This window comes from Novosphingobium pokkalii (genome assembly GCF_014652855.1).
Lineage (GTDB): Bacteria > Pseudomonadota > Alphaproteobacteria > Sphingomonadales > Sphingomonadaceae > Novosphingobium > Novosphingobium pokkalii.
Window position 1 is genome coordinate 116743 of sequence record NZ_BMZP01000004.1, and the last position, 56459, is coordinate 173201.

Here is a 56459-nt window from a genome sequence, read left to right on the forward strand (position 1 = left end):
CGATGCATGCCCACCAGGTGAAATGGGACCACGAGGGGTTCGACCTGCAACTGTGGGGCGGCTTCCTGGGCAAGGTGATCTCGCCCAAAGGCGCGCCGGTCACGCTGGTGGAGGCCGGATACCTGTTCCTGACCGAGCGCGACCGCCCCGATACGCCGACGCGCGACCGCTCGCTCAACACCAGTAGCCTGCGCATTGCCGCAGACCCTGCCCCGGCGCACCTCGATTACGAACTGGAAGGCAATTACCAGTGGGGCGAGGAAGCGGTGACGACCGCCAGCAATGCCCCGCGCGCGCCGGTAAGCGCGGCCAACCTCCACGCGCGACTGGGTTATACTTTTGCCGACAAGGCCAAAACCCACCTGAGCGTGGAACTCGATTATGCCACCGGCGACAGCCCCGGCGGCACGATCACCCGCTACGATCCGCTCTATGCCACACGACGCAACGATTTTGCGCCGGCCGGGCTCTACAACGTGCCCTATCGCGCCAATATCGTCGCGCCGGGGCTGCGGCTGGAAGGGGCGCCGGGCAAGCGGTTCGACTATCTGCTGACCTGGCATCCGATGTGGCTGGCCAATGCCTATGACGCTTTCGGCAGTTCGGGCGTGCGCGACAGCGCGGGGCGCAGCGGGACGTTTGCCGGGCACCAGTTCGACACGCGCCTGCGCTATTGGGCGGTGCCCAAGCGGCTGCGCCTGGAATTCGACGGGGTCTATCTGGCCAAAGGTGGCTTCATGCAGACCGCGCCCAATGCGCAGCCGGGGCAATCCACCACCTATGGTTCGTTCAACGTCACTGCATTCTATTGAACGCGATCAGTGCTTGCCGCTGTTGCGGGCAATGAACGCGGCGGTCGCATCGTGGAAGCCCTTCAGCGAGGCTTCGTTGGCATAGACCATGTGGCCCGAGGGATAATAGGCATAGCTGATGTTGCCCTGGAGCGAGGCGGCCATCGGCAAGTGGCGCATTTCGAACAGGCCCTCGAAATAGGGCGTGGCGAGATCGTAATAGCCGCCGGCGAGCAGCACCTTGAGCTGCGGGTTCTGCTTCATCGCGTTGGCAAGGTCGGGCATCACGTTGAGCGGGCCGCTTTCCGAACGGCTGCCATCAGGCAGGCGATGCGTCATGTCCCACTCCTGGTTGCCGGCAAAGGGCTTGTACGTCGCCTGCGTGGCATAGTGCAGGCTGTCGCGCGCATAGGCGTTGAACGCGGAGATATAGGCCGAGCTGATCGCCGCGCTCTGCGGGTCATAGCCGGCTTCCTTGGCCGTGGGATCGAGCGTGGGACCGGAAAAGCGCGTGTCGAGGCGGCCGGTGGTGAGCCCCTGCTCTTCCTGCAAGTGCTGCATCACCTGCCCCACGTTGAGCCGCAGGTTGGAGCGCAGCCAGTATTCGGCGGGAATGCCGGTATAGCTGGCCAGGCGCTTGGCCATGTCCTGCCGCTGCGCATCGGGCAGCGTGGTGCCCTGCATCAGCGCCATGGCATAGTCGGTGGTGGCAAAGTGCTCCACTTCGCGCAGGAACGGCTCCAGCTCGGCCGGGCGCGTACCGGGCAGGCGATTATGATACCACGCCGTGGCCGCCACCGTCGGCAGGCTGACGACATAGGCATTGTCCACGCCGGGGTTGTTCTGCGGGCCATCGGCAGAGAGATCAAAATTGAGGATCGCCGAAAGCAGCACGACGCCGTTGAAATCGACCGAATCGTCCGATTGCAGCGCATTGACCAGGGCCGAGGCGCGCGGGGTGCCATAGCTTTCACCCAGCAGGAACTTGGGCGAATTCCAGCGGCCATGTTCCGACAGGAACGCCTTGATGAATTCGCGGAAGGCGTGAACGTCCTGGTCCACGCCCCAGAACGCCTTTTCCTTGTCCTTGCCGGCAATGCGCGACCAGCCCGCGCCCGGCGCATCGATGAACACCAGATCCGATGCATCGAGCAGGCTATAGGCGTTGTCCACCAGGTTGTAGGGCGCGGGCGGGGTATGGCTGTCATTTGCCGTGATCACCCGGCGCGGGCCGAAGGCACCCATGTGCAGCCAGACCGTGGCCGAACCGGGGCCGCCGTTGAACAGGAAGGTGATCGGCCGGTCCGCCGAAGGCGCGCCCTTCTTGAAATAGGCGGTGTAGAACATCGAGGCTTCGGCCGGGGCGTCCTTGGCCTCGTCCTTGCCTTTGCCGGCCGCAGCCGTTTCGCGCCAGTCGGTATCGTCCCAATCGGCCTGGTGCACTACCACGGTACCGGCTTCGGCGGTATAGTCGATCTTCTGGCCGCCCACCGTCACCGTGCCGCCGGACAGCACCTTGCGCGGCTTGAAGAAGCGCGTGGTGGTGGCGCTGTCGGGATCGGGAATGCCATCGGGATCGTCGGTCTTGGCCGATTCCGCCTTGGTATCGGCATCCGCCGGTTTGGCCAGAGCCAAGGCGGGTTGCAGGGCGAGCAGGGACACGGCAGCGGCAAGCGACAGAGTGCGGCGCAAGGGACAATTCCTTTTCAGGCGAAACCAGTTGGCGGGCGCATCGAACGCGCGCGCGGTCATCCCTGTCAAGCAAGGGTTCCCGGTGGTTCGACGAACGGCACACGCGCGCCGACCAACGTAATACTATCACCTTGCCCTAGCGCTGGGGCGCTCAGCCCTTGCCGATCTGCGCATTGGTGAGATTGGCGGTAAAGGCAGGCGAAATGCGCCGCTCCATCGCGCGGCAGGCATCGGCATGGGCAATCAACGCCTTGCTCGCCCGCTCCAGCACGCGCGGTTGCAGCGGCTCGGCGCCGGACAGCAGCGCGGCCATGCCCAGTTCGCTTTCCCCGATGGCCTGGCCAGCCGCTTTGATACCCCCCAGCAGATCAACCGCCCGCGCAAACAGCGCGCGTTGGGCAAGCGGGTCCATGGGCTTCTGGGCGTTGGGCTGGCTCATGCCCCGCGTTGTGCGCGATGCCGCGCGCGGGGGGAAGTGGGGGTGTGCGGTTGTGCCCGGAAATGTGGCGCTATGCTTCAGACAGGAGACGAGGACAGATTTGCTGGTCTTCATTCCGTTCGGGCCGAGCCTGTCGCAGCCGGGCGCAGCGCCAGCGCCCTTCGACAAGCTCAGGGCGAACGGAGGAAGACATGGATTCCACTCAAACCCGTTCGGGCTGAGTTTGTCGAAGCCCCGCGCAGTCAGGCGGTGCGCAAGCGCCCTTCGACAGGCTCAGGGCGAACGGAGTTGGGTGGAGAATTCATAACCAAGAGCCGTTCGGGCTGAGCTTGTCGAAGCCCTCTGGCAGCGCAGAGCAAGGCTCCGCACCACCCCCAACCCCCTCCTTGCGAAGAGGAGGGGGCTTTTCGGGGCAGCTCAGGCCGCTTCGGCTTTCTTGTCGGCGTGTTCCAGGTTGAGCATTTCGGCCAGGAGGAACGCCAGTTCGATCGACTGCGCGGCGTTGAGGCGCGGGTCGCAGTGGGTGTGGTAGCGGTCGGCCAGGCCCTCCTGAGTGATCGCCACGGCGCCGCCGGTGCATTCGGTCACGTCGCGGCCGGTCATCTCGATGTGGATGCCGCCGGCGTGGGTGCCTTCGGCGCGGTGGACGGCAAAGAAGCCCTTCACTTCGCCCAGGATGCGGTCGAACGGGCGGGTCTTGTAGCCGTTGTCCGCCTTGATCACGTTGCCGTGCATCGGGTCGCAGCTCCACACCACCGGATGGCCTTCGCGCTTCACCGCGCGCACCAGCGCGGGCAGGCCGGCTTCCACCTTGTCATGGCCATAGCGGCTGATCAGGGTGATGCGCCCGGCTTCGCGCGCGGGGTTGAGCGTGTCGAGCATGCGCAGCAGCGCGTCGGGCGTGAGGCTGGGGCCGCACTTCATGCCGATCGGATTGCCCACGCCGCGCAGGAATTCGACATGCGCCGACCCTTCGAAGCGGGTGCGATCGCCGATCCACAGCATATGGGCGCTGGTGTCATACCAGTCGCCGGTCAGCGAATCCTGGCGCGTCATCGCCTCTTCATAAGGCAGCAGCAGGGCTTCGTGGCTGGTGTAGAAGTTCGTGCCCTGCAACTGCGGCACGTTCGACGGGTTGACCCCGCAGGCTTCCATGAAGTCCAGCGCTTCGCCGATCTTGTCGGCCATTTCGCCAAACTTGGTGGCCCAGGGGCTCTTGGCGATATGGTCGAGCGTCCAGCCATGGACCTGGCGCAAGTTGGCATAGCCGCCGCCAGCAAAGGCGCGCAGCAGGTTGAGCGTCGCGGCCGCCTGGCTATAGGCGCGCAGCATCCGGTCGGGATCGGGAATGCGCTGCTCGGGCGTGAACTCGATGCCGTTGATGTTGTCACCGAGATAGCTGGGCAGCTCGACATCGCCCTGGCGCTCCACCGGCGAAGAGCGCGGCTTGGCGAACTGGCCGGCCATGCGACCCACCTTCACCACCGGCTGCTTGCTGGCGAACGTGAGCACCACCGCCATCTGCAACAACACGCGGAAGGTGTCGCGGATGTTGTTGGGATGGAATTCGGCAAAGCTTTCGGCGCAGTCCCCGCCCTGGAGCAGAAAACCCTTGCCCGCCGCCACCTGGGCCAGATCGGCCTTGAGCGCGCGTGCTTCGCCGGCAAAGACCAGCGGCGGAAAGCTGCCAAGGGTGTCTTCCACCGCGTTCAGCTTGCCCGCGTCGGGATAGACCGGCAGATGCCGCGCCTCGTGATCCCGCCAGCTCTTTGCATTCCAGTTCTGTGCCACTGTCCTCTTTCCTTTCAAGACGCGCGGACATAGGCGCAGCCGCGCCGGATTGCAAAGGAAGCCTTTCGCATAGTGTGATCGACATTTTGTTGCGCGAAGAGGTTTAGCTTTAGCGCGGGCGTAAGGCGCTTCCCCCCTCCGTCAGCCCTGCGGGCTGCCACCTCCCCCCGCTGTCGCGGAGGGAGGATCTGGTGACTACTGCTTGGACTGCGGCACCACTTCGACGCGCCAGGAGCGGTCGTGGACCAGATAGCGGGCGGCCAGGGCCTGCATCGCGTCGGGCGTGGTCTTGCTGTAATCGACCAGGATCGAGCGGATATCGTCGAACTTGCCCGGCTCCTGCGCGCCGCCACCCAGCAGCGACATGTAGAAGCTGTTGCCGGTACTGGCGCGGGTGATGAGCTGCTTGAGCGGTTCGGTCACGCGCTCGATCTCGTCCTGCGAGGGCGGGTTGGCCACCAGATCGGCCGCGATCTTGTCTGCCGCGACGAAGAAGGCAGGCAGGTCTTGCGGGCGCAGTTGCACCGTGGCGCCCAGATAGCCGCCCGCGGGCAAGTCCATCGGCCAGACCGATTCCACTTGCGGCGCATAGGAGGCGCCGATCTTTTCGCGCATTTCATCGAACAGGCGATTGTTGACGATCTGCGCGAGGATTTCGAGCTGGCGCGATTCGTGAACCCCGGTGCGGCCACCGCCGGTGGGCCAGGCGACCATGGCCGCCGCCGTGTTGGGATCGCCGGTATGGGTGAGCACGACGGGCGTTTCGTTGTGCGCGGGGAAATGCGGATCGAGCGGCGGCGGCGTCGCGGCGGTGCGCGGCGGCAGTGCGCCGAACGTGGTGTTGAGCGCATCGAGCGCCTGTTCGCGCGTGAAATCGCCGAACATGTCCACTTCGATCGGGCCTTGCGCCAGCAGCGGCTCCCACACCCGGCGGAAATCAGCGGGGTTGACGGTATCGAGCGTGGCCGGATCGGGCGCCTTGTAGCGCGGATCGCGATCCTTGAGCAGCCAGCCCATGTCCCGCTGCAACACCGCCTGGGGCGAGGAACCGCTGGCGGCATATTGCAGCTTGGCCGCCGCCACCGCGCGCAGCACGGGATTGGCATCCCAGCGCGGCTGCGCCAGCTTGGCCGCGAACAGGTAGAGCTGGTCTTTGAGGTCGGACGGGCGCGTATCGGCGGTGAATTCGAACGCGGTATCGTCCAGCTTGAAATTGAGGTTGAACTTGCGGCCCGTGGCCAGCTCGTCCATCTGGTTGCGATCGACCTTGCCAAAGCCGGTTTCCATCAGCGCCATGTCGCCCAGCGGGCCATAGACCGCATCCTTGGGCGCGATCGCCGCCAGGCCGCCGCCAAAGCGGATGCGGATGATGATCCGCCCCGGCTCGGCATCGTTGGCCCAGAGCAGCGCCTTGACGCCGTTGGACAGGGTCAGCCGCTCGATCCCCAGCACCCCGGTCTGCTGCGCCTGGGCGACGGTGCCAGGCGTACCGATCGCCGGCAACTGCGCGAAGGTCAGCTTGTCGGTGGGCAGGCGGACATTGCCGGTGACCACCGGCTTGGCGACGAGCGCGGCGCGCACGTCGGCATCGCTGGCCCCGGTGTTGCGCGGCGTGGTCAGCATGCCGCGCACCGCCGTGCCCTTGAACAGCGCGCGGGTGTGCGCCAGCACCGCCTGCGGCGTGAACAGCGGCAGCGATTTCTTGAAGATCGCATAGACCGTGTCGGGGTTGGCGACGGTCTCGCGAATGTCCACCGCCTGGGTGATGTCGTCCGCCAGGTCGGACATGGCCTGGGTCCGCTGGGTTTCCACCGGCACCTTGTAAGACAGGTCGAACTCGGCCACTTCGCGGTCGATGTCCGCCTGCGACGGGGGCGAGGCCAAGGCATCAGCGATCACCGCGCGCACGTCGGCCACAGCGGCTTTCCAGTCATCGCCCAGCGGGGTGATCGAAACCAGCGTGGTATCGGCCGAGCGCGCATAGTTCTGCTGATCGACCGAGGCGGACAGGAAGCTGCCCCCGGCCCGCGCGCGCACCGCCAGGCGGCGGTTGATCAGCGCCATGGCCAGGCGATCGATCATCAGGCCCTGGTTATAGGCAATCGTGTCGGCGTGGGGCTTCCACGGACGCACCACCGCATAGTTGAATTGCATCGGCACGCTGGGTTCGACCAAGACCTTGGCGCCATCCACCGGATTGGCGGGATCCCCGCCCTTGGGCGCGACCGGCTTGCCGAAGCTGACCGGGGCGGGCTTGGGCCCCTTGGCCGTCCAGGTGCCGAACCATTTCTTCACCTGGCCCAGCAGAACCTGCGGATCGGCATCGCCGGACACCACGATGATCGTGTTGTCGGGCCGATACCACTTGTCGTGGAAGGCCTTGATGCTCTCGGGCGTGGCGGCCTCCAGCGTCTCGACCTTGCCGATCGGGGAGCGGGTGGCTGCCGGCTGGCCGGCAAAAAACAGTTCGCGCGTGGCATCCATCACACGGGTCTGCGGGCCGGAGCGTTCGCGCATTTCCGCCAGCACGATCGGCACTTCGGTCTTCACCCCCTGCGGCGTGAAGATCGGCTCGGCGATCATGCCCGACAGCAGCTTGAACGTTTCGTCCAGCTTGGCCGGGGTGATGCCCGGCAGGTCGAGCTTGTAGACGGTTTGCGTGCCGCTGGTTTCGGCATTGGTATCGCTGCCGAAGGTGGCGCCCAGGCGCTGCCAGGTGGGGATCGCTTCGCCCGACTTGAGATACTTGGAATCGCGGAAGGTGAGGTGTTCGATCAGGTGGGCATAGCCCTGCTGCGCATCGGTTTCATAGAACGATCCGGCATCGACCAGCACGCGCACCGAAACCTGATCGGGCGGCACGCCATTGTGGCGCACTGCATAGCGCAGCCCGTTGGGCAGACGGCCGAAGATCCATTCCTTGTCCTGCGGTACGTCGCTGCCGACATAGAGCCAGTTCTGCGCCGTGTTGTCCACGGCCGTGGCCAGCGGTTTGGCCTGGACCAGAACGCCGGCTGGTGCCGCCGTGGCGAGCAGGGCAAGAACGAGGAAAGCGAAGCGCCGAGAGCGCCGGGTGTTCGATCGCATGCCCCATCTATAGGGAGGGGGTTTGTGAAGGGCCAGTGAATAGACTGGCCCTTCATCGTGATCCGATCTTTGTTTTACGCCGTTACGGCTTGGGCGTGGTGGCTGGGGCAGGAGCCGTCGCCGGAGCCGGCGCCTGAGCCGGGTTGGGGCCAGCCGCATCACCACCGGCAGCCCCCTGCGCAGCGGCAGCGGCGGCGCGCATCTTTTCCACTTCGGCGGCGGTCTTGTAGTCCACCAGTTCGACCTGGAAGACCAGGTCCGCATTGGCGGGAATGGTCTCTCCCGCGCCCTGCGCGCCATAGCCGAGCGTGGCGGGCACGCAGAAACGCCAGGTGCTGCCCTTGGCCATCAGTTGCAGACCTTCGGAAAAGCCGGGGATCACGCCTTCCACCGGAAAGGCGGCGGCGCTGTTCTGGTCGAACACGCGGCCGTCTGCGGCCAGATAGCCGATGTAGTTGACCAGCACATAATCGCCCTTGGCCGGATGGGCGGGATCGGCCGAAGGCTTGAGCGTCAGCGTGCCGAGGCCCGAAGCGGTCTTGGCGCTGCACTGGCGCTGGCCGGCGGGCACCACCGGCATCAGCGGCACCGGCAGGATCGCGGTGGACAGCGCGGCAGCGGCAGCCGGGCGGGCGACCGGCTTGGCAACGGGCTTGGCGGGCGCTGCCAGGGCCGGGACAGCCAGCAGGACGGACGAAACGAGCGTGGCGAGGCGCGCGTGGCGCGAAAGGGCAGTGATCATGGCGCGGTTCATAGCAGGCAGGCAGGCCCGTTCCAGCGAAATAGCGCGCGTTTGGCGGGCTGATGGCCGTTCACGCCCCTTGACCCCTGCCCCCCCAGTCCTAAATGCAGCAATCATGTTCATCGAAACCGAAACCACGCCGAATCCGGCCACGCTCAAGTTCCTGCCCGGCGAGCAGGTGATGAGCAGCGGCACGCGCTCGTTCACCTCGCCCGAGGAAGCGGAGGCTTCGCCCCTGGCGCAGGCGCTGTTTTCGCTGGGCGACGTGACCGAAGTGCTGTTCGGCCAGGCGTTCGTTTCGGTGACGATTGCACCGGGTGCGCAATGGGCCGATGCCAAGCCACAGGTGCTGGCCATCCTGCTGGACCATTTCGTGTCGCAGGCGCCGCTGTTTGCCGGTGGCAGTGCCGCGGGTATCGAAGTGCCCGGCGAGGATGAGGACCTGGGCGATGATCCGGCCGATGCCGATATCGTCGAACAGATCAAGGACTTGATCGAGACCCGCGTGCGCCCGGCCGTCGCCAACGATGGCGGCGACATCATCTACAAGGGTTTCCGCGAAGGCGTGGTCTATCTCAAGATGCAGGGTGCCTGCTCGGGCTGCCCTTCGTCCACCGCCACGCTCAAGCACGGCATCGAAAGCCTGCTCAAGCATTATGTGCCGGAAGTGACCGAAGTGCGCGCAGCCTGAGCGGACGGAACGGACAAGCGCCTTGGCCGACGCTGCCCCTCATGACCGCCGCCGCCTGGTGATCGACAGTGCCACCGAAAGTTGTTCGGTGGCCCTTTTCGAAGACGGCGCGCTGATTGCCGGCGAATGCCTGATGCTGGGCCGGGGCCACGCCGAAAAGCTGGTGCCGATGATTGCCGCCCTGCCCGATCGCGGGCGCGCTGCCACGATCCTGGTCAACAGCGGCCCGGGCAGTTTCACCGGCATCCGCGTTGGCCTGGCCGCCGCGCGGGCGCTTGCCCTGGCCTGGAATGCCACGGTGCGCAGTTACCACAGCCCCGACCTGATCGCGGCCATGGCCCGCGCGCAGCATGGCGGCCCCGTCGCGGTGGACGTGGTGATGACCGGTGGCCATGGCGAATGGTTCGTCCGGCCGTTCGACGCTGACGGCCTGGCGCTGGCGCCGCTGGCCTCGCTCTCGCCCGATGCTGCCCTGGCCCGCTTGTCTGCGCCACTTGTCGCCGGCAGCCAGGCCGCCGCCTGCGCCGATGCGCGCCCCGGCGTGACGGCCATGCCGCTGTGGCCCGATGCACGCCAGGCCGGCCTGCTGCCCGCAACGGCGCTGGGCGATGGCGCGGCCCCCGCCTATGGCCGCGCCCCCGACGCCCGGCTTCCCGGCGGTGTGCTGCCTGCCTGATGGTGCCCGTCGACGATCTCGATCGCATCATGGCCGTGATGATCACGGCCTTCCCTCCCGATTATGGCGAGGCGTGGAACCGCCGCCAGGTGGGCGATGCCTTGCTGATCGGGCGCACCCGCTATGGCCTGATCGGCGCGGACGGCGGCGAACATCCCGAAGATGCCGAGACGACCGCGGGCTTTTTCTTGTCGCGCAGTATATTCGATGAAGAAGAACTGCTGCTGTTTGCTGTTGCACCGCAATACCGCCGCCGGGGCCTGGGCGATTCGCTGCTGACCCGATTCATCGCGCAGGCCCGCGCCGCCGGCATGGCGCGGCTGTTTTTGGAAATGCGCGAAGGCAACCCGGCCGGGAACCTCTATTCCAAGCATGGGTTCCAACCCATTGGTATCAGGCCCGGTTACTATCGCAGCACGAGCGGCGAAAGGATTGCCGCAATCAGCCAGGAACTTCGCCTGTGATTTGAAATTTCGAGAAATCAGCTATTTGTGAAATTTCGGTCATTTTATCGAATACCGCAACATCCGCCAGTTGTTTCTTGAATACAAAAGCGTATAGACGGGGCGACGCGACCGACATTCTCGGTTGCCATCCAAAACGTGTCGCACAGCAACATAGAACGAAAGCCGGATCGCAATGACTGATATCGAAAACGATATGCGTGAAACCCTTATCACGCTGACTTCCGACATCGTGGCAGCCCATGTGAGCAACAACAGCGTCTCGGTGGGTGATCTTCCGGTCCTCATTTCCAACGTCTATTCGGCGCTTGCCGGGCTCAAGCCGTCGGAACCGGTGGCTGAACCCGCGCCCGAACCGGCCGTGTCGATCCGTGCTTCGGTCAAGAACGATCACATCGTCTGCCTGGAAGACGGCAAGAAGCTCAAGATGCTCAAGCGCCATCTTGCCACGCGCTACAACATGACCCCGGAACAGTATCGCGCCCGCTGGAACCTGCCGGCCGACTATCCGATGGTTGCCCCGGCCTATGCCGAAAAGCGCCGCGAACTGGCCAAGAAGATCGGCCTGGGTCGCAAGCCCGCCGCTGCCCCGGCCCCCGCCAAGCGCGGCCGTGGCAAGGCTGCCGCTTCGGCCTGATCGGAGTTCGGGCCGCCTGGCCCTACTCTGGCATCAAGGCCCGGCGGGTTGCAGCGCGATGCGTTGCCTGCCCGCCGGGCCTTTGCATGCCTGCCGTAGACTGCCGGGCAAGAGGCGCGGTCATCCACAGCCGCTTGCAGTGCTCCATCGCACCCGGCCGCTTGGCCGGTTAACAAGCGCCGCCAATTCGCCTATATGGGCTCCCGAGCTTTCCAGAATGACGAGACCAGCGTGCACCGTGTGATCGACCTTGAAGCCCTTTGCGCCGAACGCGGCCTGCGCATCACCGACCAGCGCCGCGTGATCGCGCAAGTGCTGTCGGAAAGCACCGACCACCCGGACGTGGAAAAGCTGCACGAACGCGCCGCCGCGCGCGACCCGCGCATCTCGATCGCCACGGTCTATCGCACCGTGCGCCTGTTCGAAGAGGCCGGGATTCTCGACCGCCACGATTTCGGCGACGGCCGCGCCCGCTATGAAGCCACGCCGGAAGCGCACCACGATCACCTGATCGACGTGGAAACCGGCAAGGTCATCGAATTCGTCGATCCCGAGCTGGAGCAGTTGCAGCGCCAGATCGCGGAAAAGCTGGGTTATCGCCTGGTCGACCACCGCATGGAACTTTACGGCGTCAAGCTCGGCCGCGAAAGCTGATCGCCACCATGCCCCGCCAGCGCAGCGTCGGCCCGGAACGGGACGCCCCCATCAGCCTGCTGGGCAAGTGCCGCGTGTTCTGGCGGGCCATCGGCATTCTCCTGGCCCTGCTGGTCTGTGTGCCGCTGCACTATGTGTGGCGCACGGTGCACTATGGCTCGCCGCTGCCGCGCATTTTCCTCTATCTCACCGCCCGGCTCTGTGGCGCGCGGGTGCGCGTGCATGGCACGCCCCTGCGCCGTGACGTGTTCTACATCAGCAACCACTTGTCGTGGGTGGATATCCTGGCACTCGCCGGGGCCAGCGGCACTGCGTTCGTATCCAAGGCGGAAATCGGCGAGGCCCCCGTGGTCGGCTGGCTGGCGCGGCTCAACCGTACGGTCTTCGTCAGCCGCGAAGACCGCCTGGGCGTGGCCGAGCAGATCAACCGCCTGCGCGAAACCCTGGCCGACAACTGGGCCATCACGATATTTCCCGAAGGCACCACCACCGACGGCCAGTCGCTGCTGCCGTTCAAGACCTCGATGCTGCGCGTGCTCGAACCGCCGCCGCCGGGCGTGCTGGTGCAGCCGGTGGCGCTCGATTACGGCGCCGTGGCCGAATGGATCGGCTGGATCGGTACCGAGGGCGGCATTGCCAATGCCATGCGCATTCTGGCACGGCGCGGTTCGTTCCGGCTCGACATCCACTTCCTCGATCCATTCGATCCGCGCGACTACCCCGGCCGCAAGGCGATCGCGGCCGAAGCCCGCAACCGCATCGTGCCGGCCATCGAACGCAACCTGGGCAAGCCGCTGCGCCCGTTCCACCTCGATGTGCCGCAAGTGGGCTATAGCCGCGAAAAGCACGACCGCGCGGCCTGATTGGCTCGGGCAAGCTCAGGGCAGCCGGGAACAGCCAGAACCTGAAAATCCGTTCGGGCTGAGCTTGTCGAAGCCCCGGGAACCTCGCGCAAGGGCGGTTCCAATTGCCGCCCGATTGCCTTATGGGGCGCGGCTTATGCCCGCAGAGAATCCCCCCCGGACGTTTCACGTCAAGAGCTTCGGCTGCCAGATGAACGTCTATGACGGCGAGCGCATGGCCGAACTGCTCACCGCCCAAGGCATGACCGCCACGGCCGAGCGCGATGGCGCCGATCTGGTCGTGCTCAACACCTGCCATATCCGCGAAAAGGCGACGGAAAAGGTCTATTCCGATATTGGCCGCCTGCGCCGTGACGATGGCAGCGTGCCGCTGATCGCGGTGGCCGGCTGCGTGGCCCAGGCCGAAGGCGAGGAAATCATGGCGCGCGCGCCTTCGGTGAAAGTGGTGGTCGGGCCGCAGGCCTATCACCGCCTCCCCGAAATGGTCGCCGATGCCGCCGCCGGCAAGCGCGGCACCGAAACCGTCATGCCGGCCGAGGCGAAGTTCGCCGCCCTGCCCAAGCGCCGCCGCTCCGGCCCGAGCGCGTTCCTCACTGTGCAGGAAGGCTGCGACAAGTTCTGCACCTATTGCGTGGTGCCCTATACGCGCGGCGCGGAAATCTCACGCCCGTTCAGCGATCTGGTCGAGGAAGCCAAGCTGCTGGTGGCCGGAGGCGCGCGCGAGATCACCCTGCTGGGCCAGAACGTGAATGCCTGGAGCGGGCAGGACGACAAGGGCCGCGCCATCGGCCTGGATGGCCTGATCCGCACGCTGGCGGCCGAGCCGGACCTGGCGCGCATCCGCTATACCACCAGCCACCCCAACGACATGAGCGAGGGCCTGATCGCCGCCCATGGCGAGATCGCCAAGCTCATGCCGTTCCTGCACTTGCCGGTGCAGGCGGGCAACGACCGCGTGCTCAAGGCAATGAACCGCAGCCACACGGTGGAAAGCTATCTCAAGATCATCGACCGCGTGCGCGCCGCGCGGCCCGATATCGCGCTGTCGGGCGATTTCATCGTCGGCTTCCCCGGCGAGACCGAGGCCGAATTCCAGGACACGCTCGATCTGGTGGGCCAGGTGCGCCATGCCCAGGCGTTCAGCTTCAAGTATTCCCCTCGCCCCGGCACGCCGGCCGCAACGATGCCCGGCCAGATTGCGCCCGAGGTGATGGACGAGCGGCTCAAGCGCCTTCAGGAAGCGCTGGTGCGCGATGCCACGGCGTTCAACCGGGCCAGCGTGGGGCAGCGTTGCGACGTGCTGGTCGAGCGGCGCGGACGCCATCCGGGGCAATGGCTGGGCAAATCGCCGTGGCTGCAATCGGTGCATTTCACCGGCGATGTCGCCATCGGCGATCTGGTGCAGGTGGACCTGGTCGAAGCCGGTCCCAATTCGCTGGCCGGGCGCCTGGTCGACTGATCGCCGCAGACCGGAAACCGACATGAAAAGGCCCCCGACGCAGGCTGCGCCGGGGGCTTTTTCATCGTGCGCTCAGCAGGGCTGCCGCTCAACGATAGTGGTGGTGGCGATAGGCGTGGCGGATCTTGTGGTGCAGTTCACGGCGATCGTGGCGCAGATCACGCTTGTCGTGGCGCAGCTCGTGGCGGGCAATGTGCGCGGCGCGTTCGTTGCCACGGGCACGGGCGACTTCCAGAGCGCGGCGATCGTGGCGCACTTCGGCGCGATCCTGGCGCACATCGTGCCGGGCGGCAGCGACGGCGGGGGTGTTGACCGGCTGGGCATTGGCCATGGCCGGGGCCAGAACCGGGGCGAGGATGGCGGCGGCAACAGCGGCGAGGACGAACTTGCGCATGGGGGTAACTCCTTGTTCCGGCCGGCCCTGGCGAAGTGCCTTGGGGTGTCTGTCGGCCATGAACCGGTTATGGTCCGACGCGGCTGAACGCGCGCCGAAGCGCTGCGCAAGAAACCGCTCAGGTTTGTCGTGGCGCGGCAGCAAAGTGTCGCATCCCTGTTACCTTGTTCGCGCATTTTGCCGCCAGGGTGCTTGCACACGGGCAATCACACCTTACACTTGTATGAAGTGGTTCGATGAAAGGAGCGCGAAAACCCCATCCCATGGCTCGCAAATTCCCCCGCGCCCACGAAGAGGCGCATCGCGACATGACCTTCGACCGCCCCGGCCACCGTGCCGGAATATCCGGCGAGAGCGGGGTCAGAACCGGGGCCAGGCCCGACCATGGCAGCCGCGCGCGCGTGGAAGTGGAATTCGAAGAGCAGACCATGCTGGGCGCGCTGTTCGGGCAATTCGACACCAACCTGGTGCAGATCGAGAATCGCCTGGGCGTCTTTATCTCGGCACGCGGCAACAAGGTGCTGATCGAAGGCCCCGAAGACGCCGTGGCCCGCGCGCGGGACGTGCTCAAAGGCCTCTACCAGCGGCTGAACACCGGGCACGAGATCGACAGCGGCGCCCTCGAATCGCTGATCGCGATGAGCGCCGAACCGACGCTGGAAGGCATCATCACCGGCACGCCGGGCAATGCCCCGCCGATCATGATCCGCACCCGGCGCAAGACGATCGTGCCGCGTTCGGCCACGCAGATCGCCTATATGCAGGCGCTGGTGAAGAACGACGTGATCTTTGCCCTTGGCCCGGCCGGCACGGGCAAGACCTACCTCGCCGTGGCGCAGGCCGTGGCGCAGTTGATGACCGGCTCGGTGCAGCGCCTGATCCTGTCGCGCCCGGCGGTGGAAGCGGGCGAGCGCCTGGGCTTCCTGCCCGGCGACATGAAGGAAAAGGTCGATCCCTATCTGCGCCCGCTCTATGATGCGCTCTATGATTGCATGCCGCCCGAGCAAGTGGAGCGGCGCATCGCCAGCGGCGAAATCGAGATCGCGCCGATCGCCTTCATGCGCGGCCGCACTCTGGCTGACGCTTTCGTCATCCTCGACGAGGCGCAGAATACCACGCCGGCGCAGATGAAGATGTTCCTTACCCGCTTTGGCCAGAACAGCCGCATGGTGGTGTGCGGCGATCCCAAGCAGGTGGACCTTCCCGGTGGCGTAGCGGCGAGCGGCCTGGCCGATGCGGTCGGCCGGCTGGAGGGCGTGGACGGCATCGGCGTCGTCCACTTCAGCCGCGCCGACGTGGTGCGCCATCCGATCGTCGGCCGGATTGTCGAGGCTTATGAAGGGAATGAGGCTTAGCGCCAGGCTTCGCACCACCCCCAACCCCCTCCTCTGAAGAGGAGGGGGCTTTATGGCTCAACTCCCCCTCCTCTTCAGAGGAGGGGGTCGGGGGGTGGTGAAGGCCCCAACCCAATCTTGCATTTTTTGCACATGACAGGCTGGCGCGTGGTTCCCGGCCATGCCAAAGCGAATCGCGTCCCCCAATTGCACAGGCCCCCCGCATGACCGCGCCGATTCTGGAAATCGACATCGATCCCATCTGGGGAACTGCCACCGATTGGGAGGCATTGGCCAACCGCGCTGCGGAGGCGACCGCTCAGGTCGCGCCCGAGCTGGCCCATCCCAATCTGCTGGTCAGCCTGGTGCTGGCCGATGACGAGGAAGTCCACGCGCTCAACAAGCAGTGGCGGGCCAAGGACAAGCCCACCAACGTGCTGTCTTTCCCGATGCTGGCGCGCGAGGACGTGCTGCGTGCCGGCGGCGACGAAGGCGCGCCGGGCATGCTGGGCGACCTGATCCTGGCGCAGGGCGTGTGCAGCCGGGAAGCGACGGACAAAGGCATCTCGGTGGAACACCACGCCACCCATCTCGTCGTGCACGGCCTGCTGCATCTGGCAGGCTATGATCACGAGGAAGGCGAGGCGCAGGCCGAGGAAATGGAAGACCTGGAGCGGAAGGCGCTTGCCTTGCTGGGCCTGGCCGACCCATATGCGTGAATTGCAAGTTCAATAGACACAGGAGCAAGGTCAGTGCCCGAGGGCAATGGGTCCGGCGGCGACAGTCGCTCGGGCGAAGGCGACAGTAACGGCGCGCTTTGGCGCGTGATAAAGGCCTTTTTCAAGGGGCCTGACCATGACCAGTCGCTGCGGGCGCAGATCGAGGAAGCGATCGAGGAGCACGAGCACGAACCCGGCCACATCGAGGGCGCCGATGGCGACCTGGTGCCGGTGGAACGCCAGATGCTCAAGAACCTGCTCCATTTCAGCGAGCGCGATGCCGACGACGTCGCCATCCCGCGCGGCGAAATCATCGCGATTCCCGCCTCGTCCAGCTTTGCCGAAGTGGTTGCCGCCTTTGCCGAGCATGGCCACAGCCGCCTGCCGGTCTATGGCGAATCGCTCGATGAAGTGATCGGCATGATGCACATCAAGGACGTGTTCCCGTTCCTGGCGGACATGGCACTGAACGGTGGATCGCCGCCGCCGGACTGGACCACGCTGCTGCGCCAGCCGCTGTTCGTGCCCCAGGCGCGCGGCGCGATCGACGTGCTGGCCGACATGCGCGGCAGCCGCACCCACCTGGCCGTGGTGATCGACGAATATTCCGGCACCGACGGGATCATCACGTTCGAGGATCTGGTCGAGGAAATCGTCGGCGACGTGGAAGACGAGCACGACGATGCGCCCGAAGTGCTGCTCAACCAGCTCGATCCCGATACCTGGGATGCCGATGCCCGTGCCGAACTGGAAGACGTGGCCCGGGTGATCGATCCCCGCCTGGCCGACGTGGAGGAAGATGTCGATACGCTGGGCGGCCTGGCCGTGGTATTGGCCGGCGAAGTGCCACCGGTCGGCCGCGTGCTGGAACACGAATCCGGCTGGCGGCTGGAAGTGACCGGGGGCGACGAGCGCCGCCTCACCCGCCTGCGCCTGCATGCTCCCTCCACTGCCCTTGCCGAAGAAGAAGACGCCTGATGATCCGCCGCCTGCCGCCCCTGCGTTCGCTCGAAGCCTTCATCCGCGTGGTGCGCGCAGGTTCGGCCAAGACGGCGGCGGCCGAACTGGCGCTCAGCCCTTCGGCTCTGTCGCGGCGGCTGGCGGCACTGGAGGAATTCGTCGGCAAGCCGCTGTTCGAGCGCAAGCACCAGGCGTTGAAGCTGACCGAGGATGGCCAGACGCTCTATGAAGCGGTCGCCCCGCTGATCGACGAGATGGCCGACCGCATCGACCGCATGATCGATACCGGCAAGGTCATGCGCCTGCGCCTGGGCGTGCTGCCGCTGTTCGGCAGCCAGCGCCTGTTCCCGCGCCTGGGCGAACTGCGCAAGCTGCATCCACAACTGCATATCGACATCGACAGCTCGACCGCCGCCGAAACCAAGCTGGGCGATACCATCGATGCCGCGATCATCCTGTCCGAAGGGCCGGACGCGGCGCTGCATTCGGTGCGGCTGGATCACAACCGCGTCTATGCCATCGCCAGCAAGGAACTGGCCGCCGAACTGGGCAACCGGCCCGACATGGCGAAACTGGCCAAGCAGACGTTCCTGGTCCACAACGACCTGCCCGCCAGCTTCGAGGCATGGAAGCGCACGCTGCACCTCGAAGCGCTGGAGCCGGCGGCGATCGACCATTTCGATTCCGGCCAGCTCATCCTGGAAGCGGCCGCGCAGGGCCTGGGCATCGCCATCATGCACGATGACCATTTCAGCCGCAGCCACGATCCGCGCCTCGCCCGCGTCTATGACATCGAGGTGGACAGTCCCTATTCCTATTGGTTCGTGTGCCGCCCCCGCGCGCTGCAATCGCGCCCGGTGCGGCTGTTTCACGACTGGATGCTGAAAGCCGGGCTATAGTTCGCACAGGTCGAGCGGGGCCCCGGGTCAAGCCAGGGGCGACGAGGAAAGTGTTTTATTTTACAACTTTAACGTCACCACGGACTTGATCCGGAGTCCATCGCCAGCCTATCGCCCTACCCCGCGAGCATCGTGCCGGTCTCGATGAATCGCTGATGCCACGACAGCGCCTCGGTCAGCAGCGAGGGCGAGTGCTTGCCATAGGACGAGTGCAGCGCGCGCGCATAGTAATCGGCCAGTTGATCGCGGTAGAGCGGGTGGACGCAATGGGCGATGACCTGCTCGGCGCGCTGCTTGGGCGCCAGCCCGCGCAGGTCGGCCAGGCCCTGGTCGGTGACGATCACCTGCACGTCCTGGTCGATATGGTCGACATGGCTAACCTGCGGCACGATCGTGGAAATCGCCCCGCCCTTGGCCACCGATGGCGCCATGAAGATCGAGATATAGGCGTTGCGGGCAAAGTCGCCCGAGCCGCCGATGCCGTTCTGTATGCGCGAGCCCATCAGGTGGGTGGAATTGACGTTGCCATAGATATCGGCCTCGATCATGCCGTTCATCGCCAGGCAGCCGAGGCGCCGCACCAGTTCGGGATGGTTGGAAATTTCCTGCGGGCGCAGCACGATACGCTGACGATAGCGGTGCATTTCAGCGTTGAGCGCCTCGGCCGCTTCGGGGCTGAGCGAAAAGGCCGTGGCCGAGGCCATTGCCAGCTTGCCCGAGGCCAGCAGGTCCAGCATCCCATCCTGAAGCACTTCGGTATAGGCCGTCATCGGATCGAACGGACTGTCCATCAGGCCGGTCAGCACGGCATTGGCGATATTGCCGACGCCCGACTGGATCGGCAGCAGCGAGGCCGGCAGGCGGCCCTGCCGCACCTCGTTCTGGAAGAAATCGAGCAGGTGCCCGGCAATCGCGCGCGCTGCGTCATCGGGCGCCTTGAACGGGGCGTTGCGATCGGGGGTATTGGTGGCGACAACCGCCACGACCTTGGCCGGATCGACGCGGAAGGTAGGCTGGCCGATGCGATCGTTGGGATGGATCAGCGGGATCGGCTGGCGGTGCGGCGGCAGGGCCGTGCCGTAATAGATGTCATGCATCCCGTGCAGCGCTTCGTGCTGCCAGGAATTGACTTCCAGGATGATTTTGTCGGCGCGGTCCAGCCAGGTCTTGTTGTTGCCCACGGAGGAAGACGGCACCACGCTGCCATCGGGCAGGATCGCCGAGACTTCCACCAGCGCCACGTCGAGCGGGCCGAGGAAGCCCTGCCACGCCACGGGTGCCACCTGGCTCAGGTGCATGTCGAAATACTGCACGGTGCCGGCGTTGATCTGTTCGCGCACCAGCGGATCGGAATTGTAGGGCAGGCGGAAATCGATGCCCTTGGCCCGCGCCAGCGCGCCATCCAGTTCCGGCCCGGTGGAAGCGCCGGTCCACACCTTGATCGTATAGGGATTGCCCGCCGCATGGGCCGCTTCCATCCGCCGCGCCAGCGCCTGGGGCACGGCCTTGGGATAGCCAGCGCCGGTAAAGCCGCTCATGCCCACGACGGCGCCGGGGCCGATCAGGCCGGCCGCATCGTCCGCGCTCATCAGCCTGGCGCGGTAATCGGGGTGGGCAATGCGGGCGGTAGACACCGTTGGGGACGAAACGGGGGCGTTCATGGGGGGCTCCTCTCAGGTTCGCTGCTACCCCGCCCCTAGGCCCATGTTCCTTGTCCCACAGCAAAAAAGGCGGGGACCAGCCCCGCCTTTCCCTGATTTGATACAGGTCTTGTCTCGAATCCGAGACGCTGCCCCGCTCAGGCCGCCTGGACGGTCGCCTTGCGGATCACGCCGGGGTTTGCCGGCGGTTCGCCCTTGGGCAGCGCGTCGATGTGTTCCATCCCGCTCTCCACTTCGCCCCACACGGTGTACTGGCGATCGAGGAAGCGCGCATCATCGAAGCAGATGAAGAACTGGCTGTTGGCCGAGTGCGGATAGCTGGTGCGGGCCATCGAGCACACGCCGCGCACGTGCGGCTGGTCGTTGAATTCGGCCTTGAGGTCGGGCTTGCTGGAGCCGCCCATGCCGGTGCCCTGGGGGCAGCCGCCCTGCGCCATGAAACCGGGGATCACGCGGTGGAACTTCACCCCGTCATAGAACCCTTCCGAGGCCAGTTCCTTGATGCGTTCCACGTGGCCGGGGGCCAGATCGGGACGCAGCTTGATCACCACATCGCCCGAATCCAGCGACAGGACCAGTTTTTCTTCAGACATCGACCACTCTTCCTTGGCAAAGAATGTGGCCGATATAGGCAATCTGCACGCAAAGTCACGCTGCACTGCACCATTGCATTTGCCGGATGATCGCCTATCCCCGCCGATGATGGATGAAGCCGCGCACCGGGACGACGAACCGCAGATCGACACCGATACCGTGATGGTGGCGGCGCCCGATCCTGTGCGCAATTCGCAGGAACTGGACGAGGAAGACAACACCCTGCGCCCCTCTTTCCTGCGCAAGGTGACCGAAGCGCTCGACGCCGAGGACCAGGAAACCGTCTACAACCTGGTCGAGCCGCTGCACCCGGCCGACATCGCCGACCTGATCGAGCTGATCGGCCACGAATATCGCGCGCCGCTGGCCCGCGCGATTACCGACCTGCTCGGGTCCGACGTGCTGGCCGAGCTGAACGACTGGGTGCGCGACGACCTGGTCGACGAGCTTGAGCCCGACGAAGTCGCCGACCTTGCCGAGCAGATGGAGACGGACGACGCCGTCGCCCTGATCGAGGATCTCGACGAGGAAGATCAGGCCGCCGTTCTGGCGGAAATGGAACCGGAGGACCGCGCCGCGATCGAAAGCGCGCTGTCTTACCCGGAAGAATCCGCCGGTCGCCTGATGAGCCGCGACGTGATCGCGGTGCCCGAACATCTCACCGTGGGCGCGCTGATCGACTATCTGCGCAGCGACGACGAACTCGCCACCGAGTTCTGGGAAGTCTTCGTGGTGGATGTGAAGCACCGCCCGGTCGGCACCTGCCAGCTCTCGTGGATCCTGCGCACCCCGCGCGAAGTGGCCCTGGCCGACGTGATGAAGCGCGACCAGACGCTGATTCCCGTGACCATGGACCAGGAGGAAGTGGCACTCCGCTTTCAGAAATACGCGCTGATCTCGGCCGCCGTGGTGGATGGCAGCGGCCGCCTGGTCGGCCAGATCACGGTGGACGACGTGGTCCACATCATCCAGGAAGAAGCCAGCGAAGACATCCTGCGCCTGTCGGGCGCGGGCGATGGCGACATCAACGAACCGATCGCGCTGACCGTGCGCACGCGCCTGTCGTGGCTGGTGGTGAACCTGGGCACGGCGATCATCGCCGCGTCGGTGGTCGGGCTGTTCCAGGGCGCCATCGCCCGCTTTGCCCTGCTCGCCGTGCTGATGCCGATCGTTTCGGGCATGGGCGGCAATGCCGGCACGCAGACCCTGGCGGTCGTCGTCCGCGCCATCGCCACCAACCAGCTCACCAGTTCCAACACCGTGCGCATGATCCTGCGCGAACTGCGCATCGCGCTGGCCAACGGCCTGTCGCTGGGCGTGCTGATCGGGGTGGGCACCACGCTGATCTTCGGCAACCCACACCTGGGCGCGGTGATCGCCGCGGCCATGGTGATCAACAACCTGGTCGCGGGCCTTGCCGGAATCCTGGTGCCGGTCACGCTCGATCGCCTGCGCGTGGATCCGGCTGTCTCTTCGGCCGTATTCGTGACGATGGCCACCGATGTCATGGGCTTCTTCTCGTTCCTGGGGCTGGCCGTGATCACCGGTCTTGCTGCCTGAAACCGATCGGAAGACACCTGCAATGCCCCTGCACATGACCAAGGTGGCCTATGGCGCGCAGTCGCTGGCCGAAATCCACGAATGGTTCGAAAGCGGCCATCGCTCGCCCCGGCTGAACCCGGAAGGCGTCGCCCGCCTGACCACGCGCAACTGCCCGCGCCGCCATGCCGAGATGATCGGCGGCTCGCTCTACTGGATCCTCAAGCACCAGCTCGTGGCGCGCAGCGAAATCCTCGGCTTCGAGGAAACCGAAGGCGGGCGCACCAATATCCTGGTCTCCACGCGCCTGATCGACGTGGTGCCCAAGCCGCGCCGCGCGCATCAGGGCTGGCGCTATCTCGAACCAGCCGATGCCCCGGCCGACCTAGGCGATGGTGAGGCGGGCGATGTGCTGCCGGCCGAGATTGCCGGGGAATTGGCGAAGCTGGGGCTGGTTTGAAGGGGTTGGGTTCGGGGTTTGTGTCAGGCTTCCCACCACCCCCCGCCCCCCTCCTCTGAAGAGGAGGGGGAGTTAAAGCACTGACAAAAAAGCCCCCTCCTCTTCAGAGGAGGGGGGCGGGGGGTGGTGCCAAGCCTGACGCAACCTGACGCGACCTATCCCCGCGCCACCATCCACCATTCCAGCAGGTGCCGCGCCACGGCGGTATGCGTGGGCGCACCGAACGGGGCGTCGGGGCGGCCTTCCAGTGCGGCGGCCACTTCCGCGCGGGTGAACCAGCGGGCGTCTTCCAGTTCGTTGTGGTCGATGGCGATGATCGGCTCGTCGGTCAGTGCGTGGCAGGCAATCATCAGCGACGAGGGATAGGGCCAGGGCTGGCTGGCGACATAACGCACGCTGTGCACGCGGACGCCGGCTTCCTCCAGCACTTCGCGCGCCACGGCTTCCTCCACCGTCTCGCCCGGCTCCACGAAGCCGGCCAAGGCGGAATAGCGCCCCGCCGGAAAGCGCGGCTGGCGGCCCAGCAAGAGGCGGCCTTCATGCTCCACCAGCATGATCGTGACCGGATCGACGCGAGGGAAGTGCTCCGCGCCGCAAGCCGGATTGGTGCAGGAACGCTGCCACCCGCCCTTGGCGCCGCGCGTGGCATGGCCGCAGCGGGCGCAGAAGCGGTGGCGCGCATGCCAGTCGACCAGGCTGCGCGCCCCGCCATAGATCGCCAGGTCTTGCGCCGGCATGGCATCGAGCAGCGCGCGCAGGTTTGGCGCGGCGGGCGCCGTGCTGCCGCCCAGCGCCGGGTCCACGGCGGCAAAGCAGCCCTGCCCATCGGCATCCAGGCCAAGGAACACCAGCTCCGCCCCTTCCCCCGCCGTGGCCAGGGGCGCCCAGGTCAGTCCGCCGTCTGCGCCAAATTCAGGGGCCAGGCCGTCGAGCACCAGCAGCCGCGCGCCCGGCGCGGCCTGCACCGCAGCCAGCCGCGCCGGATCGCTGCGCACGGCATCGGCCCGGTCCAGTGGATTGCCGGCATAGGCAATGGACGGCAGGGCGCGGGCCAGAGTGGCGGAATCGGTCATGCGGCAACCTTGTGCTGGGCCAGGATGCGCGCGCGCACATCGCTGCGCACGGCCTGGGGAAATGCTTCGCTGAACGGATAGGTCGTGCTCGGCATGAACTGGGCATAGAACCCCGCACGCACGCCGCCGACCTTGCTGATGAAGCCGATCGTGCCCGCCGCGCCCGACCAGCCATACGTGCCGGCCGCATCGCCCAGCCCCACGCGCCCACCCGCGCCAAAGCCATGGCCGGCGATCCAGGTGCCGGCGGTGCTGGCGTCGGGCGGCAGCAGATTGCTGGTGCCCATGTCCACCGCGCGCTGGCTCATCACCCGCTTGCCGGCAAAGACCCCGCCGTTCAGCAGCATGGCCAGGAACCGGTCATAATCGCGCGGCGAGGAGATCAGCCCTGCCCCGCCAAACGGAAAGGCCGGACGATCGAGGAAGATCGAATTGGCGGCCACGTCGATCGGCAGCAGGCGGCCATCTGCGACGACATAATTGGTGGTGAAGCGCGGCACGTCGGCACGGGCAAGCTGGAACGAGGTGCTGTCCATGCCCAGCGGATCGAAGAAACGCGCCTTGAGGAACGCCGCGAATTCCTGGCCCGATGCCAATTCGATCACCCGCCCCATCAGATCGAGCCCGACCGAATAGGACCAGCGCGTGCCCGGCTGATAGACCAGCGGCAACTGCGCCAAATTGTCGGCAAAGGCGGCCAGGCTGGGCGCGGTATGGGTTTCGCCAAAGCCGGGCACCGGCACGCGGCTGGTTTCGAACGGCATGATCCCGGCCTTGGCATAGGCATCGCGGATCGGCCCGGTCTGGACGATGGTATAGCCAAGGCCGGCAGTGTGGGTGAGCAGGTTGCGCACCGTGATCGGGGCCGTGGCGGGCACCACCTTGTCCACCGGACCGGCCGGATCGGCCAGCACGGTCATGTGCGCAAAGCCGGGCAGGAAATCGGCAATCGGCTGGTCCAGCTTGAGCTTGCCCTCGTCGATCAGCATCATCGCCGCCATGCCGGTGATCGGCTTGGTCATCGAATAGAGGCGGAACAGGCTGTTTTCATCGACAGCGCGCGAATCGCCGCGCGTGCCCACGCCGCGCGCCACCACTTCGGGTGCCTGCGTGCCCCATCCCAGCGTGGCCACGGCGCCAACCAGCTTGCCGCTGCCCACGTAATCATCGAGGAGCGCCGACAGCGCCGGCAGGCGCGGATCGACGGGGGCCGCATGAGCCCAGCGCCGCAACAGCAGGCCACCCCCCAAAAGCCCGGCGCCGCCGAGCAAAGAGCGGCGGCTGAGCGCCGGTGTCGGCGCAAACGTCATGCCTTCGTGCATTGCCGAACCTTTCCTTCAGATATCCTGCGTGCCGGCCAGTGCAAGCCGCGCCGCCTTGGCGAAAACCGTTGGCAACCCTGCGTTTTCCACATCATCACGGGGCCACCAGTGGGCGCCCGCAATCTTAGCGGCAGAAAGCGCTTCGCCCACCATCAATTGCAGTTCGAGATCGAAATGGGTGAAACCGTGGCGCACCACCCCGGCCGATCGCCAGGTGCCCGCCAGCGGCGCCTGGCCATCGCCATCGCCGCGCGCGCTCCAGCCATCGTCGGGCAAGGCCCGCATGCCGCCCAGCATGCCCTTGCCCGGCCGCGTCACCATCAGAACTTCGGCGGTTCCGCCCGGCCCGATCCGCTCAATCCAGAAGGCACGGCCCTGGCGGGTCGGCTTTGCCTTCTTGGCGGCTTTCACCGGCAGCCCCTCGGCCCGCCCTTCGGCGGCGGCGCGGCAGTCCTGGCGCAACGGGCACAGCAGGCAGCGCGGCGTCTTGACCGTGCAGATCGTGGCGCCCAGGTCCATCATCGCCTGCGCGAAATCGCCGGCGCGGCGCTGTGGCGTGATCGTGGCCGTGGCGGCGCGGATCGCCGGCCTTGCAGCGGGCAGCGGCGTATCGATGGCAAAGAGCCGCGCCACCACGCGCTCCACATTGGCATCGACGACCACGGCATGGCGATCGAACGCGATCGCCGCCACTGCCGCCGCGGTATAGGCGCCAAGGCCGGGCAGCGCGCGCAGGCCCTCCTCGGTATCGGGAAAAGCCCCGAGCGCCGCCACCGCGCGGGCGCAGGCCAGCAAGTTGCGGGCGCGGGCGTAATAGCCCAGCCCCGCCCACGCGGCCATGACCACGGCATCGTCGGCCGCCGCCAGATCGTGCACGGTGGGCCAGGTTCGGGTGAACTTGTCGAAATACGGGCCGACGGCGGCCACCGTGGTCTGTTGCAGCATCACTTCGGACAGCCACACGCGGTAGGGATCGGGCGCGGGCGTGCCCGGCGGGCTGCGCCAGGGCAGCAAGCGCGCATTGCGATCATACCACGCCAGCAACCGGTCTGCCGTGCCAGCCCCGCTTTTATCAGCCCCGTTTTCGTCGGCCCCGCTTTCATCATGGCAGGCGGGGAAATCGTCAGGATGGCTACTGGCTTGCATGGCGCCGCTATGGCATGGCAGGCCCCACGATGGAAAGCGATCAGGCCAAACCCCGTTCTGCCCGAAAGGGTGCTGCCAAGGCGGCGGCCCCAGCCCGGCCAGTCGAGCGCAAGCGCGGCGGCGAAGCGCGCCAGATCGCCGATCTGATGCCGGCGATCGGCCGCACCGCGTTCCGCCGCTTCGGCTTTGTGCAAAGCTCGGTCGTCACGCGCTGGCCCGAAATCGTCGGCACGGCCCATGCCCGCCACTGCATGCCCGAATCGATCCGCTTCGCGCCGGGTGAAAAGGGCGACGGCATCCTGCAACTGGTGGTCACCCCGGCCCATGCCCCGCTGATCCAGCACGTCGTGCCCGAGATCATCGAGCGGGTGAACCGCTTCTTCGGCTATCGCGCCGTGGCCAAGGTCAAGCTGCGTCAAGGCGTGGTTCAGGCACCGCGCCCGACAGGTCCGGCACCGCTGGCGCCGCCCGCTTTGAAGCCGGTGCCGATGGACCTAGGCGACAGCCTGCGCGCCATCGGCGATCCGGAACTGCGCGCAGTGCTCGAATCGCTGGCGCGCTCGCTGGGCGAAGCCAGCGCCAAGAAAGACACGGACAACAGGGACATTCGCAAGTGACCATGAAGCTTCGTTCCGCTGCCAAGACCATCGCCCTCTCGCTCACCGCCGCGCTTGGCCTGCTGGCCGCGCATCCGGCGCTGGCCGCCCCGCCGAAAAAGGCAGCCCCCGCCGCCCCGGCCGGGCGCAACTGGAACCAGACGGTGGTGCGCACGGCGCGCGACAGCTTCGTGCTGGGCAATCCCAACGCGCCGATCAAGCTGGTGGAATACATCAGCTACACCTGCCCGCACTGCGCCCATTTCACGCAGGAGGCCGATGGCCAGCTTCGCCTGGGCTTCATCGCGCCGGGCAAGGGCTCGATCGAAGTGCGCAATTTCGTGCGCGATCCGATCGATCTGACTGTGGCGCTGCTGACCCACTGCGTTTCGCCGGCGCAGTTCTGGCAGACCCACCTGATGTTCCTGACCCGCCAGGAAGACTGGATCGGCCTGGAAATGACCGCCAGCCAGGCCCAGCGCCAGCGCTGGAGCACCGGCCCGCTCGCGAGCCGCACCCGCGCCATCGCCAGCGATTTCAAGTTCTATGACATGATGGCCTCGCGCGGGGTCAGCCGCATTGCTGCCGATCGCTGCCTGGCTGACGAGGCGCTGGCCAATCGCCTGGCCGCCGGCACCAAGGAAGCGGCCGACAAGGACTATGTCGAAGGCACTCCGGCGTTCCTGATCAACGGCCTGCCGCTGGCCGGCACGGCAAGCTGGGCCGCGCTCAAGCCGCAGCTTGAAGCGCGGATGAACTGACCGGACCGCTTCCCCCTCCCCATTTGCCCCATCGAACGGGAACCCACGCGATGAAATTTGCCACTGCCCGCCTTGCCCTGCTCGCCCTGCCGCTCACCCTTGGCCTTGCCGCCTGCGGCAAGAAGGACGATGCTGGCGGCCCCGCCGCGCAATCGGCGCAAGCCCTGCCCACCGTGGCCGCACCCGCCGGCAAGGCCTGGAGCGACGTGGTCAGCAAGACCACCGAGGGCGGCTATGTGATGGGCAACCCCGACGCGCCGATCAAGCTGATCGAGTTCGGCTCGCTCACTTGCCCGCACTGCGCCGAATTCGAGGAAAAGGGCTTCCCCAAGCTGCGTGATACGTATGTCAACAGCGGCCGGGTCAGCCTGGAATTCCGCAACTTCGTGCGCGATCCGTTCGACACGACGATGGCCATGCTGACGCATTGCGGCACGCCCGACAGCTTCTTTGCGCTGACCCAGCAGGTCTATGCCAACCAGAAGGACCTCTTCCCCAAGCTTCAGGCGGCGGGCCAGCAAATCCAGGCGATGAACCTGCCGCCGGCCAAGATGTTCGGCGTGATGGCCGACAAGGGCGGCCTGATCGATTTCTTCGGCGCGCGCGGCATCGCCCGTGACCAGGCGATGGCGTGCCTGGCCGATACCAAGACCGCCGAAGCGCTGGCCAGCGACACCCAGACCGCCGGCGACAAGTACAACATCACCGGCACGCCCACGTTCATCGTCAACGGCAAGAACGTGGACGTGGCCACCTGGGAACAGCTCGAACCCATCCTGCAACGCGCCGGCGCGCGCTGATCCCCGATTCCGGGGGGCCGGTTCGATGCATTTCCAGCGCCTGAAACTTTCGGGTTTCAAAAGCTTCGTCGAACCGGCCGAACTGCGCATCGAACCGGGGCTGACCGGCGTGGTCGGCCCCAACGGCTGCGGCAAGTCGAACCTGCTCGAAGCGCTGCGCTGGGTCATGGGCGAAGCCTCGGCCAAGGCCATGCGCGGCGCCGGGATGGACGACGTGATCTTTGCCGGCAGCGCCAGCCGCCCGGCCCGCGCCTTTGCCGAAGTGGCCCTGACCGCGCAGACCGACCCGGACGATGCGTGGGGCGGTGAATTGGAAGTGGTGCGGCGGATCGAACGCGGTGCGGGCTCGGCCTATCGCGTCAACGGGCGGGACGTGCGCGCCAAGGATGTCGGGCTGATCTTTGCCGATGCCGCCACCGGCGCGCACAGCCCGGCGCTGGTCAGCCAGGGGCGCATCGCCGCGGTCATCGCCGCCAGGCCTGCCGAACGCCGCATGATGCTGGAAGAGGCGGCGGGCATCGCCGGCCTCCATGTGCGCCGCCGCGACGCCGAACAGAAACTGCGCGCCACCGAGGCCAACCTCGCCCGGCTGGAAGACCTGATGGCCGGCATGGACGGCCAGATCGCCAACCTGCGCCGCCAGGCCCGCTCGGCCGAACGCTATCGCACGGTATCCGACAAGATTCGCGTGGCCGAAGCCCGGCTGGTCTTTGCCCGCTGGCGCGATGCCGCTGCCGCCGCCCAGGCCGCGCGGGACGAGGCGGCGCGCGCCGAAGCCCTGGTGGCGGGTGCCCAGGCCGCCACCGTCACCGCGCAAGGCGCGCAGCACAGCGCCGCCGCCGCCCTCGCCCAGGCGCGCGAAGACCTGTTCGACCGGCGGCAGGATGCCGCCGCCCACGGCCAGCGCATGGCGGCGCTCTCTGCCCAGTTGGAAGCCGCCGAACAGCGCCTGACCGACATCGACCGGCAATTGCGCGCCATCGCCGAAGACCGCGCCCAGGCCGACCAGTTGACCGCGCAGGCCGCGCAGGAACTGGCCCGGCTGGAGAGCGACCTCGCCACCGCGCAAGCCGCGCTGGAGGCCGACGACGCGCGCCGCCCGCTGCTTGCCGCCGCGCTGGACGAAGCCGAGCGCGCCGCCCGCGCCGCCGAACTGGCCCAGGCCCAGGCCCAGGCCGAGCAGGCCGGCGTGGAAGCCGAATGGCGCGTGGCGCAGGCCGCGCTCGCGGCGGCGCAAGGCGCGCTGGCCCGGCTCGACAGCGAGCACCAGCGCCTGGGCAAAGAGCAGGCCGCACTCGCCGCGCAGCCCGATCCGGCGCTGGCCCTGGCCGAAGCGGAAGCGCGCCGCGCGCAGGCCGCCGCCACGCTTGCCGCCCAGCGCGCCCGGCGCGAGGAACTGACCACGAGCCGCGAGCGCCTGACCCAGGAGCGCGACAACGCCGCCAATGCGCTGGCCACCGCGCGGGCCGAGCTGGCGGGCGTGGCGCGCGAGGCCGAAGCGCTGGCGCGCGACAAGGCGGCGCGGGCCAAGGCCGCCGCTGCCAAGGGGCGCGGACCGGCGGCGCTCTCCGGCTGCCGCATCGCGCCGGGCTGGGAGCGCGCTCTGGCCGCCGTGCTGGGCCGCGATGCCATGGCCCCGCTCGGCGCTGCGCCGGCTGTGGGCGAAGGCCGGTTCTGGACCGGCGCGGAGGCCCCCGCCGCCCTGGCCGACGCGCTGCTGCACCAGGTGCCCACCTGCCCGCCCGAACTCGCCGCGCGGCTGGCCCTGGTGCGCGCGGTGGAACGCGACGAAGGCCAGCCGCTCGCGCCCGGCGAATGGCTCGTCACCCGCGCCGGACACTTGCGCCGCTGGGATGGCTTCGTCGCGCGCGGCGAAGGCGCTGCCGAAGCGGCCGCGCTGGAAGCCGACAACCGCCTCTCCGATCTGGAAAGCCGCCTGCCCACACTCGAAGCCACGGTCCAGGCCGCAGAGGCGGCGCACCTGGCCGCGCGGGATGGCCTGGCCCAGGTCCAGGCGGAATGGAGCGGGGTGGAACGCGCCATTGGCCAGGCGGCCGAGGCCGAGCGCAGCGCCCTGCGCGCGCTGGACCAGGCCGAGGCTGCCCGCGCCCAGCGCGAGGCCCGCGCCGCCGATCTCGCCCGCCAGAGCGAAGCGCTGGACCAGCAGGTCACCGCCGCGCAGGCCGAGGTGACGCAGGCACAAGCGCGCCACGCCGCGCTGCCCGATCCGGCGCAGGGCCGCGCGGCGGTGGAAACCGCGCGGCAAGCGCACCAGGCCGCCCGCGCCGCATTGCAACAGGCCATGGCCGCCCATGCCGCGCTGGAGCAGGGCCTGGCCGTCGGGCGCGAACGGCTGGGCGGCATGAAGGCCGACATGCGCAACTGGCAGGCCCGCGCCGGCGATGCGGCCAAGCGGCTGGCGCAGATGGCCACGCGGGCGGAGGAACTGGCGCAGGAGCGCGCCGTCAGCGCCGCCAAGCCCACCGGACTGATCGCCGAAATCGAACAGGGCGAAGCGATTCGCGCGCGCCTAGCCAGCGATCTGGCCCAGGCCGAAGCCGCGCTGGCCGCTGCCGAAGCGGCCGGCAAGGCCGCCGATGCAGCCCTGGCCCGGGCCAACGAAGCGCTTGCCACCGCGCGCGAAACCCGCGCCACGGCCAGTGCCCGCGCCACCCACGAAGACCAGCGCCGCCAGGAAATGGCCGGCATTTCCGGCGAACGCTTTCAGTGCCCGCCCCCGCTGCTGGCCGAACGCTTTGCCTTTGCCAGTGCCGACGTGGGCGAGGCGGCCACCGAAAGCGCCACGCACGAGCGCCTGATGGCCGAACGTGAACGCATCGGCCCCGTCAATCTGGTCGCCGCCGAGGAACTCGCCCAGGCCGAAGCGCGCCAGGCCGAAAGCCTGGCCGAGCAGGCCGAACTCGCCGAAGCGGTCAACCGCCTGCGCGGCTCGATCGGCAATCTCAACCGCGAAGGCCGCGAACGCCTGCGCGCCGCGTTCGAGGCGGTGGACGGCCATTTCCGCCGCCTGTTCACCCGCCTGTTCGGCGGCGGCGAAGCGCATCTGGCCCTGGTGGACAGCGACGATCCGCTGGAAGCAGGGCTGGAAATCATGGCGCAGCCGCCGGGCAAGCGCCTGCAATCGCTCACCCTGCTGTCGGGCGGGGAACAGGCGCTCACCGCCGTGGCGCTGATCTTCGGCCTGTTCCTGACCAATCCGGCCCCGATCTGCGTGCTCGACGAAGTCGACGCCCCGCTCGACGACGCCAATATCGAACGCTTCTGCGACCTGCTCGACACGATGGTTGGCGAAACGCAGACCCGCTACCTGATCGTCACCCACAACGCCGTGACGATGAGCCGGATGCATCGCCTGTTCGGCGTGACCATGGTGGAACGCGGCGTTTCCCGCCTGGTCAGCGTCGACCTGGGCGGGGCGGAGGAATTGCTGGCACAGGCGGTTTAGCGCGACATGCCCTAACTCAAGCACTCCCCACCACGAGACAGGCCAGCGCCAGCAGGAACCCCGCCGTGCGGTTGGAGCGGAACCGCGCCAGGGCATTGCCGCCATCGTCCACGTCCAGGCTCAGCGCCTGCCAGGCGAGATGCAGGCCCACCGGCAGCAGCGCCAGCAGGGCCAGCGGATCGGGATGGACGAGCCAGAACGCCAGCGCCCAGAACGCCACGGCGGCGGCATAAAACGCGGTCACGCCCGGCTTCACCTTGCTGCCGAGCGCCCGCGCGCTGGAGCGGATGCCGACAAGGGCATCGTCCTCGCGGTCTTGCAGGGCATAGATCGTGTCATAGCCGATGCACCAGCACATCGCCCCGGCATAGAGCGCGGCCAGCGCGCCAAGATCACCGTCGTGCACCGCGACCCAGCCGGTGGGCGCGCCCCAGGTGAAGACCAGGCCCAGCCAGGCCTGCGGCCACCAGGTGATGCGCTTCATGAACGGATAGGCCGCGACCAGCGCCAGGCTGCCCAGCGCCACGAGCTGCGCCTGCCAGCGCAATTGCAGCAGGACGACGAGGCCCACCGCCGCAAGCAGCAGCAGCCAGGCCCAGGCCGCCTTCTTGCGCACCCGGCCGCTCGCCACCGGGCGCTGCGCAGTGCGCGCCACGCGGGCATCGAGATCGGCATCGACGATATCGTTGTAGACGCAGCCTGCCCCGCGCATGGCGATCGAGCCGAGCAGCATCCAGGCCACCAAATGCCATTGCCGCGCCCCGCCGGCCAGGAACACGCCCCAGGCGCAAGGCCAGAACAGCAGCCACCAGCCGATCGGCCGATCGAGCCGGGCGAGCAGCGCATAGTCGCGCCAGGGTTGCGGCAGGCGGGCCACCAGCCCGCGGTGTTCGCTATCAGGGACGATCTGGTCGGTTGCGGTGATCATGCGCTCCTGCTCCTGCGCCGGTTTGGCAAGGCCCGCAAGGGGACAGATCGCCCACCATGTTGCCCGCGCCCCCTCCCCTGCCTATGAACCGGGGCATGACCGATCATCTGCCCGCCACCCCCGCCTGGCCGCCCCGCTCCGCCCCGCGCCTGTTCGTAGCGCAGCGGCTGGACGAAGGGGCCAGCGTGCTGCTCGACGGCGCACAGGCGCACTATCTGGGCAAGGTCATGCGCGCGGGCGCGGGCGATGCCGTGGTGCTGTGCGACAACCAGACCGGCGAATGGCTCGCCCGCGTGGCCCATGCCGGCAAGCGCGACATGACCCTGACCGTGGAGCGCCAGATGCGCCCGCTGGAGGCCGTGCCGGACCTGTGGCTTTGCCCCGCGCTGCTCAAGAAGCAGGCGTTCGATTGGGTGCTGGAAAAGGCCACCGAACTGGGCGCGGCGCAAGTGCGCCCGGTGATCACCCGCCGCTGCGTGGCCGACAAGCTCAACGCCGAGCGCGCCACCACGATCATGACCGAAGCGGCCGAGCAATGCGCGCGCACCGCCCTACCGCTGCTGGCCGAGCCGGCCAAGCTCGACACGCTGCTGCGCGCCTGGCCCGAAGACCGCGCCCTGTTCTTTGCCGACGAACAGGGCGGCGCCCCGGCCGCGCCGGCCTTTGCCGCGCACAACGGGCCGGCCGCGCTGCTGATCGGCCCGGAAGGCGGCTTCGACGAAGCCGAACGCGCCGCGATCCGCGCCCACCCCGCCGCCCGCGCCATCACCCTGGGGCCACGCATCCTGCGCGGGGAGACCGCTGCGGTGGCAGGCCTTGGGCTGTGGATGGGCGTCGCGGGCGATTGGGCGCAGAGTTAGCCTTCCACCACCCCCCGCCCCCCTCCTCTGAAGAGGAGGGGGAGTTAGGCCGGAAAGCCCCCTCCTCTTTAGAGGAGGGGGTTGGGGGTGGTGCGAGGTCCAGCACCACTCCCGATTATTGCGTCCCTGCAACCGTTCATCCCGCGTTTATCGCTGGCGCAAAGGCCGTTTGGCCAGTAACGGATGCGCGCATGAGCACGAGACAGGTTTCAGATAGCAACGATCCTCTCATCGAGAGCCGGGATCAGCTTGTCGCCCCGATGCAGCGCGGGGAAAAGCCGCGCGAAGCCTGGCGAATCGGCACCGAGCACGAGAAGTTCGTCTATCGCACCGCCGACCACGCCGCCCCCTCGTATGACGAGCCCGGCGGCATCCGCGACCTGCTGATGGCGCTGACCGAATTCGGCTGGGAGCCGGTGCTGGAAGGCGGCAAGGTCATCGCCATGTCCGGCCCCGACGGCGCGGTCAGCCTGGAGCCGGCGGGCCAGCTCGAACTGTCGGGCGCACCGCTCGAAAGCCTCCACGAAACCTGCGCCGAAACCGGGCGCCACCTGGCCCAGGTCAAGCAGATCGGCGATCGCTTCGGCCTTGGCTATCTCGGCCTCGGCCTGTGGCCCGACAAGACGCGCGCCGAACTGCCGATCATGCCCAAGGGCCGGTATGAGATCATGCTGCGCCACATGCCCCGCGTGGGCACGATGGGGCTGGACATGATGCTGCGCACCTGCACCATCCAGACCAACCTGGACTATTCCAGCGAAGCGGACATGGCGCAGAAGTTCCGCGTCAGCCTGGCGTTGCAGCCGCTGGCGACCGCGCTGTTCGCCAATTCGCCGTTCCTGGAAGGCAAGCCCAATGGCTTCCTGTCCTATCGCAGCCACATCTGGTCAGACACCGATCCCGCGCGCACCGGCATGCTGCCGTTCGTGTTCGAAGACGGCTTCGGCTATGAACGCTATGTCGACTACATGCTCGACGTGCCGATGTATTTCGTGTTCCGCGACGGCAAGTACATCGATGCGGCGGGCCAGTCGTTCCGCGATTTCCTGGATGGCAAGCTGCCCGCGCTGCCCGGCGAAAAGCCGCGCAAGAGCGACTGGGTGGACCATCTTTCCACCGCCTTCCCCGAAGTGCGGCTGAAATCGTTCCTCGAAATGCGCGGCGCCGACGGCGGTCCGTGGAGTCGCATCTGCGCGCTGCCGGCGCTGTGGGTCGGCCTGCTCTATGACCAGGGCGCGCTCGATGCGGCGTGGGATCTGGTCAAGGACTGGAGCATGGAAGGCCGCGAGGCCCTGCGCGCCAGCGTGCCCCGGCTGGGGCTCGACGCGCCGCTGCCGGGCGGCGGCACCTTGCGCGATATCGCCCCGCGCGTGCTCGACATTGCCCGCTCCGGCCTCGCGGCGCGCGGCAAGCTCAACGCCGCTGGCGACAACGAGACCGGCTATCTCCTGCCGCTCGATGAAATCGTCGCCTCGGGCAAAACACCGGCCGAGCGGCTGCTCGATCTCTACAACGGCGCCTGGAGCGGCGATCTGTCGCAGATCTACGCCGCCAAGAGCTTTTGAAAGGAAACCTGCGATGATCCTGGTCATGGGCACGTTCCGCCTGCCCAAGGCGGCGTTCGCAGCCGCCGCGCCGATGATGCGCAAGGTGATCGAGGCCACGCGCGCCGAAGACGGTTGCCTGGCCTATGCCTATTCGCACGATGCGCTGGATCCGGAAGTGATCCACGTCAGCGAAAAATGGCGCGACCGCGCCGCGCTCGACGCCCATTTCCAGACCGCGCACATGGCCACCTGGGCGCAGGAACGCCAGGCCCTCGGCCTGAGCGAGCGCAACATCCGCGTGTTCGAAAGCGACGAGGGAGTGGCGGTCTGACAGCGTAGCGTCAGGTTTCGCACCACCCCCAACCCCCTCCTCTAAAGAGGAGGGGGCTTTTTCATGCTCGGACCTGCTCCCCCTCCTCTTCAGAGGAGGGGGTCGGGGGGTGGTGAACCCCAGGCGCAGACCTGCCCACCACCAACTGCCCCAATCGCGCCAGTGGCCGCGTGATCAGCCCATGCTCAGCCATCCAGGCATGATACGCGCGATACTTCGCGTCTTCGCCCAGCAGGTGCCTTTCCTCGGTCTTGGCGCGCCAGAAATAGACCGCGCTGACCAGCGCCAGGGTCACCGTGTTGCGCACGGCATCGACCTTGGAATGGGTCGTTGCCAGGAACGGCAGCGTCACCAGCCACCAGAACAGGTTCTTGGACAGATAGGCCGGGTGCCGGGTGAAGGCGTAAGGCCCGTTGGTCAGCACGCCGCGATAGGTGAGGTTGGAAAAGCGCAGGCCGAACGCGATCGTCGCCCAGGCATAGATCGCCGTCAGCAAGACTTGCGCCGTGCCCCAGATCCACAGCAGCGCCGGATGGCCATCGAACCACCAGGCCCATTCGGCGGTATTCTGGTGATAGTCGAGCACGCCGCCGCCGCCCATCAGCACGAAGGGCGGATAGCAGATCAGCGCCGCCACCCAGCCCGCCAGATAGGGATTGGCGGTGCGGATCTGCGCATCGAGCGGCTTCATCGTCAGCAGATAGCCGACCATGGCAATCTGCACGTCGATCATGAACATCGCCTCGATCGCGGTGTTGGACCAGCGCACCGGATTGGCCCACAGTCCGGACCAGTCGGCCTCCACCACCGCGGCAAAGCCACCGGGCAGGATCGAGATCATGAAGGCGCAGAAAAATCCCTTCACTGTCCAGGCGCGCAGATGGTGCCAGACCTGCTCGGTCGCATAGGCTTCGCGCCCGATCAGCATCGCGCCGAAATGCCAGGCGCCATCGCGCGGCTCCACCAGCACGCGGTCGAGCCACAGCACATAGGGAATGGCGCCCAGGAACAGGAACGGCGCGGCCGTTTCCAAGAGGTCCATGGCAAAGAGATATTGCCCGCGCCAGTACCAGCGCCCCAGGCAATAGACAAAGGCGATCAGCGCCCAGGTGGCCCAGAGCCCGGCGAGCTTGGTGATCGACACATCGAGCACGCTGCGCAAGGGGCGCGGGGCGGACCAGTCGATGCCGGTAGAGGCGCGACGATGGACCTTGTCCACCAGTAGCGACCAGGCGACCATCGGCGTGCCGGAAAAGACCAGCGCCAGCACCGCCGCGCTCGAACCGGAAAGCCGCGCGCGGGGTCCGGGCAGGCCAAGCGCCTCCCCGATCTGCGGCCAGGCGCGGCAGATCGCCACCCACAGCAGCAGCCCGGCCAGGCCGACCAGCCCGACCCAGGCGGAAACGTCGCTGGGCGGACGGGATGAAGCGGAGCGGGCGGGCGTTTCAATCATGCCCGCCCGCTTATACCAGCAGAAGTGGAAAATCGGTGAAGAAGGTTAACGCCGAAGATTTAACGCCCCGGAATCAACGCCAGGCGGTGATCTCGCCGCTGTCATCCAGCACGAACAGCGTCTTGTCCGCCACCACCGGCGGCAGGGTGACCGGCGCGGCCACCTTGGTCACCCGCGCCAGCGTGCCATCGCCCACCGTCACCGTGGAAATCTCGCCGCGCGAATTGGCCACCCACAGCTTGTTGCCCGCCAGCACCGGGCCGGTCCAGAAGATCGGGTTTTCCTTCTTCTTGGGCTTCCTGTAGTGCGGCAACTGGCTCATCCAGCGGACCTTGCCGGTGGACTTGGCGATGCACAGCAGCTTGTCCTCGTCGGTCAGGGTAAAGATCCATTCGCCGGCCACCGCCGGGGTGGAAATGCCCGCCAGGTTCAGTTCCCAGATGCGCTGCCCGCTGACCAGTTCGTAGGCGGCCATGCGCCCGCCCTGGCCCAGGGCATAGACCCGGCCGCGTTCGATGATCGGATCGGCGTCGATATCGGTCAGCGTCGAAACGCTGGTCGCGATCGAGGTCCGCGCCAGCGCGTCGGACCACAGTTGCCGCCCGTTTTCATAGCGATAGGCAACCAGCTCGCCCGAGCTGTAGCCGGCGATCACGGTGCCCTGCCCGGCCGCCGGCGCCGCCACGCCGAACACGCCGCTCTGCGTGACCGAGGCCGACTGGTTCCACAGGTTGGTGCCATCAGCGGTGTTGAGCGCAAAGATCTGGTTGTCCTGCGTCATCACATAGACCGCGCCAAAGGCCACGGTCGGCGCGCCGCGCAGGGGGCCGGCGGGCTTGACCTGCCACTTGACCTTGCCATCGGCGGCATCGAGCGCGGCCACTTCACCCAGCCCGGTGGTGATATAGACCGCGCCGGAGTCGAAGCTGACACCGCCGCCGAAGATCGAATCGTTCTTGTCCGGCACGCGGAAGCCGTGCTTCCACTTTTCGTGGCCGTTGTTCTCGTCCAGCGCGTGGACCACGCCATCGGTGTCCATCACGAACAGCGTGCCACCACCGATCACCGGCGAGGCGGCCAGGCGCTGCTTGGGTGAGGAGCCAGGAATGCGCACGGCCCACAGCTTTTGCGGCGCATCGGCCAGGGCCAGGTGGCCGGAGGCCTTGCTGGCGGTGCCGCCGCCCTGCGCCCACTCGCTGTTGACCACCGGCGCGGGCACGACCACGTCCATGCTGGCCAGCGTGGGATCGACCTTGGTGCCGGCCTCGATGCGCGAGAGCACGGGAATGCGCTCGCCCACCGTCGGGGTCGCCTTGACCTTGCCCTTGTGGCCGGCGCAGCCGCCCAGGACCAGCGCCAGGCCGAGCACGGCCGCCGGGGCCAGTGCCACGCGGCCCAGTGCCAAACGCGCCCGCCGATCGGTGCCGGCACCGGGCTGGCCGGCCATCGAGCCCTGGCTGGGAATGCGGATCATGCCTGTCTTCCTTGTCCTGTCATGCCCCGGCTGCCCTTTGGCGGGCGGCGGTGCGCAATGCCTGCAAACCCGATCGATCGGGAAACGGTTCGGCCGCGAGGGGCCCCTTACTGCGCCTGCCCGACCACGGCCGCAACATCGTCCACCGCGTCAACGCCCAGGCTGCCGGCAACCTGGCGGGCGCGGCGCTTGATCGTGTCGGGCACGTCCTTGTCCTTGGCAATGGCGGCAAACAGCGGCCCGGCAAGATCGGCGTGGCCCTGCTTGAGATAAGCGAGGCCCACCAGTTCGCCCGCACTGCCGAACCAGGCATTGCCCGGTACGGCCAGCGGCTTCAGGCGGTCGATCACCTGCTGCGGCGGCAGCTTGTCGAAATTCAGCGCCACTTCGCGCACCGTGGCGGCGTCGCGATAGGCCTGCGGCGCGCTGCTGTCGGCGGCGACGGCGGCAAAGGTCTTGGCCGCCTGGTCGGCCTTGCCGGCTTCCTGAGCCAGCCCGGCCTGGAGCAGTTGTGCAGCGGCACGGTTGCCCGGCGTGCCGTCCTTGGCCAGCGTGTCGAGCAGCGCCTGCTCGGCCTTGGGATTGCCGGCGTCGGCATAGTCGAGCGCCTGGGTCAGTTGCTCACCCTGGCGGCCGCGCACGGTGTCCTGGTGGTTGCTGTACCACAGCCAGCCGCCCAGCCCGGCCAGCGCCAGCACCACGGCGGCGCCCACCGGAATGCCCCACTTGCGCAGCGCGTGGAAAGCTTCGTCCTGGCGCAGGGCATCGTCCACTTCGCGCGCGAAGACGTCGCCCTGGGCGGCGCGCGCGGCGGCAAGCTGTTCGGATCGGTTTTGCGGGCGGTTCGGTCTCAGGGCCAAGGCTGCGCTTTCGGCGGTTAGGGGCAAGGAACGGGCAAAATCGCCCGGCAATGGGCGCGGTGTTTAGCGGATGGAGCCACCTTTTCAACGCCTATGATGCTGACTGTCCCCCGCTGAACCGCCGGTGAAGCAGGCAATCCAGGGCAATCCCGCGTTATGCAACGCTCTATTACGGGGGGCATTACGGGAATTGCGGCAGGCCCAGCGCATCGGCATAGATCCGGGCATAGCGTTGCGCCATCACGCTTTCATCGTAATCGCGGGTGGCAATCACGCGGTTGGCCGCACCGGCGCGGCGCCGCGCCAGCTCGTCAAGCGCAAGGTCGAGCATGGCCTGGGCCAGCGCGCTCTCGTCTCCGGGCGGGGTGATGAACCGCGCGTTGTCGGGCGAAACGATCTCGGCCACGTCGCCCACGGCGGGGCTGGCCACGGCGAGGCCAGCGGCCATTGCCTCCACCACAGAAAGCGGAAACTGCTCGCTGTCGCTCGACAGCGCGAAGAAATCGAACAGGCCCACCGCCAGCGCGGGATCGGGCACATGGCCCGGCAGGTGAACGCGATGGCCCACGTTGAGATCCATCGCCTGGGTCAGGATCGCCTCGCGCTCCGGCCCCTCGCCCAGGATCACCAGATGCCATTCCTCGGGCAGGGCATGAAACGCGCGGACCAGGCGCGGCAGGTTCTTCACCGGGCGCAGGCCCGCCAGGGTGCCCACCCATTTTTCCCCCGGCCGCTTGATCACCCGGGGCAGCGCATCGGGGCGCGCCTTGCGGGCATAGGCGGCAGTGTCGATGCCATTGCCCACGCGATGGACCTTGCCCGCCGGCTGGTGCCAGACCTCGCGCGCCACCGTTTCCAACCGGCGCGAAGGCACGACGAGCGCGCTGGCCCGGGCCAGCGCCACGCGGCGGAACCAGTTGCGGCGCGGGTTGAGCCGCTCCGCCTCGTCGGCATTGAAGCCGTCTTCATGGTGCACCAGCGGCGCCAGGCCATAGAGCGGCGCGAACAGGGCGTGGGCCATGACCGCGTCCATCGCCCCCCAGTTGTACGTGCAGATCAGGTCAAACCCCTGCATGCCTCGCGCCAGGGTCTGGAGGCGGCGGACGCCCAGCTTGCCGGTGAGCGAAGGAAAGCCCAGCGGGAAATGCACCGAAAGCCCGCGCGCCAGCAGGCTGCGCGCGCCCATGGCGCCCGGCTGCGCCGAAACCACGGAATGGTCGAGCGCCGCGCCGAAGCGGTTCATCAGGGCCACGCTGCGGCGTTCCTTGCCGCCGGCATCAAACGTGGAATGCAGGTGCAGCACATGCAGGCGGCGGGCCGGGCTGGCAGATCGGGTCATCGCGTGGAGTCCGGCCCTTGTCAGTCCAGGCGCGCCAGCAGGCCGTCGATCGCGGCGCGCGCCTCGGGCTCGTCCAGCGTGGGGGCATGGCCGACGCGCGGCAGGGTGACCAGCGTGCAATCGGGATGGCGCTGGGCCATCGCCTGCGCGGTCTGCGCCGAAAGAATGTCTGACGTGGCGCCATGCACCACCACCAGCGGCACCGACTCCAGCGCGGCGAACAGCGGCCAGAGATCGGCGGCGGGCGGCGGCGGCGCTGCGCCTTCGTCCCGCGCCTTGGCCTCGGCCGCGTCGCGGGCATCCTCGGCCGCTTCGATCGGCACGGCGATCTTCATGTCATAGTCGAACGCGATGCGCCCGCCGGTGCCCAACGCCATCAGCCGCTTGGCCAGGCGCAGCCAGTCCTCGATGGCGAAATCGGGATAGATTTCCCCCATCGTCTCGCGCAGGCCGCGCGCGGCGTGCATCCAGGTCAGATAGCTGCGCCCCTGGCCGACATAGTCGGTGATCCGCGCCAGCCCCTCGGCCTCGATCACCGGGCCGATATCGTTGAGCACGGCGCCCGCCACCAGCCCCTGTTGCGAGGCAGCCAGCATCATCGTGAGAATGCCGCCCAGCGAGGTGCCCACGGCGATGAACCGGGTGATCTTTTCCGCCGCGAGCAGCCCGGCCAAGTCCTGCGCATAGACCGGCGGCTGATAGGTCATCGGATCGCGCGCGTAATCGCTTTCCCCGCGCCCACGCAGATCGGGGCACAACACGCGGCGGCCGCTGGCGGCGATATGCGGGGCCAGATCCTCGAAATCCCGGCCATTGCGGGTCAGTCCCGGCAGGCAGATCACCGGCAGGCGCTCCCCACCACCGGCAGCATGAGCCGCATAGGCGCGGTAGGTCAGGCGCAGGCCATCGGCACTGGCCCAGCTACGCAGGTCGAAAGCGGTGTGGGCGTCATCAGTGGGCAAACGCGCGATTCCCGTATCTTGCAATCATAAGCGGCAACAAGGCGCCTTGCCTGTGGCCCTCAAGCACCCCACTAATGGAAGAATGGAGCCTGTCCCGCAAGCCGTGTCGGATCGCCCGCTTGCCGGCGATGCCATTCCCTATCGTCCCGATCCGCAACTGGCGGCGCTGGCGCCGTGGCTGGGCGACCGGGTGGAAGCCGCCGATTTCCCGCAGACCGTGCTGCGCTGGCGCAACGATCGCGCCGCCGCGCAAGTGGGCCTGGCCGGGCTGAGCGAGGCGGAATGGATCGCCCATTTCGGCCGGTTCGCGCCGCTGCCCGGCAATCTGACCGGCCCGCTCGCGCTGCGCTATCATGGCCACCAGTTCGGCGTCTACAATCCCGAGCTTGGCGACGGTCGCGGCTTCACCTTTGCCCAGATGCGCGATGGTGCGGGCCGCCTGATGGACCTGGGCACCAAGGGTTCGGGGCAGACGCCATGGAGCCGCCGGGGCGATGGGCGCCTGACGCTCAAGGGCGCGGTGCGCGAGATTCTCGCCACCGAAATGCTCGAAGCGCTGGGCGTGAACACCAGCCGCACCTTTTCGGTGATCGAAACCGGCGAAAGCCTGTGGCGGGGTGACGAACCCTCGCCCACGCGCAGCGCCGTGCTCGTGCGCCTGAGCCACGGGCACATCCGCATCGGCACGTTCCAGCGCCTGCTCGCGCTCGACAAGCCCGAGGAGATGCGCCAGCTCATCGCCTATTGCCTGACGCAGTTCCCCGGCGCGGCCGACGCGGCGCCCGCCGGCGCCAGCCCGGCCGCCACCCTGCTGCACCAGGTGGTGGCGCGCATGGCCGACATGGCCGCCAGCTACATGGTCGCCGGCTTCGTCCACGGCGTGCTCAACACCGACAACATGAACGTGACGGGCGAAAGCTTCGACTATGGCCCATGGCGCTGGCTGCCGCGCTGGGATCCACGCTTCGTCGCCGCCTATTTCGACGAAGCCGGGCGCTACGCCTTTGCCCGTCAACCCGAAGTGATCGGGTGGAACTGCGGCCAACTCGCCGTCGCGCTGCGTCTGGTGGAAGAAGCCCCGCCGCTGATTGCCGCGCTCGAACGATTCGGTCCGCTCTACCAGGCGGCCATGGCGCGGCGCTGGTGCTGGCGCCTGGGCGTGGAACCGCAGGGGCTGGAGGCGGACACCGCCCTGGTCGAGGCCAGCGAAGCGGCGATGCGCGCGCAGGACATCGGCCCCGATGCGTTTTTCCATGCCCATCGCGGCGGGCGCGGCCTGGATGCGGCAGCCGGCCACACGCCAACGGGCCAGGACCACCCGCTGTGGCACGAAGCGGCGGCGCCCAGCCTGTTGATCGAGGAAGTGGAAAGCCTTTGGGCGCCGATCGCCGAGCATGACGACTGGAGCGCGCTGCACGCCAAGGTCGCGGAAATTCGCCGTCTCGGTGAAGCGCTGGGGCCTGCACCAAGGCCCGCCGGGCATGCGGAACTGGCAGGCACAATCGGGCATTAAGCGATCCGACAGGCTGCGCAGCCGATCGCTGACCCATTCGTAACGCTTTTGGTGTATCCCCTTTCGTGATAGCAAGCCCCACTCCAAGGATCGACGCTCGCCCCGTGGCCGCCGGAGAGATCATTTCCATCGAGCCGGCCACCGGCACCGAGATCTGGCGCGGCCCGCTGGGAGACGTGGACGCGGCCGTGGCGCTCGCCCGGCGGGCCTGGCCGGCCTGGGCCGCGCAGCCGCTGTCCACCCGGATCGAACTGCTGCGCCGCTTTGCCAACGAAGTGCGCAAGGATGCGGAAAGCCTGGCCACGCTGATTGCACGCGAAACCGGCAAGCCGCTGTGGGAAGCGCGCGGCGAGATCGACACGGTGCTGGCCAAGGTGGAAATCGCCGTGCGCAGCTATGCCGAACGCACCGCGCAGCGCCGGCTCGACAGCGCCTTGCAGGGAACCGCTGCGCTGCGTCACAAGCCGCACGGGGTGATTGCCGTGATCGGCCCATTCAACCTGCCCGCGCAGGCGCCCGCCGGCCACATCATCCCCGCGCTGATCGCCGGCAATGCCGTGGTGTTCAAGCCTTCGGAACAGGCGCCCGCGACCGGGCTGGCGCTGATGCAGTGCCTGCATCGCGCCGGCGTGCCCGCTGCGCTGGCGCAAGTGCTGGTGGGCGCGGGCGAGGAAGGCAAGGCACTGGCCGCGCACGAGGGCGTCGATGGCGTGCTGTTCACCGGATCGAGCCACACCGGCCTGGCGCTCAGCCGCCGGCTGGCGGCCCAGCCCGGCAAGATCGTCGCGCTCGATCTGGGCGGCAACAACCCGATCGTGGTGTGGGACACGCCCAAGATCGCCGATGCCGCCGCGCTGGTCGTGCAATCGGCCTTCACCACCGCCGGGCAGCGGGCCACCGCCGCGCGGCGGCTGATCGTCAAGGCCGATCTCTATGATGCCGTGGTGGGCGAAGTGAAAGCGCTGGCCGATCGCCTGATCGTGGGCGCGCCTTTCGACGATCCCGCCCCGTTCCTTGGCCCGGTGATCGACAACGCCGCCGCCGATGGCCTGACCGAAAGCTTCGTCTATCTGCTGTCCAACGGCGGCCGCCCGATCCGCCATCTCACCCGGCCGCGCGGCGACCTGCCGTTCCTGGCCCCGGCGATGATCGACGTGACGGGCATGGCGCAGCGGCCCGATGTCGAGCTGTTCGGCCCGATCCTGCAAGTGATCAAGGTGGATGAATTCGACGAGGCCCTGGCCGAAGCCAACGCCACCCGCTTTGGCCTTTGCGCCGCGCTGATCGGCGGGACGCCGCAAGACTACAACCGCTTCTGGGCGGGCGTGCGCGCCGGTGTGGTCAACTGGAACCGCCCGACCAACGGCGTGTCCCCCGCCGCGCCGCTGGGCGGGGTCGGCCTGTCCGGCAACCACCGCCCCGGCGCGTTCTATGCCGCCGATTTCTGCGCCTATCCGGTCGCCTCGGCCGAAATGGAACAGCCCCGCGCTTCCATCGGCATCGGCCTTTCCACTTGAAACCGCACTTCAAAACCGGCTCTGCGCGCGCCAGCGGTGAACGGTGCGGGCGACGCTTTCCTCCTCGCCGCCGCTCTTGCCCCAAAGCTGGCTGAACGATGGGTCGGCCGAAGCCGGGCGCCGCGCTTCATCCAGATCGTCAAAGGCCACGCGGATCGGAATCGCCACGCCTTCGCCGCAAATGATGCATTCGCGGTTGCGCAGCGCGGGGATCGCATCGAGGAACCCACGCGCCCCTTCGGGCATGGCCGCGCGCACGAACTGCTGGTCGCGATCGTTGTTGAGGCGCATGGAGATGATCGTGCCGCATTGCGAGAGCACGCCTTCGGCCAGGTCTGACGGGCGCTGGGTGATCAGGCCCAGCGAAACGCCATATTTGCGCCCTTCCTTGGCAATGCGCGAAAGGATGCGCCCCACTGACGAGCCATCGGAATTGCGCTCGTTGGGAACGTAGCGGTGCGCTTCCTCGCAGACCAGCAGGATCGGGCGCGTGGTTTCCTGGCGCGACCAGATGGCATAGTCGAACACCAGGCGGCTGAGCACGGCCACCACGGTGGAGGTGATTTCCGAAGGCACGCCCGAAACATCGATGATCGAGATCGGCTTGCCGTGCGCGGGCAGGCGGAACAGCCGCCCGACGAATTCGGCCATGGTGTCGCTCACCAGCATGCCCGAAAACATGAACTGATAGCGCGGATCGTTGCGGATTTCCTCGATCTTGCTTTTCACCCGCATGTAGGGGATCGAGCTGTGCCCCTTGTCGAGCTTGCCCATCTCGTTCTGCAAGATGTTGCACAAGTCAGACAGCAGGTAGGGGATTGGCGAATCCTGAGTGATCCTTCCCACCTGCTCGGCCAGCCGGTTCTTCTGCCGCGCCATCAGCAGGCACTTGGCCAGGATATCGGCATCGATCTGGCGCTCCGGGCCGGTCGCAGTCAGGAACACTTCGCAGTGCTCCTCGAAATTCATCAGCCAATAGGGCATTTGCAGGTTCGACACGTCGAACAGTTGCCCGGTCTGGCGAAAGGCTGAAGGGTATTCGCCGTGCGGGTCGATCATCACGATATGGCCTTCGGGCGCCATGTCGCAGATGCGGTGCAGGATCAGCGCGGCGGCGGTCGATTTGCCGGTGCCGGTGGAACCGAGCAGGGCGAAATGCTTGCCCAGCAGCGGATCGATATAGAGGCCGGCGCGAATGTCCGGCGTCGGAAACACCGTGCCCACGGTCACGTGCGGGCGGCCATCGCTGGCATAGATCTGGCGCAAATCGGCGCTGGTCGCCGGATAGACCAGTGCGCCGGGCACCGGAAACCGCGTCACACCCCGGCGAAAGCCATGGATGCGGCCAGTCTTGGGGTCTTCCTCGCCCTCGCCCAGGAAATCGAGGTGCGCCAGCGCGCCGCCATCGACCTTGCCATCGCGGCGCTGGTTGCGCACCGAGCCGAGCAGCCAGCCCCGCCCCACACGCACCTTGATCTGGCTGCCCACCTGGCCGGAAAGCGCCACGGTGGGATCGGCATCGTCCATGCAGTCTTCCAGGCGATGCAGATCGAGCGCCAGGCCACTGCCCGAACCGGCCACGTCCACCACCACGCCGATCGGCGCCAGCGCGCAATCCGACGGGGGCAGGTCTTCCACCATGGCAACGCCGACCGGCTGCGCCACCGGGATCGGCGGCACGGCAGCGCGCGGCGCCAGGTCCGCCGGCTGGGCAGGGTCTGCCGGAATGAAAACCTGCCTGCTCATGTCTGTCATTGCCTGTTCTTGCCCCAACCCGTTGATCGGCCAAGAGCTAGGGCGGGCAAGGTTAAGATCGGCCTAAGGGGCGCGCCCCGCGCCTTGGGCCTGCCTCACACCAGCGCGAACAGGCGCCCGGCGATCCAGCCCATGCCGACCGAGACCAGCACCGCAAACAGGCCATAGAGCAGCCCGTTGCCCTCGGCCTGCTCGGCCACGAAGCGTTCGAAGCCCTGCTTCGACACGTCCACCCGCGTCACCGCCGAGGTGATCACGCGGCCCTGGCGAATCGCAAAGGTTTCAGCGGTATAGGTGCCCGTGCGCACTTGCGAGGGCAGCGCGATGCGCGCCTGGTACAGCACCTGGCCGCTGATCGTCACGCCATGGCCATCCTCGCGATAAAGACCCTGGCGCTGCATCAGATCGACCAGCCCATCGGCAAAATGCCGCTGCCGCTGCGGATCGATCGCCCCGATCGGGGATAGCTGCAAGCGATCGAGCCCGAGTTCATAGATCGCGGCCGTCTTGTCATCGACGATGTCCCGCACCGGGCGCGATGAGACGACGGCAAAGAAGCTCGGCGCCGAGCGCAACTCGCTGCTGGCGGCATTGACCCAGATGCCCGCGACCTTGCGCTTTTCCCGCAAGACGATCGACTGCACCGGCCCCTTGAGCACCACCACGATATCATAATCCTGCGCGGCGCGGGTGCCGGCGGGATCGAGGATGGCGCCGAACAGCAGCAGGTCCGCGCCGGTAAAGCCTTGGCGCACTTCCACCTTGTGCTGCGAGATTTCGGGCACCAGGATCGGCGCACGCGCCCCACCGAGCAGCAGCAGCGCCACTGGCGCCAGCACGCCCAGCCGCGTCACAGCGGCACCACCGTGAAGATTTCATCGGGCCGATAACCCAGCCCCAGCGCCATGCGCAGCGCCACGCCCAGCACGATCAGCGCGAGGATCAGGCGCAATTGCTCCGGCTTGGCCTTTTGCGCGAACTGCGCCCCGATCTGCGCGCCCGAGACCGAGCCGACGAGCAGCAGCCCCGCCAGCACGATATCGACCGCATGCGTGGTCAGCGCGTGCATCATCGTGGTGGCCATGGTCACGAACAGGATCTGGAACAGCGAGGTGCCGACCACCACGTTGGTGCTCATGCCCAGGATATAGAGCATCGCCGGCACCAGGATGAACCCGCCGCCGATACCCATCAGCATGGTGAGAATGCCTGTCGCCATGCCCAGCAGGAGCGGCGCCAGCGGCGAGATATAAAGGCCCGAGCGATAGAATCTCCAGCGCAGCGGCAGGCTGGCCACCAGCGGATGGTGCCGCCGCCGCCGGGCCGGCTGGGCCAGGCCCCGCCGCTGCGCGCGCAGGGCAGTGATGCTTTCGTGCGCCATCAAACCGCCGATGCCGCCCAGCAGCAGCACGTAGAGGATGTTGATCACCGTATCGATCTGGCCCAGCGCCTGGAGCAGGCGGAAGAGCAGCGCCCCGATGCCCGTGCCGAGCACGCCGCCGGCTACCAGCACCGCGCCCATGTGATAGTCGATCCCGCCGCGCCGCGCGTGGGCAAAGGCGCCCGATACGCTGGCGCCGGTCACCTGGCTGGCCGCCGAAGCCGCCGCCACGGTTGGCGGCACGCCATAGAAGATCAGCAGCGGCGTGGTCAGGAACCCGCCGCCCACGCCGAACATGCCCGACAAGAGCCCGGTCAGGGCGCCCAGCCCCACGATCACCAGGCCATTGACCGCCAGATTGGCGATGGGAAGATAGACGTCCATCGCCCCTGACCCTAGGCGGGGTGGACGAATTCCGCAACGCCACGGTTGCGCTGTCAAACCCGCTGGAAAGCAGCCGTCACTCGCGCGCGAACGGAATGCGGCTGCCGTCGAGCGTGGCGAGCAGAGGGGACGGCTGGCGCCCCGAGGGCCGCACACCGAAACCATCGCGATCGGCGGCCACGGCCGACACCGCGATCACATCCTGCCGCGTGGCGCGGGCAGAAGAGGAGAAGCCGGCGTTGCGCCGCGCCGGGCGTATGGTGGAATCGCCGCTTTGGGAAGCGTTTCCCAGGCGAGCGGCCAGCATCGATTGCCGCCCCGGCGCCGCATGGAAAGCACTGTCAGTGGCGGCGGTCATGGCCAAGCCCGCCAGCGCCAGCCGCAGGACAACCCATCCGCCCAACACGAGGCCGAGCATTCGCAGCGGACGCCCGCGCCGACGGCGCGGCGCCCCCGCCTCTGCCGCGTTGGCGATGATGGGCCGGGCCTTCATGCCAGAGCGGCCGGGCAACAGGCCGGGTGGGCCGGCAAGGCGCGATGCCTGGTGTGGTCCCAGGTCACCGTGCCGCTGTGCAGCGTGGCGAGATAGGCAGTCACCGCCCGGCGCGCCGCGACAATGGCAATGGCGTGGCGCAAGGGCACGCGGGCAATGGCCCGCAAGCCTTCGGCCAGGCCATATTCGCGCGCAGTGAAAACCCCGCACAGGGCAATGCGCCAGGCAAGCGCGACGCCGTCCAGCCACAGCAGCGCTGCCAGCGCCGGTGACATGGGGTGATCCGGCACCAGCCCGTGGCGCCGCGCCAGGGCCAGCAGCGGCGTCAGCACCAGCAGGGCATAGACCACTGCCAGCACCATCGCCAGCATCGGCCCGCGCCGATCGCGCAGGCGCATCCACAAGTCCGGCAGGCTGGCGCGCCAGCCCATGCGGTCCCATCCCTGCAAGGCAATGCCATGCATCCACCGCGTCTTCTGGCGCAGCACAGCCTCCAGCTCGCCGGGGAAATACTTGCGCGTGGCAATCAGGTGCCCGCTTTCATCCCGCACCCGCAGGAAGCGTGCGCTGATGCCCAGCTCGGCCATGGCCAGCCCGAATTCATAGTTCTCGGTCAGACTGTCGGCGGCAAACGGCCCCTCCGACGGCCGACGCGCGGCCATCGCGGAAAGCGCCGGGCGGGCAATCGCACAGCCCGCGCCGGCGAGCGGCAGGCCAGCCCCGAGCCAACCGCGCACGACCATGGCCTTGGCCTGCTCCTCGGCAAATTCGTCGCCATAATGCCCGGCCACCCAGCGCGAGCCCCTTTGCATTTCCGGGCGCACGGGCAGCGCGACGAAATCGGCGTGGTCCAGCGCAGCGTCGAGCAGGCCCAGCGCCCGCGGATGGACCATGTCGGCCGCATCGTGCACGATCACGCTGCGCACGCGCACGCCGCTGCGCGCCTCGTCCGCCTGCAACGCGGCGTATAGCCGGTTGAGGCAATCGGCCTTGGTGGTCGGCCCCGCCCGATCGTGCACCACGATCCGCAGGCGCGGATCATGCGCGCAGCCCAGCACCGCCGCCAGAGTGGCGGGATCGTTGCGATAGCAGCCCACATAGAGCCGCAAGTCTGCATGCGGCCAGGCCGAAAGGCAGTGCCGCACCATTGCCCCCACCACCTCTGCCTCTGCCCAGGCAGGCACGAACACCGCTGCCACGCCACGCAGCGTGCCGCCTCCCAGACCATCCCCAGCGCGCGCCTGCCAGTCCGCGCTGGCGGCAAGGCCGCGGGGCAGACGAACGGTGCGGACACGGCCGCTCAGCCGCAGCCAGGCCCACAGGCCATCCATCGCCCATTCGTTGCAGGCCCCGATGGCCACCCATACCGCAGCGAAAAGCAGAAGTTCGCGCTGCAACATGTCCAGCCACAGCCAGACTGTGGACAGCGATATCATACCCAATTTGCCCTCACCCCCGTTTGACGGCAAACAACCCCGGCGGCAAATTACGGCTCGGCAGGGCCGCTGGCAACGCTTGCAACATTCAGGAATGATTCGAATATGGCGGAAAAGCACGATTCCTCGGCACGGCCAGCGCGGCTCTGGCAGCGGCTGCTGCGCCATGAGGCGGCGCCGGGCGTACTCCTGCTGCTCTGCGCGGCGCTCGCCATCGGCCTGGCCAATTCGCCGCTGCATCACGCCTATCATGCTGCGCTGCACAACCCGCTGCCGCTGCGCGTGCTGCCCCGCCTGGACAGCGCCCACGCCTGGATCAACGACGGGCTGATGGCCGTGTTCTTCTTTGTCGTCGGGCTTGAGATCAAACGCGAAATCCTCGACGGCGCGCTATCCGATGCGCGACGGCGGCGCTTGCCGGTGCTGGCAGCGCTGGCTGGCATGGCCGCGCCGGCCGTGGTCTTCCTGGCCGTCAGCCGCAGCTTTCCCATGCTGCATCGCGGCTGGGCGATTCCCGCCGCCACCGACATCGCCTTTGCCATGGGCGTGCTTGCCCTGATCGGGCGCCGCGTGCCGCCTTCGATCCGCCTGTTCCTGCTGACCGTGGCCGTGGTGGATGACCTTGGCGCGGTGCTGGTCATCGCCATTTTCTACACCGGCGGGGTCGCCTGGCCCTGGTTGCTGGCCGCCGCAGGGGTGTTTGCAACGATGATTCTGGCCAACCGCGCCGGCGCGACTCGGGTCTGGCTCTACGCGATTCTCGCCGTCGTGCTGTGGGTCTGCGTGCTGCAATCGGGCGTCCATGCCACGGTGGCCGGGGTTCTGGCCGCCCTGACCGTGCCGATGAAGCTGGATGCCCATTTCGACTGCCCGCTGCTGCGGCTGGAGCATCGCCTGGTGCCCTGGAACGGCTTTGTGGTCGTGCCGCTGTTCGGGCTGGCCAATGCCGGCGTCGATCTGCGCGGCAGCGGCCTTGCCGGCCTGCTCGCCCCCCTGCCGCTGGCAATCGCGGCCGGGCTGCTGCTCGGCAAGCAGGCCGGCGTGCTGTCGGCCGTGATGTTGGCCGAACGGCTGGGCCTTGCCGCCAGGCCCAAGGGCGCAGGGATGGCGCACTTGTGGGGCATGGCCCTGCTGTGCGGCATCGGCTTTACCATGAGCCTGTTCATCGCCGCCCTCGCCTTTCCCGACCAGCCCGATCTGGTCGAGCAGGCCAAGCTCGGCATTCTGGGCGGATCGCTGCTCTCGGCGCTGGCCGGCGCGCTGGTCCTGCGCCTGGCGCCGCCAGCGGCCCAGCCTTGATTGGCAAAATCGATTTGTCCAAGCCACCATTTGCATGAAAATTTCGCTGCATAGTGGCGTATGAGAGTGCAAAGCCAAGCACAGGAAAGGGGTTTACCATGCCGGGCGACAACGCAAACAAGGCGCTGATCGACAGCCTTAACGGGCTGCTCGCCGATTATTTCGCGCTCTATCTCAAGACCAAGAATTACCACTGGCACGTGGCCGGGCCGCAGTTCCGCGATCTGCACCTGCTGTTCGACGAGCAGGCGGCGGAAATCTTCGCCCTGACCGACATCGTCGGCGAGCGCGTGCGCAAGAACGGCGGCAACACGCTCACCTCCATCGGCGCCATCGCCGCCAAGACCAGCGTCAAGGACGACGACCGCGCCAAGGTCGACGCGATGGACATGGTCAAGGCCCTGCGCGACGACAACGCCGCGCTGGTCGAAACCATCCGCAAGGTGAAGGCCGCCGCCACCGAAGCAGGCGACAACGCCACCGAAGGCGCCGCCGACGACTGGACCGACCAGGCCCAGCAGCGCGTGTGGTTCCTCAGCCAGATCCTCGCCTGATCCCGTTCAGGTCCGCAACCGATCAAGGCCCGCTGCGCACCCCATGCGCTGCGGGCTTTATCGTTTGAGGAGGGTGGCTTACGGCCGTGTGAACACATACGTGTTTCACGTTCGACCTAAGAGCGGGACCCCGGATCAAGTCCGGGGTGACGAAGAAAGTGTCTACATTCAATTTTTAACGTCACCCCGGACTTGATCCGGGGTCCCGCTCAACGGTTTGTGCCATGGCAACTCCCAACCCTCACCCTCCGTTCGGGCTGAGCTTGTCGAAGCCCCCCGCTGGCACCACGCCCACCTCGCAGGCCAGCCCTCCCCCCGGCACCGGGTTTAGCGTCAGGCGGCGCACCACCGCGCCCTGATCGTGCAACGATTCCAGCCAGGCAAGCACCGCAGCACTCGTCCCTTGGCCGGACAAGGCGAGGCCATCACCCTGCGCCAGCGGCGGCGCCAGGTGGACGCCGGCTTGCGCCGCGCGGCGCGTCAGGCGCACCACATCAACCGGGCGCAAGGCCATCGGCGGCGGTATCTCGGCCAGGTCGTGCAGCAGGCGGGCGCTGCGGGCCATGGCCAAGGCGTGGGTGTCGCGCGCGGCCAGCCAGGCCCGGCACAGCGGCACCACCACGCCTTGCGCCAGGGCAATCGCCAGCGCCAGCCCCAGTGCCAGCGACACCATGCTCCGCTCCCGCGCGGTCAGGGCTGCAAACCAGGCGCGCAGCCGGGCGATCATGGCGCGCGCATCGCCAGGCTGGCAACGACCACGCCGCCATCGCGGACGGGCGCGGGCGGCTGATCGAGCCGCCACCCCGCCCGTTGCAAATCCAGCAGGACCGCATCGATCGCCGCCGTGTCAGGCGCGGTAAGCGTAAAGCGCAAGACTCCACCCTTGCTATGCACCAGGCCAGCCAGGCGCACCTCGGGCGCAGCGCGCAGGGCCTGCCACAAGGCGGCGGTCGGCGGCGCCCAGCCATCGGCGCCAGCCTGGGCTTGGCGCCGCGCCGTGCGCACCACCTGCTCCGCGCTGGCGATGTCGGCCACACCGGGAAAGCGGGCGCGCACTTGGGCCAGGGCATTCGCCTCAGCACCGGCAGCGGCCATTCGCCAGCGCGCGATCTGCCCCACCGGCACGGCCAGCGCCAACAGCAGCACCAAGATGGCGAGCCAGGCCAGTCGCCGTGGCGGGGCGCCTGCCTTGGCGTTCGCCCCGCCCAGCACGTCGAGCCAGGGCCGCGCGTGCGCCTGCATCAGTCGCTGGGACAGAACCGCGTCAGAACACGGCTCTACGCTGGCCTCTGGCGGCACCAAAGCCTGCCACAACAATGGCTCGGCCGCGAAAGCCGCCGCGACCGTGCGCGCAAGGTCCATGCCCCCCAACGCAGCCCGGTATACCGTACCGGCGGCGGGTGGCGGCAGCACCAGCGCAGCCGGAACCAGCGCGTCAGCAGGTCGGCCGATCATGGCCACCACGGCCTGCTGCCAGGCTTCGAGGCGAGCTGAGTCGATCTGCGCGGTCAAGACCATGCCGTCCTCCAGCGCGGCCAGGGCCAGGCTGCCATGGGCCAGCGCAGCATCGGCGGCAGCAAGCCGCGCCAGGCCCAGCGCCTGCGCCGGCGTGGCCGCATCTTCAATCGGCTGGCACAACACCGGCATGGCGCCCGGCGGCGCCAGCGCCGTCACGCGGCCCGGCCAGCCGGCCAGCCCGGCATCGGCCGGGATGGCAACCGCCTGCTCCTCCGCAATGCGCCAGGCCGCGCAGGGCGGCCCACCCGCTTCGGGCAAAAGCAGGATCAGCCCATCGTCGGGCATGTCAGCCACCCGCGCCCGCGCCCGAGCCGGCGGCCACGCCGGCCGAGGTGATATCGGCATCCCGGCCGCTGCCACCTGGCTGGCCATCGGCGCCCAGCGACAGCACGGCAAACGGCGCGCCATCCGGGCCAGGCACGCGATAGACATAGGGCCGCCCCCAGGGATCCTTGGGCAAATCCTTGATATAGCCGCCCTTGCGCCAGGTTTCCGGCACCGGCAGATCGCGCGGCGCTTGGCGCAGCGCGGCCAGCCCCTGCGCCTGCGAGGGATAAGTGCCTTCGTCCAAGCGGAACATTTCCAGCGCCTGCTCCAGCGTGGCGATGTCGCTTTGCGCCTTTACCGCCATGGCGCGATCCTGGCTGGGCATCACGTTGAGCAGCACCACCGTGGTCAGCAAGCCAAGGATGAAGATCACCACCATCAGTTCGACCAGGCTGAAGCCGTTGGGCGCGGGATGATGGTGAGGAGAGGGGGACAGGTCCATCGATCAGGGTCCAACCAGGGTTTGCAATTGCAGGATCGGCAGCAGGATCGACAGGATGATCAGCGCCACGATGCCGCCCATCACGACGATGATCGCCGGCTCCAGCAGGGCGAGCGCCGTGGCCGCAGCCGCCTCGAACGAGCGATCGAGCGCGTCGGCAGCGCTTTCGAGCAAGGCGCCGAGCTGACCCGATGCCTCCCCGCTGGCGACCATGGCGACAAGCAGCGGGGGAAACAGCCCGGCCTGGGCCAGGCCGCTGGCGAGCGAGCCACCTTCGCGCACGCCTTGCGCCACTTGCGCCAGCGCGCGGGCGTGGGATGTGTTGCCTGCCGTCTGCGCCGCCAGCCGCAAGCCTTCGAGCAGGGGCAGGCGCGCGGCGATCATCGTCGCCAGCGTGCGCGCCAGCGCGGCTGCCTGGGCATCGCGCCACAGCGGCCCCAGCAGAGGCAGGCGTAGCAGGGTCGCATCCATCCACGCGCGAAACGGTGCCCAGGCCAGCCCCCGCGCAAAGCCCAGCGCGCCCAGCGCCAGCCCCAGCGCCACGGCCCAGCCCCAGGCAGCGAGAAAACCCGAAACGGCGATGACCACGCGGGTCAACCACGGCAATTGCCGGCTGGCCGCGTCGAATTGCTCCACTACGCGCGGCACCACCGCCACCATCAAGCCGGTGACCACGGCCACAGCCACCACGGCCAGCGCCAGGGGATACGCCAACGCCCCGGCAAGGCGCGCGCGCACCTGCGCCTGGCGCTCGATCAGGTCGGCCAGTCGCGCGGCAATCTCGGGCAGGCGCCCGGCGCTTTCCCCCGCACCGATCATGGCGCGATAGACCGGCGGAAAAGCGCGCGGCGCCCGCGCCATGGCCTGCGCCAGTCCCTGCCCTTCGCATACCCCGGCATGGATCGCGCCGATCACCCCCGCCTCGCGCCCGGCGCCGGCCTGGCGCAGCATGGTGCGCAGCGCTTCCTCTACCGGGCTGACGGCAACCAGCGCAGCCAGTTGCCGGGTGAACAAGGCGCGCTGGCGCAAGCCCAGCCGCAGGCGGCCCGCTGGCACGGGCGCGCGTGGCGCCGCATCGAGGCGCACCACATGCCAGCCGCGTGCCACCAGATCGGCCCGCGCCGCGCCCGGATCGGCCGCCGCCAGCCGCCCTTCCCGCGCGCGCCCCTGCCGGTCGACCGCGCGATAGACGAACGCCGGCCCGCTCATCCCTGGTCCTGCCGCAGGATGCGCGCCGCCTCCGCCGCGCTGACCGTGCCGGCCAGCACCAGTGCGCGCGCCGCGTCGGCCAAGCGCGGCGCGCCACCCGCGTCGCCAACACCAAGGCCGAACGCATGTGCGGCCAGGGCATCTTCTCCGGCGTCGTCATGCAGCAGGCGGCGCAGGCCATCGTCCACCCACAGCGCCTCGAACACGCCGACGCGCCCGCTATGCCCGGTCTCGTTGCAGGCGGCGCAGCCCGGCGCCGCCATGGCGACACTGCCCGGCTCCAGCCCGAGCGTGGCCGCCAGCGGCGCGGGCATGGCTTCGGGCGCGCGACAGTGCGGGCACAGCCGCCGCACCAGCCGCTGCGCCAGCACCGCGCGCAGGGTCGCGGCCAGCAGGAACGGCTCCACCCCCATGTCGCGCAGGCGGGTGATCGCACCGGCGGCATCGTTGGTGTGCACCGTCGCCAACACAAGATGCCCGGTTAGGGCCGCCTGCACGGCAATCTGCGCGGTTTCGGCATCGCGGATTTCGCCGACCATCACCACGTCCGGGTCTTGCCGCAGGATGGCGCGTAGCCCGGCGGCGAAAGTGAGACCGAGACGCGGATTGACTTGCGTCTGCCCCACGCCATCGATCGCATATTCCACCGGGTCTTCCACCGTCAGGATATTGCGCGCGCCATCGTTGAGGCGGCCGAGCGCGGCATAGAGCGTGGTGGTCTTGCCTGAACCAGTGGGGCCGGTGACCAGCACGATGCCATTGGGCTGGGCCAAGGCGCGATGCAACACCGCCTCGGCCGCGCCATCCAGCCCCAACGCGGCCAGATCGAGCCCGGCGCGCGCCTTGTCCAGCAAGCGCAGCACGACCCGCTCCCCCGCGCGCGATGGCAGCGTCGATACGCGCACGTCCACCAGCCGCCCCGCCAGATCGAGCGCCATGCGCCCATCCTGCGGCAAGCGCCGCTCGGCAATGTCGAGCCGGGCCATGACCTTGATCCGGCTGGCCAGCATTGGCGCGACATGGGCAGGCAAGCGCAGGATTTCGGCCAGTTGCCCGTCGCGGCGCAGGCGCACCACCAACGCCTGTTCATAGGGTTCGAGATGAATGTCGGACGCGCCCTGGCGCAGCCCTTCGGCCAGCAAGCCGTTGATCAGGCGGATCACCGGC

The 56459-nt window shown here is 67.9% G+C and carries 52 protein-coding genes (2 of these 52 only partly in view); 25 read left to right on the forward strand and 27 right to left on the reverse strand.

Features of this window, described 5'->3' with window-relative positions:
- A protein-coding gene (locus IE191_RS05785) for an alginate export family protein (protein WP_229815129.1) crosses the window boundary here: on the forward strand, positions 1 to 812 show its 3' portion. It extends 559 nt beyond the left edge of the window; the window shows 812 of its 1371 coding nt (coding positions 560-1371); its start codon lies off the left edge, out of view; the stop codon is at positions 810 to 812.
- A gap of 6 nt (positions 813 to 818) precedes the next feature.
- Here IE191_RS05785 and IE191_RS05790 read toward each other — a convergent pair whose 3' ends face one another.
- The 5 genes from IE191_RS05790 to IE191_RS05810 form a co-directional block, all read right to left on the reverse strand.
- The gene (locus IE191_RS05790; RefSeq protein ID WP_191323586.1) at positions 819 to 2543 is read right to left on the reverse strand and encodes a S10 family peptidase; all 1725 of its coding nucleotides are present in this window, start codon (positions 2541 to 2543) and stop codon (positions 819 to 821) included.
- A 91-nt stretch (positions 2544 to 2634) separates the two neighbouring features.
- Positions 2635 to 2922, reverse strand: a complete 288-nt coding sequence (locus tag IE191_RS05795; protein WP_191323611.1) for a hypothetical protein — start codon at positions 2920 to 2922, stop codon at positions 2635 to 2637.
- Between the two features lie 417 nt (positions 2923 to 3339).
- A complete protein-coding gene (locus IE191_RS05800; RefSeq protein WP_191323411.1) occupies positions 3340 to 4713 on the reverse strand; it encodes a class II 3-deoxy-7-phosphoheptulonate synthase in 1374 nt (457 codons plus the stop codon).
- Between the two features lie 195 nt (positions 4714 to 4908).
- A complete protein-coding gene (locus tag IE191_RS05805) occupies positions 4909 to 7800 on the reverse strand; it encodes a M16 family metallopeptidase (RefSeq protein ID WP_191323412.1) in 2892 nt (963 codons plus the stop codon).
- An 82-nt stretch (positions 7801 to 7882) separates the two neighbouring features.
- A complete protein-coding gene (locus IE191_RS05810; protein ID WP_191323413.1) occupies positions 7883 to 8542 on the reverse strand; it encodes an FKBP-type peptidyl-prolyl cis-trans isomerase in 660 nt (219 codons plus the stop codon).
- 115 nt (positions 8543 to 8657) lie between these two features.
- On the opposite strand from IE191_RS05810, the gene IE191_RS05815 reads away from it, so the two are divergent.
- From IE191_RS05815 to miaB, 7 genes are all read left to right on the forward strand, one after another.
- Complete coding sequence (locus tag IE191_RS05815) at positions 8658 to 9233, forward strand: NifU family protein (RefSeq protein ID WP_191323414.1); 576 nt, start codon at positions 8658 to 8660, stop codon at positions 9231 to 9233.
- A 22-nt stretch (positions 9234 to 9255) separates the two neighbouring features.
- Positions 9256 to 9909, forward strand: a complete 654-nt coding sequence (gene tsaB / locus IE191_RS05820; RefSeq protein ID WP_229815130.1) for a tRNA (adenosine(37)-N6)-threonylcarbamoyltransferase complex dimerization subunit type 1 TsaB — start codon at positions 9256 to 9258, stop codon at positions 9907 to 9909.
- A 29-nt stretch (positions 9910 to 9938) separates the two neighbouring features.
- Complete coding sequence (locus IE191_RS05825) at positions 9939 to 10373, forward strand: GNAT family N-acetyltransferase (protein ID WP_191323415.1); 435 nt, start codon at positions 9939 to 9941, stop codon at positions 10371 to 10373.
- Positions 10374 to 10548: 175 nt separating this feature from the next.
- Positions 10549 to 11010, forward strand: a complete 462-nt coding sequence (locus IE191_RS05830; RefSeq protein ID WP_191323416.1) for a Ros/MucR family transcriptional regulator — start codon at positions 10549 to 10551, stop codon at positions 11008 to 11010.
- Between the two features lie 231 nt (positions 11011 to 11241).
- The gene (locus IE191_RS05835) at positions 11242 to 11664 is read left to right on the forward strand and encodes a Fur family transcriptional regulator (protein WP_191323417.1); all 423 of its coding nucleotides are present in this window, start codon (positions 11242 to 11244) and stop codon (positions 11662 to 11664) included.
- An 8-nt stretch (positions 11665 to 11672) separates the two neighbouring features.
- Entirely contained in the window at positions 11673 to 12527 is an 855-nt protein-coding gene (locus IE191_RS05840; protein ID WP_191323418.1) for a lysophospholipid acyltransferase family protein, read from the forward strand.
- Between the two features lie 136 nt (positions 12528 to 12663).
- Positions 12664 to 13986 carry a tRNA (N6-isopentenyl adenosine(37)-C2)-methylthiotransferase MiaB gene (gene miaB / locus IE191_RS05845; protein ID WP_191323419.1) on the forward strand — a complete coding sequence of 441 codons (1323 nt, stop codon included), beginning with the start codon at positions 12664 to 12666 and terminating at the stop codon, positions 13984 to 13986.
- Between the two features lie 88 nt (positions 13987 to 14074).
- On the opposite strand, the gene IE191_RS05850 is transcribed toward miaB, so the two are convergent.
- Positions 14075 to 14380 carry a hypothetical protein gene (locus tag IE191_RS05850; RefSeq protein WP_191323420.1) on the reverse strand — a complete coding sequence of 102 codons (306 nt, stop codon included), beginning with the start codon at positions 14378 to 14380 and terminating at the stop codon, positions 14075 to 14077.
- Positions 14381 to 14688: 308 nt separating this feature from the next.
- Here IE191_RS05850 and IE191_RS05855 point away from each other — a divergent pair, with 308 nt between their 5' ends.
- The 4 genes from IE191_RS05855 (at position 14689) to IE191_RS05870 (ending at position 18292) form a co-directional block, all read left to right on the forward strand.
- Entirely contained in the window at positions 14689 to 15735 is a 1047-nt protein-coding gene (locus IE191_RS05855; protein ID WP_308432878.1) for a PhoH family protein, read from the forward strand.
- 203 nt (positions 15736 to 15938) lie between these two features.
- The gene (gene ybeY, locus IE191_RS05860; RefSeq protein WP_191323422.1) at positions 15939 to 16433 is read left to right on the forward strand and encodes an rRNA maturation RNase YbeY; all 495 of its coding nucleotides are present in this window, start codon (positions 15939 to 15941) and stop codon (positions 16431 to 16433) included.
- A 33-nt stretch (positions 16434 to 16466) separates the two neighbouring features.
- Positions 16467 to 17411 carry a hemolysin family protein gene (locus IE191_RS05865; protein WP_191323423.1) on the forward strand — a complete coding sequence of 315 codons (945 nt, stop codon included), beginning with the start codon at positions 16467 to 16469 and terminating at the stop codon, positions 17409 to 17411.
- Positions 17411 to 18292 carry a LysR substrate-binding domain-containing protein gene (locus IE191_RS05870; RefSeq protein ID WP_191323424.1) on the forward strand — a complete coding sequence of 294 codons (882 nt, stop codon included), beginning with the start codon at positions 17411 to 17413 and terminating at the stop codon, positions 18290 to 18292. Before IE191_RS05865 ends, IE191_RS05870 begins: the two co-directional genes overlap by 1 nt.
- 116 nt (positions 18293 to 18408) lie before the next feature.
- Here IE191_RS05870 and scpC read toward each other — a convergent pair whose 3' ends face one another.
- Both scpC and IE191_RS05880 read right to left on the reverse strand, forming a co-directional pair.
- Positions 18409 to 19953 (reverse strand): succinyl-CoA:acetate CoA-transferase ScpC, encoded by a 1545-nt coding sequence (gene scpC, locus IE191_RS05875; protein WP_191323425.1) that lies wholly within the window; start codon positions 19951 to 19953, stop codon positions 18409 to 18411.
- A 137-nt stretch (positions 19954 to 20090) separates the two neighbouring features.
- Positions 20091 to 20546, reverse strand: a complete 456-nt coding sequence (locus tag IE191_RS05880; RefSeq protein WP_191323426.1) for a peptidylprolyl isomerase — start codon at positions 20544 to 20546, stop codon at positions 20091 to 20093.
- 163 nt (positions 20547 to 20709) lie between these two features.
- On the opposite strand from IE191_RS05880, the gene mgtE reads away from it, so the two are divergent.
- The gene (mgtE, locus tag IE191_RS05885; RefSeq protein WP_191323588.1) at positions 20710 to 22107 is read left to right on the forward strand and encodes a magnesium transporter; all 1398 of its coding nucleotides are present in this window, start codon (positions 20710 to 20712) and stop codon (positions 22105 to 22107) included.
- Positions 22108 to 22129: 22 nt separating this feature from the next.
- Positions 22130 to 22546 (forward strand): DUF1489 family protein, encoded by a 417-nt coding sequence (locus IE191_RS05890; RefSeq protein WP_191323427.1) that lies wholly within the window; start codon positions 22130 to 22132, stop codon positions 22544 to 22546.
- 155 nt (positions 22547 to 22701) lie between these two features.
- Here IE191_RS05890 and nudC read toward each other — a convergent pair whose 3' ends face one another.
- From nudC to IE191_RS05905, 3 genes are read right to left on the reverse strand one after another with little or no spacing between them, the layout of a single operon-like run.
- Positions 22702 to 23619: an NAD(+) diphosphatase gene (gene nudC / locus IE191_RS05895; RefSeq protein WP_191323428.1), complete on the reverse strand. Its 918-nt coding sequence runs from the start codon at positions 23617 to 23619 to the stop codon at positions 22702 to 22704.
- A complete protein-coding gene (locus tag IE191_RS05900; protein ID WP_191323429.1) occupies positions 23616 to 24929 on the reverse strand; it encodes a serine hydrolase domain-containing protein in 1314 nt (437 codons plus the stop codon). Before IE191_RS05900 ends, nudC begins: the two co-directional genes overlap by 4 nt.
- A 27-nt stretch (positions 24930 to 24956) precedes the next feature.
- Complete coding sequence (locus tag IE191_RS05905; RefSeq protein WP_191323430.1) at positions 24957 to 26087, reverse strand: A/G-specific adenine glycosylase; 1131 nt, start codon at positions 26085 to 26087, stop codon at positions 24957 to 24959.
- Between the two features lie 14 nt (positions 26088 to 26101).
- Between IE191_RS05905 and IE191_RS05910 the strand changes: the two genes are divergently transcribed.
- From IE191_RS05910 to smc, 4 genes are read left to right on the forward strand one after another with little or no spacing between them, the layout of a single operon-like run.
- Positions 26102 to 26704 carry a DUF721 domain-containing protein gene (locus IE191_RS05910; protein ID WP_229815131.1) on the forward strand — a complete coding sequence of 201 codons (603 nt, stop codon included), beginning with the start codon at positions 26102 to 26104 and terminating at the stop codon, positions 26702 to 26704.
- Positions 26705 to 26706: 2 nt separating this feature from the next.
- The gene (locus IE191_RS05915) at positions 26707 to 27444 is read left to right on the forward strand and encodes a thioredoxin domain-containing protein (protein ID WP_191323431.1); all 738 of its coding nucleotides are present in this window, start codon (positions 26707 to 26709) and stop codon (positions 27442 to 27444) included.
- A gap of 50 nt (positions 27445 to 27494) precedes the next feature.
- Positions 27495 to 28244 carry a thioredoxin domain-containing protein gene (locus tag IE191_RS05920; RefSeq protein WP_191323432.1) on the forward strand — a complete coding sequence of 250 codons (750 nt, stop codon included), beginning with the start codon at positions 27495 to 27497 and terminating at the stop codon, positions 28242 to 28244.
- Positions 28245 to 28269: 25 nt separating this feature from the next.
- Positions 28270 to 31710 carry a chromosome segregation protein SMC gene (smc, locus tag IE191_RS05925; RefSeq protein WP_191323433.1) on the forward strand — a complete coding sequence of 1147 codons (3441 nt, stop codon included), beginning with the start codon at positions 28270 to 28272 and terminating at the stop codon, positions 31708 to 31710.
- A 16-nt stretch (positions 31711 to 31726) separates the two neighbouring features.
- On the opposite strand, the gene ubiA is transcribed toward smc, so the two are convergent.
- Entirely contained in the window at positions 31727 to 32638 is a 912-nt protein-coding gene (gene ubiA / locus IE191_RS05930) for a 4-hydroxybenzoate octaprenyltransferase (RefSeq protein ID WP_191323434.1), read from the reverse strand.
- A 107-nt stretch (positions 32639 to 32745) separates the two neighbouring features.
- On the opposite strand from ubiA, the gene IE191_RS05935 reads away from it, so the two are divergent.
- The 3 genes from IE191_RS05935 (at position 32746) to IE191_RS05945 (ending at position 35376) form a co-directional block, all read left to right on the forward strand.
- Positions 32746 to 33498: a 16S rRNA (uracil(1498)-N(3))-methyltransferase gene (locus IE191_RS05935; protein WP_191323590.1), complete on the forward strand. Its 753-nt coding sequence runs from the start codon at positions 32746 to 32748 to the stop codon at positions 33496 to 33498.
- A 191-nt stretch (positions 33499 to 33689) separates the two neighbouring features.
- Positions 33690 to 35063 (forward strand): glutamate--cysteine ligase, encoded by a 1374-nt coding sequence (locus tag IE191_RS05940; RefSeq protein WP_191323435.1) that lies wholly within the window; start codon positions 33690 to 33692, stop codon positions 35061 to 35063.
- Positions 35064 to 35076: 13 nt separating this feature from the next.
- On the forward strand, positions 35077 to 35376 hold the full coding sequence (locus tag IE191_RS05945; RefSeq protein WP_191323436.1) for a putative quinol monooxygenase: 300 nt from the start codon (positions 35077 to 35079) through the stop codon (positions 35374 to 35376).
- A gap of 61 nt (positions 35377 to 35437) precedes the next feature.
- Here the strand turns inward: IE191_RS05945 and IE191_RS05950 are convergent, their stop codons facing one another.
- The 5 genes from IE191_RS05950 to IE191_RS05970 form a co-directional block, all read right to left on the reverse strand.
- Complete coding sequence (locus IE191_RS05950) at positions 35438 to 36829, reverse strand: methyltransferase family protein (protein WP_191323437.1); 1392 nt, start codon at positions 36827 to 36829, stop codon at positions 35438 to 35440.
- Positions 36830 to 36902: 73 nt separating this feature from the next.
- Positions 36903 to 38303 carry an outer membrane protein assembly factor BamB family protein gene (locus tag IE191_RS05955; protein ID WP_229815132.1) on the reverse strand — a complete coding sequence of 467 codons (1401 nt, stop codon included), beginning with the start codon at positions 38301 to 38303 and terminating at the stop codon, positions 36903 to 36905.
- Between the two features lie 107 nt (positions 38304 to 38410).
- The gene (locus tag IE191_RS05960; RefSeq protein ID WP_191323438.1) at positions 38411 to 39163 is read right to left on the reverse strand and encodes a tetratricopeptide repeat protein; all 753 of its coding nucleotides are present in this window, start codon (positions 39161 to 39163) and stop codon (positions 38411 to 38413) included.
- 181 nt (positions 39164 to 39344) lie between these two features.
- Positions 39345 to 40502 carry a glycosyltransferase family 4 protein gene (locus IE191_RS05965; protein ID WP_191323439.1) on the reverse strand — a complete coding sequence of 386 codons (1158 nt, stop codon included), beginning with the start codon at positions 40500 to 40502 and terminating at the stop codon, positions 39345 to 39347.
- A 20-nt stretch (positions 40503 to 40522) separates the two neighbouring features.
- Positions 40523 to 41464 (reverse strand): alpha/beta fold hydrolase, encoded by a 942-nt coding sequence (locus IE191_RS05970; RefSeq protein ID WP_191323440.1) that lies wholly within the window; start codon positions 41462 to 41464, stop codon positions 40523 to 40525.
- Between the two features lie 82 nt (positions 41465 to 41546).
- On the opposite strand from IE191_RS05970, the gene IE191_RS05975 reads away from it, so the two are divergent.
- Positions 41547 to 42977 (forward strand): protein adenylyltransferase SelO family protein, encoded by a 1431-nt coding sequence (locus IE191_RS05975; protein ID WP_191323441.1) that lies wholly within the window; start codon positions 41547 to 41549, stop codon positions 42975 to 42977.
- 104 nt (positions 42978 to 43081) lie between these two features.
- The gene (locus tag IE191_RS05980; RefSeq protein ID WP_191323442.1) at positions 43082 to 44494 is read left to right on the forward strand and encodes a succinylglutamate-semialdehyde dehydrogenase; all 1413 of its coding nucleotides are present in this window, start codon (positions 43082 to 43084) and stop codon (positions 44492 to 44494) included.
- Between the two features lie 9 nt (positions 44495 to 44503).
- Here IE191_RS05980 and IE191_RS05985 read toward each other — a convergent pair whose 3' ends face one another.
- The 5 genes from IE191_RS05985 to IE191_RS06005 form a co-directional block, all read right to left on the reverse strand.
- Positions 44504 to 46135: an ATP-binding protein gene (locus IE191_RS05985; protein WP_229815150.1), complete on the reverse strand. Its 1632-nt coding sequence runs from the start codon at positions 46133 to 46135 to the stop codon at positions 44504 to 44506.
- Between the two features lie 209 nt (positions 46136 to 46344).
- On the reverse strand, positions 46345 to 47103 hold the full coding sequence (locus tag IE191_RS05990; RefSeq protein WP_373299248.1) for a TIGR02186 family protein: 759 nt from the start codon (positions 47101 to 47103) through the stop codon (positions 46345 to 46347).
- On the reverse strand, positions 47100 to 48014 hold the full coding sequence (locus tag IE191_RS05995; protein WP_191323444.1) for a sulfite exporter TauE/SafE family protein: 915 nt from the start codon (positions 48012 to 48014) through the stop codon (positions 47100 to 47102). Before IE191_RS05995 ends, IE191_RS05990 begins: the two co-directional genes overlap by 4 nt.
- Positions 48015 to 48090: 76 nt before the next feature.
- Entirely contained in the window at positions 48091 to 48507 is a 417-nt protein-coding gene (locus IE191_RS06000) for a hypothetical protein (protein ID WP_191323445.1), read from the reverse strand.
- Entirely contained in the window at positions 48504 to 49943 is a 1440-nt protein-coding gene (locus tag IE191_RS06005; protein ID WP_191323446.1) for a glycosyl transferase family protein, read from the reverse strand. Before IE191_RS06005 ends, IE191_RS06000 begins: the two co-directional genes overlap by 4 nt.
- Positions 49944 to 50048: 105 nt before the next feature.
- Here IE191_RS06005 and nhaA point away from each other — a divergent pair, with 105 nt between their 5' ends.
- Positions 50049 to 51242, forward strand: a complete 1194-nt coding sequence (gene nhaA, locus IE191_RS06010; protein WP_191323447.1) for a Na+/H+ antiporter NhaA — start codon at positions 50049 to 50051, stop codon at positions 51240 to 51242.
- A 98-nt stretch (positions 51243 to 51340) separates the two neighbouring features.
- Positions 51341 to 51796, forward strand: a complete 456-nt coding sequence (locus IE191_RS06015; RefSeq protein WP_191323448.1) for a Dps family protein — start codon at positions 51341 to 51343, stop codon at positions 51794 to 51796.
- A gap of 241 nt (positions 51797 to 52037) precedes the next feature.
- Here IE191_RS06015 and IE191_RS06020 read toward each other — a convergent pair whose 3' ends face one another.
- The 5 genes in view from IE191_RS06020 to IE191_RS06040 are tightly spaced (at most 3 nt apart) and all read right to left on the reverse strand, a layout consistent with a single transcriptional unit that may run on beyond the window.
- Entirely contained in the window at positions 52038 to 52523 is a 486-nt protein-coding gene (locus IE191_RS06020) for a type II secretion system protein M (protein WP_191323449.1), read from the reverse strand.
- Complete coding sequence (locus tag IE191_RS06025; RefSeq protein ID WP_229815133.1) at positions 52520 to 53608, reverse strand: type II secretion system protein L; 1089 nt, start codon at positions 53606 to 53608, stop codon at positions 52520 to 52522. Before IE191_RS06025 ends, IE191_RS06020 begins: the two co-directional genes overlap by 4 nt.
- The gene (gene gspG / locus IE191_RS06030; protein WP_191323451.1) at positions 53601 to 54083 is read right to left on the reverse strand and encodes a type II secretion system major pseudopilin GspG; all 483 of its coding nucleotides are present in this window, start codon (positions 54081 to 54083) and stop codon (positions 53601 to 53603) included. Before gspG ends, IE191_RS06025 begins: the two co-directional genes overlap by 8 nt.
- Positions 54084 to 54086: 3 nt before the next feature.
- Complete coding sequence (locus tag IE191_RS06035; RefSeq protein ID WP_191323452.1) at positions 54087 to 55292, reverse strand: type II secretion system F family protein; 1206 nt, start codon at positions 55290 to 55292, stop codon at positions 54087 to 54089.
- Positions 55289 to 56459, reverse strand: partial view of a GspE/PulE family protein gene (locus IE191_RS06040; protein WP_191323453.1) — the 3' portion only. Its footprint extends 329 nt past the window's final position; 1171 of the gene's 1500 nt are visible here — the last part of the coding sequence; the start codon falls outside the window, past its right edge — the gene reads right to left on this strand; its stop codon occupies positions 55289 to 55291. Before IE191_RS06040 ends, IE191_RS06035 begins: the two co-directional genes overlap by 4 nt.

Bases quoted from the DNA above. Each gene is read 5' to 3' on its own strand.
- IE191_RS05900 (WP_191323429.1), bottom strand. From the start codon at position 24,929: ATGACGTTTGCGCCGACACCGGCGCTCAGCCGCCGCTCTTTGCTCGGC.
- IE191_RS05855 (WP_308432878.1), top strand. From the start codon at position 14,689: ATGACCTTCGACCGCCCCGGCCACCGTGCCGGAATATCCGGCGAGAGC.
- IE191_RS05825 (WP_191323415.1), top strand. From the start codon at position 9,939: ATGGCCGTGATGATCACGGCCTTCCCTCCCGATTATGGCGAGGCGTGG.
- IE191_RS05810 (WP_191323413.1), bottom strand. From the start codon at position 8,542: ATGATCACTGCCCTTTCGCGCCACGCGCGCCTCGCCACGCTCGTTTCG.
- IE191_RS05955 (WP_229815132.1), bottom strand. From the start codon at position 38,303: ATGATCCGCATTCCCAGCCAGGGCTCGATGGCCGGCCAGCCCGGTGCC.
- IE191_RS05815 (WP_191323414.1), top strand. From the start codon at position 8,658: ATGTTCATCGAAACCGAAACCACGCCGAATCCGGCCACGCTCAAGTTC.
- IE191_RS05950 (WP_191323437.1), bottom strand. From the start codon at position 36,829: ATGATTGAAACGCCCGCCCGCTCCGCTTCATCCCGTCCGCCCAGCGAC.
- IE191_RS06005 (WP_191323446.1), bottom strand. From the start codon at position 49,943: ATGATATCGCTGTCCACAGTCTGGCTGTGGCTGGACATGTTGCAGCGC.
- nhaA (WP_191323447.1), top strand. From the start codon at position 50,049: ATGGCGGAAAAGCACGATTCCTCGGCACGGCCAGCGCGGCTCTGGCAG.
- smc (WP_191323433.1), top strand. From the start codon at position 28,270: ATGCATTTCCAGCGCCTGAAACTTTCGGGTTTCAAAAGCTTCGTCGAA.
- IE191_RS05795 (WP_191323611.1), bottom strand. From the start codon at position 2,922: ATGAGCCAGCCCAACGCCCAGAAGCCCATGGACCCGCTTGCCCAACGC.
- gspG (WP_191323451.1), bottom strand. From the start codon at position 54,083: ATGGACCTGTCCCCCTCTCCTCACCATCATCCCGCGCCCAACGGCTTC.
- IE191_RS06000 (WP_191323445.1), bottom strand. From the start codon at position 48,507: ATGAAGGCCCGGCCCATCATCGCCAACGCGGCAGAGGCGGGGGCGCCG.
- IE191_RS06020 (WP_191323449.1), bottom strand. From the start codon at position 52,523: ATGATCGCCCGGCTGCGCGCCTGGTTTGCAGCCCTGACCGCGCGGGAG.
- mgtE (WP_191323588.1), top strand. From the start codon at position 20,710: ATGGTGGCGGCGCCCGATCCTGTGCGCAATTCGCAGGAACTGGACGAG.
- ybeY (WP_191323422.1), top strand. From the start codon at position 15,939: ATGACCGCGCCGATTCTGGAAATCGACATCGATCCCATCTGGGGAACT.
- IE191_RS06035 (WP_191323452.1), bottom strand. From the start codon at position 55,292: ATGAGCGGGCCGGCGTTCGTCTATCGCGCGGTCGACCGGCAGGGGCGC.
- IE191_RS05850 (WP_191323420.1), bottom strand. From the start codon at position 14,380: ATGCGCAAGTTCGTCCTCGCCGCTGTTGCCGCCGCCATCCTCGCCCCG.
- IE191_RS05870 (WP_191323424.1), top strand. From the start codon at position 17,411: ATGATCCGCCGCCTGCCGCCCCTGCGTTCGCTCGAAGCCTTCATCCGC.
- IE191_RS05965 (WP_191323439.1), bottom strand. From the start codon at position 40,502: ATGACCCGATCTGCCAGCCCGGCCCGCCGCCTGCATGTGCTGCACCTG.
- IE191_RS05915 (WP_191323431.1), top strand. From the start codon at position 26,707: ATGAAGCTTCGTTCCGCTGCCAAGACCATCGCCCTCTCGCTCACCGCC.
- scpC (WP_191323425.1), bottom strand. From the start codon at position 19,953: ATGAACGCCCCCGTTTCGTCCCCAACGGTGTCTACCGCCCGCATTGCC.
- IE191_RS05905 (WP_191323430.1), bottom strand. From the start codon at position 26,087: ATGCAAGCCAGTAGCCATCCTGACGATTTCCCCGCCTGCCATGATGAA.
- IE191_RS05995 (WP_191323444.1), bottom strand. From the start codon at position 48,014: ATGGACGTCTATCTTCCCATCGCCAATCTGGCGGTCAATGGCCTGGTG.
- IE191_RS06015 (WP_191323448.1), top strand. From the start codon at position 51,341: ATGCCGGGCGACAACGCAAACAAGGCGCTGATCGACAGCCTTAACGGG.
- nudC (WP_191323428.1), bottom strand. From the start codon at position 23,619: ATGACCGATTCCGCCACTCTGGCCCGCGCCCTGCCGTCCATTGCCTAT.
- IE191_RS05805 (WP_191323412.1), bottom strand. From the start codon at position 7,800: ATGCGATCGAACACCCGGCGCTCTCGGCGCTTCGCTTTCCTCGTTCTT.
- miaB (WP_191323419.1), top strand. From the start codon at position 12,664: ATGCCCGCAGAGAATCCCCCCCGGACGTTTCACGTCAAGAGCTTCGGC.
- IE191_RS05945 (WP_191323436.1), top strand. From the start codon at position 35,077: ATGATCCTGGTCATGGGCACGTTCCGCCTGCCCAAGGCGGCGTTCGCA.
- ubiA (WP_191323434.1), bottom strand. From the start codon at position 32,638: ATGATCACCGCAACCGACCAGATCGTCCCTGATAGCGAACACCGCGGG.
- IE191_RS05830 (WP_191323416.1), top strand. From the start codon at position 10,549: ATGACTGATATCGAAAACGATATGCGTGAAACCCTTATCACGCTGACT.
- IE191_RS05985 (WP_229815150.1), bottom strand. From the start codon at position 46,135: ATGGTGGAAGACCTGCCCCCGTCGGATTGCGCGCTGGCGCCGATCGGC.
- IE191_RS05910 (WP_229815131.1), top strand. From the start codon at position 26,102: ATGGCAGGCCCCACGATGGAAAGCGATCAGGCCAAACCCCGTTCTGCC.
- IE191_RS05920 (WP_191323432.1), top strand. From the start codon at position 27,495: ATGAAATTTGCCACTGCCCGCCTTGCCCTGCTCGCCCTGCCGCTCACC.
- IE191_RS05790 (WP_191323586.1), bottom strand. From the start codon at position 2,543: ATGACCGCGCGCGCGTTCGATGCGCCCGCCAACTGGTTTCGCCTGAAA.
- IE191_RS05890 (WP_191323427.1), top strand. From the start codon at position 22,130: ATGCCCCTGCACATGACCAAGGTGGCCTATGGCGCGCAGTCGCTGGCC.
- IE191_RS05975 (WP_191323441.1), top strand. From the start codon at position 41,547: ATGGAGCCTGTCCCGCAAGCCGTGTCGGATCGCCCGCTTGCCGGCGAT.
- IE191_RS05880 (WP_191323426.1), bottom strand. From the start codon at position 20,546: ATGTCTGAAGAAAAACTGGTCCTGTCGCTGGATTCGGGCGATGTGGTG.
- IE191_RS05940 (WP_191323435.1), top strand. From the start codon at position 33,690: ATGAGCACGAGACAGGTTTCAGATAGCAACGATCCTCTCATCGAGAGC.
- IE191_RS05840 (WP_191323418.1), top strand. From the start codon at position 11,673: ATGCCCCGCCAGCGCAGCGTCGGCCCGGAACGGGACGCCCCCATCAGC.